This window comes from Sphingomonas hylomeconis, assembly GCF_025370105.1.
In the GTDB taxonomy this organism is placed as follows: Bacteria; Pseudomonadota; Alphaproteobacteria; order Sphingomonadales; family Sphingomonadaceae; genus Sphingomonas; species Sphingomonas hylomeconis.
In genome coordinates, this window is record NZ_JANQBK010000004.1 from 336,104 (window position 1) to 391,349 (window position 55,246).

The 55,246-nt window shown below is 67.0% G+C and carries 60 protein-coding genes, 2 tRNA genes and 1 pseudogene (2 of these 63 cut by a window edge); 35 read left to right on the forward strand and 28 right to left on the reverse strand.

Annotation, left to right across the window (positions count from 1 at the left end; all coding sequences use genetic code 11):
* Together NV401_RS08140 and NV401_RS08145 are read right to left on the reverse strand one after the other, a co-directional pair.
* Positions 1-1,975: the 5' portion of a methyl-accepting chemotaxis protein gene (locus tag NV401_RS08140; protein ID WP_261293896.1), read on the reverse strand. 32 nt of this gene lie to the left of the window's left edge; only the first 1,975 of its 2,007 coding nucleotides appear in the window; it begins with the start codon at positions 1,973-1,975; its stop codon lies beyond the left edge, outside the window.
* A 112-nt stretch (positions 1,976-2,087) separates the two neighbouring features.
* Positions 2,088-2,840, reverse strand: coding sequence for a flagellin (locus NV401_RS08145; RefSeq protein WP_315369138.1), 753 nt, complete (start codon positions 2,838-2,840; stop codon positions 2,088-2,090).
* Between the two features lie 96 nt (positions 2,841-2,936).
* Here NV401_RS08145 and NV401_RS08150 point away from each other — a divergent pair.
* The 4 genes and pseudogenes from NV401_RS08150 to NV401_RS08165 all read left to right on the forward strand — a co-directional run.
* Positions 2,937-3,596, forward strand: a pseudogene (locus NV401_RS08150) (FHIPEP family type III secretion protein); the annotation flags it as partial.
* An 81-nt stretch (positions 3,597-3,677) separates the two neighbouring features.
* On the forward strand, positions 3,678-5,171 hold the full coding sequence (locus tag NV401_RS08155; RefSeq protein ID WP_261293898.1) for a flagellar hook-length control protein FliK: 1,494 nt from the start codon (positions 3,678-3,680) through the stop codon (positions 5,169-5,171).
* A 10-nt stretch (positions 5,172-5,181) separates the two neighbouring features.
* Entirely contained in the window at positions 5,182-5,850 is a 669-nt protein-coding gene (locus NV401_RS08160) for a flagellar hook assembly protein FlgD (RefSeq protein WP_261293899.1), read from the forward strand.
* Between the two features lie 126 nt (positions 5,851-5,976).
* A complete protein-coding gene (locus tag NV401_RS08165) occupies positions 5,977-7,959 on the forward strand; it encodes a putative bifunctional diguanylate cyclase/phosphodiesterase (protein ID WP_261293900.1) in 1,983 nt (660 codons plus the stop codon).
* 91 nt (positions 7,960-8,050) lie between these two features.
* On the opposite strand, the gene NV401_RS08170 is transcribed toward NV401_RS08165, so the two are convergent.
* Positions 8,051-8,125: transfer RNA gene (locus tag NV401_RS08170), tRNA-Gly, on the reverse strand.
* A 165-nt stretch (positions 8,126-8,290) separates the two neighbouring features.
* On the opposite strand from NV401_RS08170, the gene NV401_RS08175 reads away from it, so the two are divergent.
* Both NV401_RS08175 and NV401_RS08180 read left to right on the forward strand, forming a co-directional pair.
* A complete protein-coding gene (locus NV401_RS08175) occupies positions 8,291-9,202 on the forward strand; it encodes a tetratricopeptide repeat protein (RefSeq protein WP_261293901.1) in 912 nt (303 codons plus the stop codon).
* Positions 9,199-9,840, forward strand: coding sequence for an LON peptidase substrate-binding domain-containing protein (locus NV401_RS08180; RefSeq protein ID WP_261293902.1), 642 nt, complete (start codon positions 9,199-9,201; stop codon positions 9,838-9,840). The genes NV401_RS08175 and NV401_RS08180 overlap by 4 nt, the downstream gene beginning before the upstream one ends.
* Before the next feature lie 101 nt (positions 9,841-9,941).
* On the opposite strand, the gene NV401_RS08185 is transcribed toward NV401_RS08180, so the two are convergent.
* On the reverse strand, positions 9,942-11,159 hold the full coding sequence (locus NV401_RS08185) for a UbiH/UbiF/VisC/COQ6 family ubiquinone biosynthesis hydroxylase (protein ID WP_261293903.1): 1,218 nt from the start codon (positions 11,157-11,159) through the stop codon (positions 9,942-9,944).
* Between the two features lie 128 nt (positions 11,160-11,287).
* Here NV401_RS08185 and NV401_RS08190 point away from each other — a divergent pair, with 128 nt between their 5' ends.
* From NV401_RS08190 to NV401_RS08210, 5 genes are all read left to right on the forward strand, one after another.
* On the forward strand, positions 11,288-13,585 hold the full coding sequence (locus tag NV401_RS08190) for a DNA translocase FtsK (RefSeq protein ID WP_261293904.1): 2,298 nt from the start codon (positions 11,288-11,290) through the stop codon (positions 13,583-13,585).
* 67 nt (positions 13,586-13,652) lie between these two features.
* A complete protein-coding gene (locus NV401_RS08195; protein ID WP_261293905.1) occupies positions 13,653-14,255 on the forward strand; it encodes a LolA family protein in 603 nt (200 codons plus the stop codon).
* Positions 14,256-14,471: 216 nt separating this feature from the next.
* Complete coding sequence (locus NV401_RS08200) at positions 14,472-15,266, forward strand: exodeoxyribonuclease III (RefSeq protein WP_261293906.1); 795 nt, start codon at positions 14,472-14,474, stop codon at positions 15,264-15,266.
* The gene (gene ribA, locus NV401_RS08205; RefSeq protein ID WP_261293907.1) at positions 15,263-16,324 is read left to right on the forward strand and encodes a GTP cyclohydrolase II; all 1,062 of its coding nucleotides are present in this window, start codon (positions 15,263-15,265) and stop codon (positions 16,322-16,324) included. The genes NV401_RS08200 and ribA overlap by 4 nt, the downstream gene beginning before the upstream one ends.
* A 4-nt stretch (positions 16,325-16,328) precedes the next feature.
* Complete coding sequence (locus NV401_RS08210; protein WP_261293908.1) at positions 16,329-16,856, forward strand: YdcF family protein; 528 nt, start codon at positions 16,329-16,331, stop codon at positions 16,854-16,856.
* Here the strand turns inward: NV401_RS08210 and NV401_RS08215 are convergent.
* Both NV401_RS08215 and NV401_RS08220 read right to left on the reverse strand, forming a co-directional pair.
* Positions 16,853-17,515, reverse strand: coding sequence for an HAD family hydrolase (locus NV401_RS08215; protein WP_261293909.1), 663 nt, complete (start codon positions 17,513-17,515; stop codon positions 16,853-16,855). The genes NV401_RS08210 and NV401_RS08215 overlap by 4 nt on opposite strands.
* A complete protein-coding gene (locus NV401_RS08220) occupies positions 17,512-18,180 on the reverse strand; it encodes a YggS family pyridoxal phosphate-dependent enzyme (protein ID WP_261293910.1) in 669 nt (222 codons plus the stop codon). The genes NV401_RS08215 and NV401_RS08220 overlap by 4 nt, the downstream gene beginning before the upstream one ends.
* Before the next feature lie 22 nt (positions 18,181-18,202).
* Here NV401_RS08220 and NV401_RS08225 point away from each other — a divergent pair, with 22 nt between their 5' ends.
* A complete protein-coding gene (locus tag NV401_RS08225; protein WP_261293911.1) occupies positions 18,203-18,736 on the forward strand; it encodes a thiamine phosphate synthase in 534 nt (177 codons plus the stop codon).
* Here NV401_RS08225 and NV401_RS08230 read toward each other — a convergent pair.
* On the reverse strand, positions 18,733-19,398 hold the full coding sequence (locus tag NV401_RS08230) for a hypothetical protein (RefSeq protein WP_449325406.1): 666 nt from the start codon (positions 19,396-19,398) through the stop codon (positions 18,733-18,735). The two genes, NV401_RS08225 and NV401_RS08230, sit on opposite strands and share 4 nt — an antisense overlap.
* Before the next feature lie 242 nt (positions 19,399-19,640).
* On the opposite strand from NV401_RS08230, the gene NV401_RS08235 reads away from it, so the two are divergent.
* Genes NV401_RS08235 through holA form a run of 4 tightly spaced genes read left to right on the forward strand, consistent with a single transcriptional unit; the run spans position 19,641 to position 24,179 of the window.
* Positions 19,641-20,090 (forward strand): DUF3576 domain-containing protein, encoded by a 450-nt coding sequence (locus NV401_RS08235; protein WP_261293912.1) that lies wholly within the window; start codon positions 19,641-19,643, stop codon positions 20,088-20,090.
* Positions 20,091-20,105: 15 nt separating this feature from the next.
* The gene (gene leuS, locus NV401_RS08240; RefSeq protein WP_261293913.1) at positions 20,106-22,661 is read left to right on the forward strand and encodes a leucine--tRNA ligase; all 2,556 of its coding nucleotides are present in this window, start codon (positions 20,106-20,108) and stop codon (positions 22,659-22,661) included.
* The gene (lptE, locus tag NV401_RS08245; RefSeq protein WP_261293914.1) at positions 22,658-23,158 is read left to right on the forward strand and encodes an LPS assembly lipoprotein LptE; all 501 of its coding nucleotides are present in this window, start codon (positions 22,658-22,660) and stop codon (positions 23,156-23,158) included. Before leuS ends, lptE begins: the two co-directional genes overlap by 4 nt.
* Positions 23,159-23,165: 7 nt before the next feature.
* Positions 23,166-24,179: a DNA polymerase III subunit delta gene (gene holA, locus NV401_RS08250; protein WP_261293915.1), complete on the forward strand. Its 1,014-nt coding sequence runs from the start codon at positions 23,166-23,168 to the stop codon at positions 24,177-24,179.
* Between the two features lie 124 nt (positions 24,180-24,303).
* Here holA and NV401_RS08255 read toward each other — a convergent pair whose 3' ends face one another.
* From NV401_RS08255 to NV401_RS08280, 6 genes are read right to left on the reverse strand one after another with little or no spacing between them, the layout of a single operon-like run.
* Complete coding sequence (locus NV401_RS08255) at positions 24,304-25,212, reverse strand: ParB/RepB/Spo0J family partition protein (protein ID WP_261293916.1); 909 nt, start codon at positions 25,210-25,212, stop codon at positions 24,304-24,306.
* The gene (locus NV401_RS08260) at positions 25,209-26,000 is read right to left on the reverse strand and encodes a ParA family protein (RefSeq protein WP_261293917.1); all 792 of its coding nucleotides are present in this window, start codon (positions 25,998-26,000) and stop codon (positions 25,209-25,211) included. Before NV401_RS08260 ends, NV401_RS08255 begins: the two co-directional genes overlap by 4 nt.
* Positions 25,997-26,608, reverse strand: a complete 612-nt coding sequence (gene rsmG / locus NV401_RS08265; protein ID WP_261293918.1) for a 16S rRNA (guanine(527)-N(7))-methyltransferase RsmG — start codon at positions 26,606-26,608, stop codon at positions 25,997-25,999. Before rsmG ends, NV401_RS08260 begins: the two co-directional genes overlap by 4 nt.
* Entirely contained in the window at positions 26,605-28,440 is a 1,836-nt protein-coding gene (gene mnmG / locus NV401_RS08270) for a tRNA uridine-5-carboxymethylaminomethyl(34) synthesis enzyme MnmG (protein WP_261293919.1), read from the reverse strand. Before mnmG ends, rsmG begins: the two co-directional genes overlap by 4 nt.
* A 54-nt stretch (positions 28,441-28,494) precedes the next feature.
* The gene (mnmE, locus tag NV401_RS08275) at positions 28,495-29,775 is read right to left on the reverse strand and encodes a tRNA uridine-5-carboxymethylaminomethyl(34) synthesis GTPase MnmE (protein WP_261293920.1); all 1,281 of its coding nucleotides are present in this window, start codon (positions 29,773-29,775) and stop codon (positions 28,495-28,497) included.
* A gap of 4 nt (positions 29,776-29,779) precedes the next feature.
* Positions 29,780-30,019 (reverse strand): DUF6489 family protein, encoded by a 240-nt coding sequence (locus NV401_RS08280; protein ID WP_261293921.1) that lies wholly within the window; start codon positions 30,017-30,019, stop codon positions 29,780-29,782.
* A 106-nt stretch (positions 30,020-30,125) separates the two neighbouring features.
* Between NV401_RS08280 and NV401_RS08285 the strand changes: the two genes are divergently transcribed.
* Complete coding sequence (locus NV401_RS08285; protein ID WP_261293922.1) at positions 30,126-30,821, forward strand: dienelactone hydrolase family protein; 696 nt, start codon at positions 30,126-30,128, stop codon at positions 30,819-30,821.
* Between the two features lie 72 nt (positions 30,822-30,893).
* Here NV401_RS08285 and NV401_RS08290 read toward each other — a convergent pair whose 3' ends face one another.
* The 6 genes from NV401_RS08290 to NV401_RS08315 all read right to left on the reverse strand — a co-directional run bounded on the left by NV401_RS08290 (position 30,894) and on the right by NV401_RS08315 (position 35,111).
* On the reverse strand, positions 30,894-31,577 hold the full coding sequence (locus tag NV401_RS08290) for a YjbE family putative metal transport protein (protein WP_261294068.1): 684 nt from the start codon (positions 31,575-31,577) through the stop codon (positions 30,894-30,896).
* Between the two features lie 44 nt (positions 31,578-31,621).
* Positions 31,622-31,792, reverse strand: coding sequence for a hypothetical protein (locus tag NV401_RS08295; protein ID WP_261293923.1), 171 nt, complete (start codon positions 31,790-31,792; stop codon positions 31,622-31,624).
* Entirely contained in the window at positions 31,789-33,045 is a 1,257-nt protein-coding gene (gene rho / locus NV401_RS08300) for a transcription termination factor Rho (protein WP_261293924.1), read from the reverse strand. The genes NV401_RS08295 and rho overlap by 4 nt, the downstream gene beginning before the upstream one ends.
* Before the next feature lie 310 nt (positions 33,046-33,355).
* On the reverse strand, positions 33,356-33,802 hold the full coding sequence (locus NV401_RS08305; RefSeq protein WP_261294069.1) for a CopD family protein: 447 nt from the start codon (positions 33,800-33,802) through the stop codon (positions 33,356-33,358).
* Positions 33,802-34,833: a uroporphyrinogen decarboxylase gene (gene hemE / locus NV401_RS08310; RefSeq protein WP_261293925.1), complete on the reverse strand. Its 1,032-nt coding sequence runs from the start codon at positions 34,831-34,833 to the stop codon at positions 33,802-33,804. The genes NV401_RS08305 and hemE overlap by 1 nt, the downstream gene beginning before the upstream one ends.
* Positions 34,834-34,919: 86 nt before the next feature.
* Positions 34,920-35,111, reverse strand: coding sequence for a hypothetical protein (locus NV401_RS08315; RefSeq protein ID WP_261293926.1), 192 nt, complete (start codon positions 35,109-35,111; stop codon positions 34,920-34,922).
* Between the two features lie 16 nt (positions 35,112-35,127).
* Between NV401_RS08315 and NV401_RS08320 the strand changes: the two genes are divergently transcribed.
* From NV401_RS08320 to NV401_RS08370, 11 genes are all read left to right on the forward strand, one after another.
* Positions 35,128-35,949, forward strand: coding sequence for a pyruvate, water dikinase regulatory protein (locus tag NV401_RS08320; protein WP_261293927.1), 822 nt, complete (start codon positions 35,128-35,130; stop codon positions 35,947-35,949).
* Entirely contained in the window at positions 35,946-36,536 is a 591-nt protein-coding gene (locus NV401_RS08325; protein WP_261293928.1) for a Maf family protein, read from the forward strand. Before NV401_RS08320 ends, NV401_RS08325 begins: the two co-directional genes overlap by 4 nt.
* Positions 36,533-37,345 carry a shikimate dehydrogenase family protein gene (locus tag NV401_RS08330; RefSeq protein ID WP_261293929.1) on the forward strand — a complete coding sequence of 271 codons (813 nt, stop codon included), beginning with the start codon at positions 36,533-36,535 and terminating at the stop codon, positions 37,343-37,345. The genes NV401_RS08325 and NV401_RS08330 overlap by 4 nt, the downstream gene beginning before the upstream one ends.
* Positions 37,342-37,935 carry a dephospho-CoA kinase gene (gene coaE / locus NV401_RS08335; protein WP_261293930.1) on the forward strand — a complete coding sequence of 198 codons (594 nt, stop codon included), beginning with the start codon at positions 37,342-37,344 and terminating at the stop codon, positions 37,933-37,935. Before NV401_RS08330 ends, coaE begins: the two co-directional genes overlap by 4 nt.
* An 8-nt stretch (positions 37,936-37,943) precedes the next feature.
* Entirely contained in the window at positions 37,944-38,627 is a 684-nt protein-coding gene (gene dnaQ, locus NV401_RS08340) for a DNA polymerase III subunit epsilon (RefSeq protein ID WP_261293931.1), read from the forward strand.
* A 94-nt stretch (positions 38,628-38,721) separates the two neighbouring features.
* On the forward strand, positions 38,722-39,303 hold the full coding sequence (gene hpf / locus NV401_RS08345) for a ribosome hibernation-promoting factor, HPF/YfiA family (protein ID WP_261293932.1): 582 nt from the start codon (positions 38,722-38,724) through the stop codon (positions 39,301-39,303).
* 73 nt (positions 39,304-39,376) lie between these two features.
* The gene (locus NV401_RS08350; protein ID WP_261293933.1) at positions 39,377-39,844 is read left to right on the forward strand and encodes a PTS sugar transporter subunit IIA; all 468 of its coding nucleotides are present in this window, start codon (positions 39,377-39,379) and stop codon (positions 39,842-39,844) included.
* Complete coding sequence (locus NV401_RS08355) at positions 39,834-40,301, forward strand: PaaI family thioesterase (RefSeq protein ID WP_261293934.1); 468 nt, start codon at positions 39,834-39,836, stop codon at positions 40,299-40,301. The genes NV401_RS08350 and NV401_RS08355 overlap by 11 nt, the downstream gene beginning before the upstream one ends.
* Positions 40,298-40,636: a DUF1491 family protein gene (locus NV401_RS08360; protein ID WP_261293935.1), complete on the forward strand. Its 339-nt coding sequence runs from the start codon at positions 40,298-40,300 to the stop codon at positions 40,634-40,636. Before NV401_RS08355 ends, NV401_RS08360 begins: the two co-directional genes overlap by 4 nt.
* Positions 40,637-40,802: 166 nt before the next feature.
* On the forward strand, positions 40,803-41,435 hold the full coding sequence (locus tag NV401_RS08365) for a cell wall hydrolase (protein WP_261293936.1): 633 nt from the start codon (positions 40,803-40,805) through the stop codon (positions 41,433-41,435).
* A 49-nt stretch (positions 41,436-41,484) separates the two neighbouring features.
* On the forward strand, positions 41,485-41,982 hold the full coding sequence (locus NV401_RS08370; protein WP_261293937.1) for an MmcB family DNA repair protein: 498 nt from the start codon (positions 41,485-41,487) through the stop codon (positions 41,980-41,982).
* On the opposite strand, the gene NV401_RS08375 is transcribed toward NV401_RS08370, so the two are convergent.
* Positions 41,979-42,581, reverse strand: coding sequence for an ankyrin repeat domain-containing protein (locus tag NV401_RS08375; protein ID WP_261293938.1), 603 nt, complete (start codon positions 42,579-42,581; stop codon positions 41,979-41,981). The genes NV401_RS08370 and NV401_RS08375 overlap by 4 nt on opposite strands.
* 58 nt (positions 42,582-42,639) lie before the next feature.
* Between NV401_RS08375 and NV401_RS08380 the strand changes: the two genes are divergently transcribed.
* The 3 genes from NV401_RS08380 to NV401_RS08390 are packed head-to-tail and all read left to right on the forward strand — an operon-like array spanning position 42,640 to position 44,353.
* Positions 42,640-43,251, forward strand: coding sequence for an SCO family protein (locus NV401_RS08380; RefSeq protein WP_261293939.1), 612 nt, complete (start codon positions 42,640-42,642; stop codon positions 43,249-43,251).
* Positions 43,248-43,682, forward strand: a complete 435-nt coding sequence (locus tag NV401_RS08385) for a YcgN family cysteine cluster protein (RefSeq protein ID WP_380815544.1) — start codon at positions 43,248-43,250, stop codon at positions 43,680-43,682. The genes NV401_RS08380 and NV401_RS08385 overlap by 4 nt, the downstream gene beginning before the upstream one ends.
* Positions 43,679-44,353, forward strand: coding sequence for a M48 family metallopeptidase (locus NV401_RS08390; protein ID WP_261293941.1), 675 nt, complete (start codon positions 43,679-43,681; stop codon positions 44,351-44,353). Before NV401_RS08385 ends, NV401_RS08390 begins: the two co-directional genes overlap by 4 nt.
* On the opposite strand, the gene NV401_RS08395 is transcribed toward NV401_RS08390, so the two are convergent.
* From NV401_RS08395 to NV401_RS08420, 6 genes are all read right to left on the reverse strand, one after another.
* Complete coding sequence (locus NV401_RS08395) at positions 44,329-46,482, reverse strand: transglycosylase domain-containing protein (RefSeq protein ID WP_261293942.1); 2,154 nt, start codon at positions 46,480-46,482, stop codon at positions 44,329-44,331. The two genes, NV401_RS08390 and NV401_RS08395, sit on opposite strands and share 25 nt — an antisense overlap.
* A gap of 62 nt (positions 46,483-46,544) precedes the next feature.
* Positions 46,545-47,645 carry an NAD(P)/FAD-dependent oxidoreductase gene (locus NV401_RS08400; RefSeq protein WP_261293943.1) on the reverse strand — a complete coding sequence of 367 codons (1,101 nt, stop codon included), beginning with the start codon at positions 47,643-47,645 and terminating at the stop codon, positions 46,545-46,547.
* The gene (locus NV401_RS08405; RefSeq protein WP_261293944.1) at positions 47,624-48,310 is read right to left on the reverse strand and encodes a methyltransferase domain-containing protein; all 687 of its coding nucleotides are present in this window, start codon (positions 48,308-48,310) and stop codon (positions 47,624-47,626) included. Before NV401_RS08405 ends, NV401_RS08400 begins: the two co-directional genes overlap by 22 nt.
* A complete protein-coding gene (locus NV401_RS08410) occupies positions 48,307-49,392 on the reverse strand; it encodes a type III polyketide synthase (RefSeq protein WP_261293945.1) in 1,086 nt (361 codons plus the stop codon). The genes NV401_RS08405 and NV401_RS08410 overlap by 4 nt, the downstream gene beginning before the upstream one ends.
* Before the next feature lie 116 nt (positions 49,393-49,508).
* Positions 49,509-49,595: transfer RNA gene (locus tag NV401_RS08415), tRNA-Leu, on the reverse strand.
* A 118-nt stretch (positions 49,596-49,713) separates the two neighbouring features.
* Positions 49,714-50,493, reverse strand: a complete 780-nt coding sequence (locus NV401_RS08420) for a zinc-ribbon domain-containing protein (protein WP_261293946.1) — start codon at positions 50,491-50,493, stop codon at positions 49,714-49,716.
* Between the two features lie 167 nt (positions 50,494-50,660).
* Between NV401_RS08420 and ftsE the strand changes: the two genes are divergently transcribed.
* The 4 genes from ftsE to NV401_RS08440 are packed head-to-tail and all read left to right on the forward strand — an operon-like array spanning position 50,661 to position 53,480.
* A complete protein-coding gene (ftsE, locus tag NV401_RS08425) occupies positions 50,661-51,365 on the forward strand; it encodes a cell division ATP-binding protein FtsE (protein ID WP_261294070.1) in 705 nt (234 codons plus the stop codon).
* Positions 51,366-51,370: 5 nt separating this feature from the next.
* A complete protein-coding gene (locus tag NV401_RS08430; RefSeq protein WP_380815538.1) occupies positions 51,371-52,258 on the forward strand; it encodes a cell division protein FtsX in 888 nt (295 codons plus the stop codon).
* Positions 52,255-52,791 (forward strand): YdcF family protein, encoded by a 537-nt coding sequence (locus NV401_RS08435; protein WP_261293948.1) that lies wholly within the window; start codon positions 52,255-52,257, stop codon positions 52,789-52,791. Before NV401_RS08430 ends, NV401_RS08435 begins: the two co-directional genes overlap by 4 nt.
* Positions 52,788-53,480 (forward strand): lysophospholipid acyltransferase family protein, encoded by a 693-nt coding sequence (locus tag NV401_RS08440; protein WP_261293949.1) that lies wholly within the window; start codon positions 52,788-52,790, stop codon positions 53,478-53,480. Before NV401_RS08435 ends, NV401_RS08440 begins: the two co-directional genes overlap by 4 nt.
* Positions 53,481-53,487: 7 nt before the next feature.
* On the opposite strand, the gene NV401_RS08445 is transcribed toward NV401_RS08440, so the two are convergent.
* A complete protein-coding gene (locus NV401_RS08445) occupies positions 53,488-54,396 on the reverse strand; it encodes a prephenate/arogenate dehydrogenase family protein (protein WP_261293950.1) in 909 nt (302 codons plus the stop codon).
* Positions 54,396-55,246, reverse strand: the 3' portion of a protein-coding gene (gene hisC / locus NV401_RS08450; RefSeq protein ID WP_261293951.1) for a histidinol-phosphate transaminase. 250 nt of this gene lie beyond the right edge of the window; the window shows 851 of its 1,101 coding nt (coding positions 251-1,101); the start codon falls outside the window, past its right edge; the stop codon is at positions 54,396-54,398. The genes NV401_RS08445 and hisC overlap by 1 nt, the downstream gene beginning before the upstream one ends.

Here is a 55,246-nt window from a genome sequence, read left to right on the forward strand (position 1 = left end):
CCAACGCGGGCAATGCCGCAGCCGGCAACGGCTTGACTGGAGACAGATATCCTTGCGCGGTCGTCGCGATCGATCGGGTGGCCTGAGTGGCGGCGACGGGGGCGGCGGGGGCGGCCGCCGACACCGTCTGGCTGTTGCGGAGCGCTGCCGGCCGGACGGCCCCGTTATGGCCACCATGACCCGGCGCCGAAACACTGGCCTTCCCAGGGGCCGCCAAGGCCGGCGGTGCGGCACGCGCCCCCTGATCGATCACGAAGGCCGACGTCTTGTGCGTCAGGACGGTCACTTCGCCATTCAGGTTGCGAGCCGCAGCGGATGCTTCCTCGACCATCGCGGCATTCTGCTGCGTCGCCTGGTCCATGTTCTGGATCGCGCTCGATATCTGCTCGATCGCCGCCGCCTGGGCGACATTGTCGGTCGACATGGCGCCCAGCAATTCGTGGACCACGGTCACGTCGCGCGAGATCGCGACCAGGGCATTGTCGACCTTCTGCACCGCCTCGACCGCCAGGCCGACGTCATTCTGCGTCGTCGTGAGCTGCTCGCGCGCGTGCCGCGCCTCTTCTTCAGAACGCATTGCCAACTGGCCGACCAGATCGGCGACGACCGCGAAGCCGCGGCCGGACTCGCCCGCCCGGCCCGCTTCGACGGCCGCGTTCATTGCCAGCACGCGGGTCTGGAACGCGATCTTGTCGAGCCCTTCGATGACGCTGTCGATGCCCTTGGCGCTGTCGGCGACGCGGTGCATCGCCTGCACCGCCTCCCCTGCGGTACCGCGACCGCTGCCGACCGTCGCGATCGCCTGATCGGCACGCTCAACCGTCCGCTGCGAATCGTCGGCGCCCTTGCGCAGCCGGTCGTTGATCTGAGTGACGGCAGCGGAGGTTTCTTCGAGCGACGCTGCACTGGCCTCGGTGCGCCGCGCTAGGTCTTCGGACGCCTGCTCGATCTCGCGCGATCCCGCAGCGATCGAACGGCTGCTTTCCGACACTGCACCGATCAATTCGCGCAAACTCGACAAGGCGCCATTGTAATAGCGTTTGAGCCCCGCATAGCTTTCGGGGAAATCAGCCGCGATCGGCCGTGTGAGATCGCCCTTCGCCATCATTTCGAGATGCGACGACACCGTGTCGATGACCATTTTGAGATCGGCCTCCGCTTGGCGCTTGATCTCAACGTCCCGCGCCTGCTGTTCGGCGTTTCCGCGCAGCACCTCGAGCGCCGTGGCCATAGAGCCGACTTCGTCGCGACGATGGTTGCCGCGTATCTCGATGCCGACGTTGCCGCTTGCCAGCGATCGCATGCTCTGTCCGATCGCAACCAGCGGGCCGCTGATCGTGCGTCGGGTTAGGAATACGCCGGTGCCGATCGCGACCGCGATCCCAGCCAGCCCGAGCAGGATCAGCCCGCGGCTGGTTGATGCGGCGCCGTCCCGCAATGCGGATGAGGTTGCTGCGCGCGAACGGGCGCTGCTGTCGATGAACTGCTGCAGTTCGTCGTGCAGGCGCGTCGCGACAAGATCGGCGCGGGCAAGCGTCGTGCGCGCCTGTTCGTTGTCGTTCGCCAAACCGAGCCGCGCCGCGCGCGACGTCACGTCCGCGAGGTCGACGAGCAAAGTATCGATGTTTGCGATCGCCGCGGCGTTGGCCGGCTCGGCCGATGCGACTTCCCGCAACGATTTGCGCGCTTCGGCATAGTCCTGTTGAATTTTCTCGGCGGCATCCACCGCAATCTTGCTGCGCCCGTCATAGGCCATCGTCTTGTAGCCGTTATACACGATATTACCGGCCAGTCGGCTGACATCGGCCAGACGCAGTGCATTCGACACGCGCCCCTCGACCAAATCCGCATATCCGTCGCTGACCGACTGCAGACGCGAGGAGCCATTGAGGACCAAGGCCATCGTTACTGCGCCGAGCATGAGCATCAGCGCCGCAATCTTTGCGGCAATCTTGAGGTTCGCAAAGGCGTTCATCAACATCACTCTCTTGATGAGCCCGGGCACACGGCAGCGGCGCCACGGAAGATAAAGTATCTATAGTCGGCCCACCTGCCGTCCGATCACGGACGCGGCGTATTTCGCCGGGTCAGCGCAGATAGTCGATCAGGCTCAACCCGCTCAATTGTCCGAACACCGAATAGCTCGCCTGCAGCATCGCTTTCTGCTGCGCGAGGTTCGTCGCGACCTCGCCGAGATCGGCATCTTCCGCGCGCCCGATCACGTCCTTGAGCAGCAGCGCGCGCTGATCCGCGCGCGTCGCCAGTGTTTCGGCATCAGCCTGGCGCCGGCCATTCTCGGCATTGATCCCCCGCACGCCAATCATGGCCGTGTCGAGTTCCGCCTTTGCCGCGCGCAACGTATCGCGTTGCGCGGTTGTGACGGTGGCGCCGAACGGGCCGGCGTCCGACAGGGTCTTGAACACCCGCGCTATGGCCGTGCCGAGTTCGCCGGCCGCCACGCCATAGGTCAGATCGAGATGCTCGCCGACGCGCGCCGTCGCGCGTGCCGCACCGTTGCTGAAATCGTCCGCGGGATCGGCGGAGAGATCGGCGAGCTTCCTGGGCGCGAACGGCCGCTCCGACTGGCCACCGCCGAACAACGGCACACCCGCTTCCTCGCTGTTGAGATGCGCGGCGAATTGCGCGAAGCCATTCTCGATCGCTTCCTGCAGACCCGCCCCCTCCCCCGTGCCGATCGCGTCGACCAGGCTTTGGCCAAGATCGCTGCCGACGGTTTCGACGCCGCCGATCGCCGCATCGTACAGCGACAGTGTCGTTCCCAGCCGCGTCGCCACGACGGCCTGCGCCTCCTGTCGCGCCAGCAGCGACCGCGCCGACAAGGTGCGGATCGCGTCGCTGCCCAGCGCCGCGAAGTCGGACCCCTTGCTGCCTGTCGCGAGTTGCTTCTGGGTGACCGCAAGGCGCGCCTGATTGCGCTGTATCGCGTCACCGTCGTCGATGCCGGCACGATCATCACCACGCACCTGACCGAACTGGTCAAGGACAATATCGCCGATATGCTCAGCTATACCGAGGTGCAGAAGCTGCTCGGCGAGATCCATCCCGATTCGGCAAAGCTGGTCGCCGAACTCGTCCCGGCGCGCATCTCGATCTCCGGGGTGCAGCGCATCCTGCAGAACCTGCTCACCGAGGGCGTCTCGATCCGCGATATCCCGACCATTCTCGAGGGGATCGCGGAGGCGGCTCCGGTCACCGCCAATCTGACGCAGATGACCGAGCATATCCGCGCCCGGCTGGCCCGGCAGATTTCCGCGCAGCAAAGTCGCGAAGGCGCGATCCCGATCGTCACCCTGTCCCCCGAATGGGACGAGACCTTTGCCGACAGTATCGTCGGCAATGGCGACGAGCGGCAGCTGGCCATGGCGCCGACGGCATTGCAGGGCTTCATCGCCGCGGTGCGCGAGACCTATGATCGCCTGGCCAGCGACGGTGAAATTCCCTGCCTGCTGACCAGCCCGTCGATCCGCCCCTTCGTGCGCTCGGTGATCGAGCGGGTGCGGCCGGCGACCGTGGTCCTGTCGCAGAACGAAATCCACGCCCGCGCGCGCATCCGCGCGCTCGGCAGCGTCGGATGATGCGGGTGGCGTCCGACGGCGATCAACAGCCTCTATGATGGGGCACGTGCTGTTTGAGGGGTACCGGTGCCGATCGCTGCGATGACTATGCCGCTGACGTCGACGACCTTGGCCACGGCGACCGCCACGCGATCCGACATCGCGTTCAGCGTAACGGCGCCGGTCGCCGCGGCGGCGGGGCCGGCATCGAACCTCGCCAGCGGTGCCGGGCCGGCTTCCCCCCCCATCGTGACGCTGGCCACGGCGACAGGCATCTACTCGCCTCAATCGCCGAGCAAACCGTCCGCCCCGAACGCCGGCACGGTATCGGACAGCGGGACGGCGATCTCGTCGCCGGTCACCGCCCCGGGTGACGCGGCATATGGTTCGCCCGATCCCCGCTCCACACCGACCTGCGCCGCCGATCCGGGCGACGGTGAAGCGCCGCGCACCCGTTGCGGTACGGTCGGTGCGCATCGGCCAACGTTCGTGCCGGGTACGCTGCGCCGGAGCGCCCCCAACGAGCCGGCATCGCCGGCCATCGCCGCCGCGACTGCAGGGCAGGAAAAGCTCGCCCCGGTGCTGCCGCTAGTCAAGCGCGTCGCAGCACCGCGCGCGCTGCGTGCTGCGGCTGACGTCATGATCGGCGAACGCGACGGATCGCCGCCTCCGATCGGGCAGGCGCGCCATGCCGATGGCGCGATGGTCCCGCAGACGGTGCCGGTCGCCATCGCACTCGCCACAAAGAACCCGCCAGATGCGGCGGCCCCGTCGCCGTCGTCGGCGCACATGGCGGGCGATGTCCTAGCCGCCCACGCCGGCACCCCGGGCACGGAGGCGTCTGCCCCCCCTGCCCCCACCGGCGCGGCGCGCTTCGCAAACGCGGTCGATTCCACGGAGCCAGCGGACCTGTCGGCGCGCCGTGTCGCGGGCGAAGCGGTCGATGCCGCCGTGGGGGCCAGGAGCGATCCCGCGCCGCCCACGCAGCGCCTGGAATCCAGCGTCATGCGGCAATTCGAGGCGGCCGAGAAGAACGGCGCGCTGCCATCGCCGCCGCTGCCGCGCGATCCGACCGCCGTCGCGCCCGGGACGGCGATCGATGGGTCGATCGCATCCGATCAGCGCGCGGTGAGATCGTCTCCGGCCGAGCCGCTTGCCATGCCCCGCGCGCGCGCCGCGACGATCGGCCGGGACGTCGGCTCGATCGTCGCCAAAGTCGCGGCGAGCGGGCGATCGAGCACCATCGTGATCCGGCTCGACCCGGTCGAACTCGGTCGCGTCGAGATCCGCATGGAGATCGATGCCCATGGCAAGCTGCGCGCGGTGATCGCCGCCGATCAACCGGCGGCGCTCGATCTGCTGCGTCGCGATGCCGACACGCTGGGGCGCACGCTGATCGAGAACGGCTTTAGCGCCGACGGCGCGACCCTGCGATTCGAAACGCGCAGCGGCGGGCAGGGAACGGGGTCACGCCATTGGACCCCGTCGGCGCCGCTTGCGCCGGACTCGCGCGGCGATCCGGCCGATTTCGTCCAGACGCCGCCACCTGCAACCAAGCGCACAGGCCTGACAGGCCGTGTCGATGTCTTTGCCTGAGGACCCTTCCATGACCCTTTCGACGACCTCCGCCGCCGGCAGCGCATCGCCCGCCGCCGCCTCCACCCAATCGGCGCTCGCCAAATTGTCGTCCGACACGAGCATGTTTCTGAAGCTGCTGACCACGCAGATGCAGAATCAGGATCCGCTCGATCCGATGGACACCTCCGCCTACACGCAGCAACTCGTCCAGTTCTCGCAGGTCGAGCAGTCGATCCAGCAGAGCCAGTCGCTGAAGGACATCCTCACCACGCTGAAGACGCGCGACCTGACCGACGCGGCATCACTGATCGGGCGCTCGGCCAGTCTCGATACGCCGGTGGCGGGGTTGCGCGACGGCGCGCCGGCCAGCTGGCATTACGCCACCGATCGCCCCGCCGCGCGCGTGATCGCCACGGTCAGCGATGCCGATGGGACGACCGTCGCGACCCGCACGCTCGACGCGTCGGCCGGCGATTTCGTGTGGGACGGACGGGATGCCAACGGCAACCGCGTGCCGGCCGGCGCCTATTCGCTGACCATCAGCGCGACCGACGCGGCAGGATCGCGCGTCCCGGCGACCGTCACCGCGCAGGGCATCATCGACGAGGTCGTGGTCGATGGCGGCACCCTATCGGTCGTCGCCAACGGGCAGCGTTACCCCATCGCGCTGCTCAAGCAGCTCGCGCTGGCCTCGTGACCGACGCGAACGCATCGCCGCCATCCGGGCGTCGCGCCGTCCGCGGGGGCCGCGGACGGCCCTTCCACCGGCCGTCTCAGAAATTGTTAACGACACGCGCGTAATGCGGACGAAGGTTCAAGGGCCATGTCAACGCTAGCCAAACCACTCACGACGCCCGATTGTGATCGCCCGCTCGTCGTAGCGCAACTGCTCCATTTCCGGCAGCAGGTCCCCTGGATGTACGGCCTGCTGATCGTCAATGCGATAGCGTTGGCCTATTCGCATGCCGGGCTTGCGCCGCGCTATCTGACCCATGGCGTGCCGGTATTGCTGGTGACGCTCGGCCTATGGCGCCTGTTCCGCTGGCTGCTGCCGCCGACGCGCCAGATGCTCGATGCCGTCGAAGCGACGCGGATCATTCGCCGGTCCACGATCCTGGGCGCCGTCTTTTCGATCCTCTTCGTGTCCTGGGCGATCGCGCTCAATCAGTATGGCGGTGCGTACGAACAGGGCCATGTCGTGCTGTTCATCGGCATCACGGTGCTCGGCTGCCTGTTTTGCCTCACGCATCTGCCCCGCGCGGCGATGATTGTCGGTCTGTTCGTCACCACGCCCTTCCTCGCTTATTGCCTGTTCAGCGGGAACGGCGTGTTCGTCGCGATCGGCCTCAATATTGCCCTGGTCAACGCCGTTGCCCTGAAGGTGCTGAAGGATGCGCATCGCGTGTTCAACGATCTGGTCATGTCGCATGGCGCTTTGACGACCGAGCGGCGTCAGGCCGAAAAGCTCAGCGACGAAAATCGCCGTCTGGCCCATACCGATTCGCTCACCGGCCTGCCCAACCGGCGCTACTTCTTCGGCCGGCTCGAAACGCTCCTGGCGGATACCGAGACGCAGACGGGCGCGTCTTTTTGCGTCGGGGTGCTCGATCTCGATCGCTTCAAGCCGATCAACGATACGTACGGCCATGGGTACGGCGATCGCCTGCTCGGCGTGATCGGGCAGCGGCTGGCCGCCGCCGCGACGCCCGACATGATGATCGCCCGGCTGGGCGGCGACGAATTCGGCGTCCTCTACATCGGCCCCGCCACCCAGGCGGAGTGCGCGATTCGCCGGCTGTGCACGATGATCAGCGCGCCGATGACGCTGGGTGACGTCAATGTCGCGATCGGATGCTCGGGCGGGATCGCCGCCTATCCGGAGGCCGGGACGACCGCGCACGAATTGTTCGATCGCGCCGATCTGGCGCTGTATCACGCCAAGTCGACGCGACGCGGCGATTGCGGCATTTTCTCCGCTGCATGCGAATCGTCGATGCATCCGGGTGCGCAGATCGAGGAGGCGTTGCAGCGCGCCGACCTGGCGCAGGACATCGACGTCTATTTCCAGCCGATCTTCGACACGCAGACGATGGCGATCAGCGGGGTGGAGGCGCTGGCGCGATGGACCGCGACGGGCATCGGCGCGGTGCCGCCCGGAACGCTTTTTACCGCCGCCGAACAATTGGGCATGGTCAACGCGGTGACGCTCGCCGTCTTCCAGCGCGCGCTGCAGGGCATCGCGCAGCTGCCCGATACGATCTCCTTGTCATTCAACCTCAGCGCCCAGGATATCCTCTCGCCGCCCACGATGCGCGAGATCGTGCGCCTGGTGGTCGCCTCCCCGATCGATCCGCGCCGGATCATCCTGGAATTGACCGAATCGTCGCTCCGGGGCGACATCGCGGCGATCGCCGACGCGCTCCAGCATGTCCGCCGGCTGGGCATGAGGACCGCGTTGGACGATTTCGGCTCGGGCTACGCCAATCTGGAATCGCTGCATCGCCTGCCGCTCGATATCCTGAAGGTCGATCGCTCGTTCCTCGGCGTGCCGGGCGCACAGACCGGTCGCGGCATGGTATCGGCGATCCATAATCTCGCGCGCGCGCTGTCGCTCGAATGCACGATCAAGGGCATCGAGAACGATACCCAATTGCTCGAAGTCTCGCTGGCGGGATATCGCTATGCCCAGGGCTATCTGCTGGCGCGACCGATGCCGCTCGACGCCGTCTTGATGACGCTGGTCGAGCGGGAGACACGCTTGCCGGACACCGGCGCGCCAAGCGTCAGACCGGCACGCCGCGCGTAACCGCACGAGCATCGCATGCACCATCGGCGCACGCTGACGCGTGACGGCCGAACTGTCGTGTCGGCAACAATGTGGGCGACCTGTAAGTCGCTGGAGCGGGCGAAGGGATTCGAACCCTCGACCCCAACCTTGGCAAGGTTGTGCTCTACCCCTGAGCTACGCCCGCTCTGGCGCCTATCGCCCCTGCCGGAGACCGGAGGGGCGGGGTAGGTGGCGGCCTCTAACAGCGGTATCGCGATCCGGCAACCCCCGTTCGAGATATAGCCGAAAAGGCTTGGCGTGAGCGTGCGAGCGCCCACATAAGGCGGACACACGAGAGACGGAGTCGACCTTGGCAAGTTTGGGATTGAGCGCGGGCGAACGCGAAGCAGTCGAGGCGTTTCGTCGCGACGTCGTCGAGCCGTCCATGTCGAGCCTCGTCATCATCGATTTCTGGGCCGAATGGTGCGGGCCGTGCAAGGCGCTGACGCCGCTGCTCGAAAAGGTCTGCGCTGCCTATGCCGACAAGGGCGTGGTGCTGGCCAAGGTCGATACCGACAAGAACCAGTTCATCGCCAGCCAATTCCAGATCAAGTCGATCCCCACCGTCTATGCCATGTTCCAGGGGCAGCTCGTCGCCGACCTGACGCCGGCGCGGACCGAATCGGCTTTGAAGACGATGCTCGACCAGATTCTCGCCAAGCTGCCGATCCCGAGCGAGGCTGCCGACCTCGAGGCGGAGCTCGCGCCGCTGCTGGCGATGGCCGAGCAGGTCCTGGCCGAGGGCGATGCCGAACAGGCCATCATGATCTTCCGCCAGGTCGCCGATCTCGCGCCCGGCCATCCCGCGATCCATTCGGGAATGATTCGCGCGCTGGTCGCCGCCGGGCAGCTCGACGAGGCCGATGCGCATCTCGCCGCGCTCGATCCCGAAACCTTTGCGCTGCCCGAGCTCGATCGCGCCAAGGCGGCGCTGACGCTGGCCAAGGATGCGCGCCCGGTCGACGATCTGTCCGGGCTGGCAGCCGAGGTCGCCGCCCATCCCGACGACCATGAGAAGCGCTTCGCGCTCGCCGGCGGGCAGATGGCGGCGGGCGACCGCGATGCCGCCGCCGAATCGCTGCTGACGATCATCGCCGCCGACCGCGCCTGGAACGAGGGCGCGGCGCGCGCGCAGTTGCTCAAACTGTTCGAGGTCGTCGGACTCGAGGATCCATGGGTGTCGGCGCAGCGCCGCAAATTGTCCGCGATCCTGTTCGGATGATCAAGGCGCCAGGCCCGATAACGCGTCTGTCGGTCTTCCCGCTGCCCGGCGCATTGCTGTTCCCAGGCATGCATCTGCCGCTGCACCTGTTCGAGCCGCGCTACCGGGCGATGATGAGCGACGCGATGGCGCGCGACCGGCGCATCGGCATGATCCAGCCGCGCCCCGGCGCCTATGCGCCGAACGAGCCGCCGCCGCTGTTCGACATCGGCTGCGTCGGCAAGATCGCCGAATTCGAGATGCTCGACGACGGGCGCTACAACCTGATCCTCGAAGGTCTGTCGCTGTTCCGCATCGTGCGCGAGCTGGATGTGTCGACCGCATTCCGCCAGGTCGAGGCGGAATTGCTGCCGCTGTCGGCCGAGGACGACACGCTGTCGCTGTCGCGCCGCTCTTCGCTGGAAATGGAATCGCGCCGCTTCGCCGATGCTCAAGGCTATGCGGTGGATTGGGAAGCGGTGACGCGACTCGACGACGAGGCGCTGGTCAACGGCATCGCGCAGATCGCGCCGTTCGACGTGGCGGCCAAGCAGGCGCTGCTCGAAGCGGAGGGAATCGAGGATCGCGCGGAACTGATCATCCAGCTGATGCAGTTCTTCGGCCGGCATGACGGGGATGAGTCGGTCACGCTGCAATAACATCCCGACGCTCCGGCGGACGCCGGGGCCGCTGGGTTCGGGGCAGCCGCGCCGCGTGAGACCCGTCGCCCCGGCCTCCGCCGGGGGTGACGATCACTGGGTTACACCATCATCCCCTGCAGCAGTTTCGGCACTTCGCCGCTCTCGCCGCGCGCCTCGGCCATGAAGCGGTCCTTCACTACCGGCAGCCTCTGCACCGCCGACAGGCCGAAACGCCGCGCGGCGTTGGCGGTCTTGCCGGGAATGCCGAACAGGCGCTGCAGCCCATCGGTGGCGATCGACACCATCAGCGTGTCGAGGCTGCGCCAGCGCTGGTAGCGCGCGAGCAGCGCCGGATCGCCGAGATCGAGCCCGAGCCGCTTGCCCTCGACCACCACCTCGACCAACGTCGCGACATCGCGGAAGCCGACATTGACCCCCTGCCCGGCGATCGGATGGATGCCGTGCGCCGCATCGCCGACCAGCGCGAGCCGGTTGGTGACGATCTGCGCGGCATGGTGGAAGCCGAGCGGGTAGCTCGACCGCGCGCCGAGCGGCCCGAGTTTGCCGAGAAAGCCGCCCATCTTCTTTTCCGCTTCGGCCAGGAAGCCGCGCTCGGACAGTTTCAGCATCCCCGGCGCCTCGGCGCGGCTGACCGACCAGACGATCGCCGAGCGATGCCCGCCCGCATCATCATTCAGCGGCAGGATCGCGAACGGGCCCTGCGGGTAGAAGATCTCGAACGCGATATTCTCGTGGGAATGTTCGTGGTGCAGCGAGGTGACGATCGCGGCGTGATCGTATTGCCAGCGTGCGGTGCGGATGCCGGCGGCATCGCGGGTTGGCGAATTGCGGCCCTCTGCGGCGATCAGCAGGGGCGCGGTGATCGTGGCGCTCGAATCGAGCGTGACGGAGACGCCGTGCGCCCCGCGCGTCACCGAAACCGCGCGGGTCTGCATGCGCAGATCGACATTGGGCGCCGCCACCGCCGCCTCGTACAGCGCGCCGCGCAGCAGGCGGTTCTCGAACATATGGCCGAGCGCGCCATCATCCTCGCTGGGTTCGAAATCCAGTGCGCCCGGCTCCAGCCCGTCGCTGACGCGGATCCCCGCGATCGGGCAGCCCTGCCCGGCCAGCCGATCGACCACGCCGAGCGCGCTCAGCATGCGATACGGCGCGCTGGCGATCGCCGAGGCACGGCCATCGAAGCCGGCGGCCAGGATCACGTCCGGGTCGGCGATGTCGATGACGATCGCGGTCAATTTATGCGCGTCGAGCGCGACGGCCAGCGCGCTGCCGACCAGCCCACCACCGAGAATGATGACATCTGCTTTTTCCATGGCGCAACCGTAACGCCCCGCCCCGCCGCTGCCAATGCGCTGCGGCGGGACGAAAGGCCGGCTGCCTTGACGCCAGAGTCCGCAAAGACGATTAACGGGAACAGATAGCGGACAGATGGGGACGAGACATGGCGAGCCGGGCTCGGCCTGCGCTTTGGCGTGAAACGGTGAAGGCGGGGGCGGTGCGCAGCAGCGCCCTGCTCGCCGCGCTTGGGCTGTTCACCGCGACGCTGCTGATGGTCATCGCGCTGGCGAGCTACCATTCCGGCGATCCCTCGCTCAACACCGCGTCGGGCGGTCCGGCGGAGAATTGGCTCGGCATGCCCGGCGCGTGGTTCGCCGATCTGGTCTTCGCGATCTTCGGGCCGGCGGTGATCCTGCTGCTGCCGATCGCGCCGATTCTCGGCACGCGGCTGTGGCGCGATGCGCCGGTCGGCCACTGGGTGCGCATGCTGGCGCTGGCGAGCCTCGCCGTGGTGCTGATCGGCACGGCACTCACGTTCATTTCCGCTTCCTCCGTCCTGGCATTGCCGGCCGGCTGGGGGGGCGTGCTCGGCCTGAGCCTGGCCGATGGCCTGCGCTGGATCATCGGCCTGATCGGCGAGCCGATCGCGATCACCTGGACCGAGCGCGGCGTCGGCCTGGCGATCGGCATCGCCGGTGCGGTCTTGTGGACGCGCGCGCTGCAGATCGGCTTTTCCGCCCGCCGCCTACCGCGGCTGCCGCAATTCCGCGTCGATCGCCCGATTTCGGAACGCGAGGTGCTGGAAGCCGAACCGGTGCGCAGCAAGGCGGCGCCCGAGCCCCGCGCCGTCGCCCTGCCCGATTCGCGCCCCGGCCCGGTCATCGCCGATCGCACGCTGGCCCCGTCGCTGGCCAAGCCGCGTGCCGCGCAGGAGCGGCTCGATCTGCGCGACAACAATTATCAGCTGCCCGAGCTCGAATTGCTCAAGCCTGCGCCGCCCTCGGCCGGCAATGTGATCGACAAGGCCGCGCTCGAGCGCAATGCGCGGCTGCTCGAATCGGTGCTCGACGATTTCCACGTCAAGGGATCGATCGTCGAGGTCCGCCCCGGCCCGGTCGTCACGATGTACGAGCTCGAGCCGGCCAGCGGGATCAAGGCCAGCCGCGTGATCCAGCTTGCCGACGATATCGCGCGCAACATGTCGGCGGTGTCGGCGCGCGTCGCGACGATCCCCGGCCGCACCGTGATCGGCATCGAACTGCCCAATGCGCGGCGCGAGATGGTCGGGCTGCACGAGCTGATCGGGTCGCAAAGCTTCGAGGACCAGTCCGCGTCGCTGCCGCTGGTGCTGGGCAAGAACATCGCCGGCGATCCGGTGATCGCCGATCTCGCGCCGATGCCGCATCTGCTCGTCGCCGGCACCACCGGCTCGGGCAAGTCGGTCGGGCTCAACTGCATGATCCTGTCGCTGCTCTATCGCCTGACGCCCGACCAGTGCCGCATGATCATGATCGATCCCAAGATGCTCGAACTCAGCATGTACGAGGATATCCCGCATCTGCTCTCGCCGGTGGTCACCGATCCCAACAAGGCGGTGCGCGCGCTGAAATGGGCGGTCGAGCAGATGGAGGATCGCTATCGCCAGATGTCCTCGGTCGGCGTGCGCAGCCTGGCCAGCTTCAACGAAAAGGTCCGCGCCGCCAAGGCGAAGGGCCAGCCGCTGGGGCGCAAGGTACAGTGCGGCTATTCCGAGGGCGGCCAGCCGATCTACGAGGAAGAGCAGCTCGATTATAATCCGCTGCCGCAGATCGTGGTGATCGTCGACGAACTTGCCGATCTGATGATGACCGCGGGCAAGGAAGTCGAATTCCTCATCCAGCGGCTGGCGCAGAAGGCACGCGCCGCCGGCATCCACCTGATCATGGCGACGCAGCGCCCGTCGGTCGACGTCATCACTGGCGTGATCAAGGCCAATCTGCCGACCCGGATCAGCTTCCACGTGACGTCGAAGATCGATTCGCGCACCATCCTGGGCGAACAGGGGGCCGAACAGCTGCTCGGCAAGGGCGACATGCTGTACATGCCCGGCGGCCGCGGCGTGGTGCGCGTGCACGGCCCGTTCGTCACCGACGACGAGGTCCGCGCGGTCGCGGATCACTGGCGCGCGCAGGGCCAGCCCGATTATATCCAGTCGGTCACCGAAGAGCCCGAGGAAAGCTTCGCGCTGGACGGCGCCCCCGAGGGCGAGGATTCGGCCGAGGATCAGCAATATCGCGGTGCGATCCAGCTGGTGGTGGAGAGCCAGAAGGCCTCGACCTCCTGGCTGCAACGCCAGCTGCGCGTCGGCTACAATTCGGCCGCGCGGCTGATCGAGCGGATGGAGAAGGATGGCATCGTCGGACGCCCCGATCATGTCGGTCGTCGGGAAGTGCTGCGCGACCGCGACGGGAACCCGCTCTAGCCCGAGCGGTTCACGGCGCATTCAATGCGCGCACCGCATAGCGCCCGTCAGTCCTCAGGAGAATTTCGTGAACCATCGTTTCCTTGCCGCGCTCGCCCTGACGCCGGCGCTGATCGCCGCCGCGCCGGGCGAACTCGGGCTGGTGCAGAACCATCTCCAGTCGGTGCAGAGCATGACCGCCAATTTCACGCAGACCGATCGCGCCGGCAAGGTGCTGACCGGCGTGCTGACGCTCAAGAAGCCGGGCAAGATCCGCTTCCAGTATGAAAAAGGCGTGCCGATCCTGATCGTCGGCGACGGCAAGGCGCTGTGGTTCCTCGATTATTCGGTCGGGCAGAAGCAGCGCTGGCCGATCGGCAATTCGCCGCTCGGCGTGTTGCTCAACCCCGATAAGGACATGACCCGCTTTGCCCGCGTCATCCCGGGCGGCGATCCGCGGGTCATCTCGGTCGAGGCGAACGATCCCAAGCATCCCGAATATGGCCGCATCACGCTGATCTTCCTGCGCAACGCGACCGCGCCGGGCGGGCTGATGCTGCAGGGCTGGGTGGCGCTCGATGCGCAGAACAACCGCACCTCGATCCGGCTGACCAATACGCGCTTTAACGCGCCGGTTAGCGACGGAACGTTCCGCTTCAACGACCCGCAGCATAAAACCGGCCAGCGCTGAGCCTTCATTCATATTGGCGACAGCTTCGGACCGCTAGGAACGACCTCGCGGATATGGGTCGGTGCGGGATTTTTCCCCCTGTTGCCTGGACTGGTTCATCTCCCGCCTGCGTGACGAACGCTAGGTCGGCCCTCGCTCCATGCCCCCGGAGCGGGGGCCTTTCTGTTTGGCACCCGCGCTCTGGCGTTCGATCCGCCCCATGGCTACATGCTCGGCATGACGGACACGCTCAAGATCGTTTCGTGGAACATCAATTCGGTGCGCTTCCGGCTGGATATCGTCGAGCGTTTCCTCCGCGAGACGCAGCCCGATATCCTCTGCCTCCAGGAAACCAAGGTGATCGACGGCGACTTCCCCGCCGCCGCCTTCCGTGCGCTCGGCTATGACCAGATCATCCTGCACGGCCAGAAGATGCATCACGGCGTGGCGATCATCGCGCGCGTGCCGGTGGTGGAGGACGACCGCTACGACTGGCAGGCCAATATGGAGGCACGACATGTCGGCGTCCGCCTGCCCAACGGCGTCAGGCTCGACAATGTCTATGTCCCCGCCGGCGGCGACGTGCCCGACCGCGCGGTGAACCCCAAGTTCGGCCAGAAGCTCGATTTCGTCGAACGCATGACGCGCTGGTCGGCCGAGCTCAGCACGCCGACGATCCTGACCGGCGATTTCAACATCGCGCCGCTCGACTCCGACGTGTGGAGCCACAAGCAGTTGCGCAACACGGTCAGCCATACGGCGATCGAGGTCGACGCGCTGAACGGGCTTCAGGCATCCAATTCCTGGGTCGATCTCGGGCGGCATTTCCATCCCGCGCCGGCACGGCTGCACACCTGGTGGAGCTATCGGTCGCCCGATTTCACCGCCAATGATCGCGGCCGCCGGCTCGATCATATGTGGGCCACCGCCGATGTCGCCGCGACCGCAATGGCGCATACCGTGTTCGAGGATTGCCGCTCGTGGCTCAAACCCTCCGATCACATCCCGATCATGACCGAGTTTCGGCTGTGAGCGACGCGCGCCGCACGGCGCTGGCGATCGATGCGCTGCGCCGCGGCTGGTCGGTGGCGCTGACGGGTGCCGATGGTACGCTGGCGCTGTTGCCGATCGAGACGGCCGATCCGGTGCGGCTCGCTGCGTTCGATCCCGCCGGCAGCGCGCCGGTGCTGCTCTCGGCCGGGCGCGCGCTGACGCTCAAACTGGCCAATCAGTCGGCCGCCGCGGTGCCCGATTCGCCGGTGCTGATCGAGCGCGCGGCTTGGCTCGATTTCGCCGCCGCCACCGCGCTGGCCGATCCGCAGCTCGATCTGCAGACGCCGCTGAAGGGCCCGTTCCGCGCCATCCCGCTCGCCGAAGCCGAGGCCGGCACCGCCGCATTGCGGCTGGCGCGGATCGGCGGCGTGCTGCCGGCCTTCTTTGCCATGCCCGGCGGTCGTGCCGACCTGACGCTCGATATCGGCGATATCGGCGCGCACGAGGATGCCGACCGGCTGGCCATCGCGACGCGCGCACGGCTGCCGGTGCACGGCGCCGAAGACACGGAGATCGTCGCCTTTCGCACGCCGGAAATGCCCGGCGAACATGTCGCATTGCTGATCGGCGCGCCCAATGGCCAGCCACCGCTCGTCCGGCTGCACAGCGAATGCCTGACCGGTGACGTGCTCGGCAGCCTCAAATGCGATTGCGGGCCGCAGCTCGACGCCGCGGTCGCCGCGATCCAGGCGAGCGGCTGGGGGATCCTGCTCTATCTGCGCCAGGAAGGGCGCGGGATCGGGCTGATCAACAAGCTGCGCGCCTATGCGCTGCAGGATCAGGGTTTTGATACGGTCGACGCCAATACACGACTCGGCTTCGCGGTCGATTCGCGCAATTTCCGCGTCGCGGCGCGCATGCTGACCTTGCTCGCCCAGCCCCGCGTCCGCCTGCTGACCAACAATCCCGAAAAGGTCGCGCAACTGGAATCGGCGGGCGTCGCCGTGGTGGAGCGGGTGCCGCATTTCCTGCCGGCCAATCCCCATAACGAACGCTATCTCGCAACCAAGCGCGACCGCACCGGGCATCAGCTCTAGCCATATGGCCGGTCGCTCCGCCCGCCCGCCGCGCCGGCTGATCGTGGTGTTCGGCGCCGCCGTGCGCGCCAATGGCCGGCCCAGCCCGTCGCTGCGCCGCCGGATCGATTATGCCGCCGGTGCCGCCGCCCGCTACCCCGAGGCGGACCTGTTCTGCTCGGGCGCGGCGGGGGCGGAGGGTCCTTCGGAAGCGTCGGTCATGGCCGAGATTCTCGGCAAGACGGTCGCCGCGGACCGGCTGCATCTGGATGAGGTCAGTACCGACACGTTGACGTCGGTGCGCGCGGCGGCCGCCTTTTTCCGCGCCGGCGGCTATGATCAGTGCCTGAGTTGCACCGATCGCTATCACCAGGCGCGGATCCGCATGCTGTTCGCCTTTTACGGCATCTATGCGCGGCCGATCATGTTCTACCGCGACGATGTCCGAACGCCGGCCTGGTGGCGGATGCGCGCGCGCGAAGGCGCGGCGCTGCCATATGATTTCGTCGCCGGGCTCGGCGCGCGCGCGCGGGATCTGCTGCGCCGGCGTTAGGCGATCAGCGCGCGGACCTGATCGAAATCGTGCGCGATCGCATCGACGCCCAGCGCACACAGCCGCGCGGCATGATCGGGTGGGCAATGCGTCCCCGCGCACAGCCCGATGACGAACGCGCCCGAGGCGACCGCGCCGGTCGCGCCGACCACCGAATCCTCCAGGATCACGCAATCGGCGATATCGACGCCGATCGCCTTGGCGGCATGCCAATAGAGATCGGGTGCCGGCTTGCCGCGCTCGACATGCTCGTGCCCGCTGAAGATATGGGGCGCGAAGGCATCCAGCAGGCCGAGATGCGCCAGATGGGTGCTGATCCAGTGCGTCGAGCTCGACGAGGCGATGGCGCGCGGCAGATCGCGGGGCAGCGCGCGCACGAAATCGACCGCGCCGATCACGGCGTCGATCCCGTCGCGCAGCACGCGCTCGTTCTCGATCGCGCGCGCGGCATGAAAATCGGCGGGCAACGGCCTGCCCATCCATCCCTCGACCGTATCGATGAAGGCGCTGCCGGACAGGCCCATGAAATTGGCCATCGATTGTTCGGGCGTGATCGGATGACCGATCCCGCTGAGATAGTCGGCCAGTTGCAGATTGCCGGCATATTCGCTTTCGAGCAGCACGCCGTCGAAATCGAACAGGATCGCGTCGAACCTCATGACCTTGCGCCGAACAAGGCGGTGCCGATGCGCACATGCGTCGCACCGATCGTCACCGCCGTCTCGTAATCGCTCGACATGCCCATGCTGAGCCCGGTGAGCGCGTGCCGGCGCGCCAGCTTGGCGAGCAACGCGAAATAGGGCGCCGCGTCGCTATCCGCGGGCGGGATCGCCATCAACCCGGCCACCGGCAGCGCGGCCGCCTGCGCGGCATCGAGCAGGGCAGGGAGGTCGGCGATCGCGCAGCCGCCCTTTTGCGGTTCATCGCCGATATTGACCTGCAGGAAACAAAGCGGGTGCTTGCCCGTCTTGCGCATCGCCGCGCCGAGCGCCGTGACCAGAGATGGGCGATCGACCGCATGGATGACATCGAACAATGCCACCGCATCCTCGGCCTTGTTCGATTGCAACTGGCCGATCAGGTGCAGCACGACATCGGGATAGGCCGCGCGCAGCGCCGGCCATTTGTCCTGCGCCTCCTGCACGCGATTTTCACCGAAATGGCGCTGCCCCGCCTCCAGCAAGGGCTCGATTGCCGCCGCCTCCTGCGTCTTGGAAACGGCGATCAGCGTGACGTCGCCGGGTTCGCGCTGCGCGAGAATGGCGGCACGGGCGATCGATTGATGGATGGTGGCGAGCTGGCTTGCGGCATCGTGTAAGGGCATCGGCGCTGCTATAGGGAGCGTCGTGCCGCGCCGCCACCGCAACTTGCCCACGCAGTGGCTGATGACCGACGAGCGGCTCGGCGACGATCTGTGGCGCGCGCTGAACGCGCTGCCGCGTGGTTCAGGGGTGATCTTCCGCCATTATGCGACACCGCCTGCCGAGCGCCGAACGCTGTTTGCCCGAGTGGCAAAAGTTGCGCGGCGCAACCGGCTGATGCTGATCGTGGCCGGGCGCCAGCGACTGGCACGGGCGGATGGCGTCCACGGCGCAGCCCGGCGGCGCGCGGGCGAAATTCGCACCTGGCCGGCACATTCGCGGCGCGAGGCGATCGCCGGGATCAGGGCGGGCGCCGATCTGCTGTTCGTCTCGCCGCTATTCGCGACGCGCTCGCATCCCGGCGGCAAAACACTGGGTCGCACGGCAGCCGCAGCTTTGCTGCGCGGGCTCGACATACCAGCGATTGCGCTCGGCGGCATGACCGCTCGGCGCTTTCGCACGCTTAAGGGATTTTACGGCTGGGCGGCGATCGATGCGTGGCGCACGCCGCCGGCTTAGAAGCGGAAGGCGGTCCCGACATAGACGGCCTGGCTATCCAGGCGATCGTCCTTGAGCCGCTCGAGCCGGTCACGCTCCGATTTGTAGCGCAGGCCCGCGGTCACATCGAAGTTGCGCGTCAGCGAATAGGAGCCGCCGACATCGAGCGCATAGCTCGGTGCTTCCTCGACCAGCTTCGGCGTGCCGGCCAGCGGGCGATCCGCAATCGCCTTGACGCGGGTGCTGAATTTCTTGCCAGTATAGCTGATCCCGACATCCACCGTCTCGCGGCTGCCGGGCAGGCCGGCGAGATCGACGCGGGCAATGTCGCCCGATACGGCAAACCGCTTCCAGCCGACCGCCGCACCCAGATTATAGGCGATCGGTGCCAGGCTGACCGCCGGTGCCGCGATCAAGCCGCGATCGCCGTAGCCCGCGCCCTGAGTCGAGCGCGCGCGTACCGCGACGGTCACCGCGCGGTTGCCGCCGCGGCGCGACTCGGACGGGGTGAAGCGGAAGCCGCTGGTCTCGAGTCCGCCGCGCGAGAACAGCGCGGCGAGCCGCGGATCCGCCGAGGCCGGGGTGAAGGAACCGATGCCGCGGCCGATAAAAGCCCGCCGTTGCGCGGCATTCGCGCTATCGGGCGCGCCGATCGCGGGCGCGACGAAGATCGCGGCGGCCAACAGCCCCCCCAATCCCAATCCTGCCATCAAACGACCTGCGACCACGAAACTACCCCTGAGCGGCCCGTTGCGGACCGACGCTCTATAACGCGGCTATACCGAATATTTCCCGAGTCACTACCGGGCAGAGTCACTTTATGTAGGAGTGTTGCATCAGACCCACAGGCGGCCAGCCTTGCGGCAGACGCGAGACCATCTATAGATGCGCCTCCCTCTGTCCTTTTACGCCCAGGAAATCGCCGATGATCCGCCTTCCGGCCCCCAAATTGGCTCTTGCGCTAGCCGGCCTCGTGCTGCCGCTGACGCTCGCCGCATGCGGCGGTGGCAAGGACCGCCCCAAGGCGGATCTCGCTGCGTCCAAGATCACCACGATCGGCGTGAATTCCTATCTGTGGCGCGCCAGCCTCGACACGCTGAGCTTCATGCCGCTGGTCCAGACCGACTCGAACGGCGGCGTGATCGTGACCGACTGGTATATCAACCCGGCCGCGCCGACCGAACGCGTCAAGGTCACGGTGATGATCCTCGATCAGGATCTGCGCGCCGACGGCCTGCGCGTCTCGGCACTGCGCGAGGTGAACCAGGGCGGCCAGTGGGTCGCGGCGCCGGTCAAGGCCGCCACCGTCCAGAAACTCGAAGATGCGATCCTGACCCGTGCGCGCGATCTGCGCCGCGGCTCCGTCGCCGGATAACGAAAGAGCAATATTATGGCGTCGCGCTTCAATGCGCTGAAGGCGGACGCAAGCTGGCAGAAGGTGTGGGACGAGTCCCGCACCTTTGCCGCGCGCGACGACAGCCCCAAGCCCCGTTCCTACGTGCTCGAAATGTTTCCGTACCCTTCCGGGCGGATTCACATGGGCCATGTGCGCAATTACACGATGGGCGACGTGCTGGCGCGCTATCGCCGCATGATCGGGCATGAAGTGCTCCATCCGATGGGCTGGGACGCGTTCGGCATGCCGGCCGAGAATGCCGCGATGGAAAAGGGCGTCCATCCCGGCGCCTGGACCCGCGCCAATATCGAAACGATGAAGGCGCAGCTCAAGCGCCTGGGTTTCGCGCTCGATTGGACGCGCGAGCTGGCGACCTGCGAACCGGACTATTACGGCCACGAACAGGCGCTGTTCCTCGATCTGTTCAAGGCGGGCCTTGTCTATCGCAAGGAATCGGCGGTTAATTGGGATCCGGTCGACATGACCGTGCTCGCCAACGAGCAGGTCATCGACGGGCGCGGCTGGCGCTCGGGCGCGCTGGTCGAGCGGCGCAAGCTCAGCCAGTGGTTCCTCAAGATCACCGATTTCGCCGACGATTTGCTCAATGGTCTCGGCGCGCTCGAACATTGGCCCGACAAGGTCAAGCTGATGCAGGAGAACTGGATCGGCCGCAGCCAGGGGCTGACCTTCTCGTTCAAGCTGTCTGACGGCGACAAGGTCGACGTGTTCACCACGCGGCCGGACACGATGTTCGGCTCGGCCTTCGTCGCGGTCGCGGCAGATCACCCGATCGCGCGCGCGCTGGCCGACCGCAATCCCGACGCGGCGGCGTTCATCGAATTGTGCAAGCGCGGCGGCACCACCGCGGCCGAACTGGAAACGCAGGAGAAACTCGGCTTCGATACCGGGCTGACCGCGACGCACCCGCTCGATCCCGCCTGGCAGCTGCCGGTCTACATCGCCAATTTCGTGTTGATGGAATATGGCACCGGCGCGGTGTTCGGCGTGCCGGCGCACGACCAGCGCGATCTCGATTTCGCGCGCAAATACGGCCTGCCGGTCAAGCGCGTCGTCTCGGAAGGCGAAATCGAGGACCCGGTGTTCGTCGGCAACGAGGCCTATGGCGGCCCCGGCGTGCTGGTGAACTCGCATTTCCTCGACGGCATGGACATCGAGGACGCCAAACGCACGGTGATCTCGCGTGCCGAGGGCGAGGGCTGGGGCACCGGCTCGACCGTGTTCCGCCTGCGCGACTGGGGCGTCAGCCGCCAGCGTTACTGGGGCACGCCGATCCCGATCATCCATTGCGACACGTGTGGCGTCGTGCCGGTGCCGCGCGACCAATTGCCCGTGGTGCTGCCCGAGGACGTCAGCTTCGACGTGCCGGGCAACCCACTCGATCGCCACACCGCGTGGAACACGGTCGATTGCCCGTCCTGCGGCGCCACAGCGCGGCGCGAGACGGATACGCTCGACACGTTCGTCAATTCCTCCTGGTATTTCATCCGCTTCGCCAGCCAGCCCGAGGGCAAGCCGTTCGATCGTGCGGTGGCCGAGCAATGGCTGCCGGTCGGGCAATATATCGGCGGTGTCGAGCATGCCATTCTGCACCTGCTCTACGCGCGCTTCTGGACCCGCGCGCTGAAGCATATCGGCCAGCTCGACGTGGCCGAGCCGTTCGCCGGCCTGTTCACGCAAGGCATGGTGACGCACGAGACGTATAGCCGCACGATCGAGACGCTCGGCACCGACGGCGTCGATGTGATCCACAAGCCGCTCTGGCTCGGCCCGGACGATATCGAGCGCCGTGATGGGGGCGTCTTCGAGATCGCCACCGGCGAGGCCGTGACGATCGGCCGCGTCGAGAAGATGTCCAAGTCCAAGAAGAACACGGTCGATCCCGAGCCAATCGTCGATCAGTACGGCGCGGACGCGGTACGCTGGTTCATGCTGTCGGACAGCCCCCCCGAGCGCGATCTGCCGTGGAGCGAATCCGGCATCGAAGGATCGTGGCGCTTCGTCCAGCGCTTGTGGCGTCTGTTCGACGGCGCAACAGAGGGTGGGGAAGGTGCCTCCAAGGACGCCGCGCTGGACCGCAAGCTCCACCAGACAATCGCCGGAATTGCCGTTGATATTGATGCACTTAGCTTCAACAAGGCGGTGGCCAAACTGTATGCGCTGGTCAATGAGATCGAGCGTGCCGCGCCCTCGGCCTCGCGCAGCGCGGCGATTGCCACGCTGATGCGGCTGGTCGCGCCGATGGCGCCGCATATCGCCGAGGAAGCCTGGGCCGCCGCGGGTAATGACGGGCTGATCGCCGATGCACCCTGGCCCGAAGTCGATCCGGCGCTGCTGGTGGAAGACGAGGTGACGATCGCGCTGCAGGTCAACGGCAAGCTGCGTGATACGGTCACGATGGCAAAGGGCACGGCCAAGGACGTGATGGAAGCGCTCGCCCTGGCCAATCCCAACGTCCAGCGCAGTATCGGCGACGCAACACCGAAAAAGATCATCGTCGTGCCCGATCGTCTGGTAAACGTCGTCGCATGAAGCCGTACCTGATCTTTGCCGCGCTCGCGCTGTCACTCACCGGCTGCGGCCTGCAACCGCTCTACAGCGGCGGTGGCGCCGGCGTGGTGGCGACGACGCTGACGCAGATCGAGGTCGCGCCGATCCAGGGCAAATCCGGCTGGCTGATGTCGACCGCGCTGAGCGATCGACTGCAGGCCGGCAAGGCGCCCGCCGTGTATCGCCTCGAAGTGCGGCTCGACGACAGGATTACCGGGCTCGGCGTGCGGCGCGACAACAGCGTGGCGCGCGAACGCCGGACGCTGCGCGCGCGCTACCAGTTGATCAACCTGGTCGACGGCGCAGTCCTGCTCGACGCCACTGCTGGGTCGGATGCCGGGATCGACGCGGTCGGCTCGGAATATGCCACGATCGCGGCCGAAAATACCGCGCTCGAGCGCCTGTCGGGCATCGTCGCGGACCAGATCGTCTCGCGCGTGGCGCTGTACGTGCGGCGGACCGCTCCGACCGCGCCGTGACGGCGGCATGAAGGCCAATGCCAACCAGATCCGCGCGGCGATCGACGCGCCGGGCTCCGATATCCGGCTGTTCCTGCTGCATGGCCCCGACGAAGCCGGGGCGCTCGATCTCGCGCTACGCCTGGCCCGGCGCATGGGGCCGGAAGCGGAGCGCGTCGATCTCGAACCATCCACGCTCAAATCCAACCCCGGCCGGCTGACCGACGAGGCGGCATCGCTGTCGCTGTTCGGCGGCGCACGGCATATCCGCATCAGCGGGGCAGGGGAGGAGAGCCTGGAGGCGCTGACGCTGCTGCTCGGCATGGAGCGCGCCGGCAACCCGGTGGTGGCGATCGCGCCCACGCTCAAGGGCACGGCCAAGGTGGTCAAGCTGGCCCAGATGTCGCCGCGCGCGATGGCCTTCGCCTGCTACATGCCGGAGGGGCCCGAGGCGGACAAACTGGTCTCGACGATCGCCCGCGAGCACGACATGCGCACCACCGGCGATACCGCGACGCGCATCGCCGCGGCGACCGGCGGTGACCGCGCGGTGATGACGCGGGAGCTGGAGAAATTGGCGCTGTATCTCGATGCCGGGCCGGACCGCCCGCGCGAGATCGACGACGCAGCGCTGGATGCGATCGGCGCGGATGTCGGCGATGCCGAAATGAGCCGCGCGATCGACGCCGCGATCGATGGGCGGGCGGATACGTTGGGTATGGAACTGGCGCGGCTGAGCGAGGCCGGCGTGTCGCCGATCCCGGTGCTTCGGCAGCTGACCCGGCGGCTGATGACCTTGGCCGAATTGCGGGCGCAGGTCGATGCCGGGGCAGGGGTGGCGCAGGTAACCGAGAACGTGTTCTTCCGCGAGAAGGCGATCACCGCGCGGGCGCTGCGCCATTGGCCAAGCGAGCGGCTCGCCGCCGCGATCGATCGCGTCCGCCAGGCCGAGCGAGGTATGATGGGCTCGGCCAGTGCAGGTGCGGTGCTCGCCGAACAGGCAATCGTGGCCGTGGCCAGGATCGCGGCGCGGCAGCGCTAGGCCCTCCCAAAGCGACCGTCATCCTGAACTCGATTCAGGATCCATCGCGCCGCAAACCCGATCACCCGAGAGGCGAGATGGATCCTGACTTTCGTCAGGATGACGCAAATTTGGGGCTCGCCGCTTAAATCCGCTCGCCAGTAAGCCTTTGACAAATCATGTCTAATTGGTCGAGCGTGGCATAGTTCAGCGTCATCGTCCCGCCCTTGGCGCTATGCGTGACGCGCACCGACAGCCCGAGCAGATCGCCCAATTGATGTTCGAGCGCGGCAAGATCCGCATCACGCCCGCCATCGCCCCCCGAGCGCGCACGCTGCTCCGGCTTTGCCGCCCGCGCGAGCCGCTCGGTTTCGCGTACCGACAGCCCCTTGGCGACAACTTGGTCGGACAGCGTCTCGATGTCCGGCGCACCGATCAGCGCCCGGGCATGGCCCATGGTCAGCTCGCCGGTGACGACGCGTTCCTGGACCGGCTGTGGCAGATCGAGCAGGCGTAGCAGATTGGCGATATGGCTGCGCGACTTGTGCACCAATTTGCCCAGCGCTTCCTGCGTATGACCGAAATCCTCGATCAGCCGGTGATAGGCCTCGGCCTCTTCGATCGCATTGAGATCCTGGCGCTGGATGTTTTCCACCAGCGCGACTTCGAGCGTTTCGGCATCGTCGAAGTCACGGATGATCACCGGCACTTCGTGCAGTCGGGCACGCTGCGCCGCGCGCCAGCGGCGCTCGCCGGCAACGATCTGATAGCCCTTGCCGTGCGGCCGGACGACGATCGGCTGGATCAGCCCGCGCGCCGCGATCGAAGTGGCGAGTTCGTCGAGCGCGGATTCCTCGAAATGACGCCGCGGCTGCCCCGGATGCGGGGTAAGCGATCCGACCGGCAAGGTGCGCAAGCCAGGCGCGAGCTTTTCGTCGCTGCCGACCGGCTCTTCGCGCGCCATGTCGCCCAGCAAGGCGTTGAGACCGCGCCCCAGGCCGGAGCGCGGCTTTGGACGGGCGGGCAGGCCGGCTTCTGGCGTGGTGTCGGTCATGCGGCCTTCGTATAGGGCGTGGCGGGGGTGGGCAGGCGGCCGATCAGCTCGCGCGCGAGCGCGATATAGGCTTCGGAGCCCGAACAGCGATAATCGTAGATCAGCGCGGGAAGGCCGTGGCTCGGCGCTTCCGACAGTCGCACGTTGCGCGGAATGACAGTTTCAAACACGACGCGGCCCAGCACAGCGCGGACATCGTTCGACACCTGATCGGTCAGGCGGTTGCGACGATCGTACATCGTCAGCGCGACACCGAGAATGGTCAGGCCGGGATTGAAGCGTTCGCGGATGCGCTCGACCGTGCCGAGCAGCTGGCTCAGCCCTTCGAGTGCAAAGAATTCGCATTGCAGCGGCACGAGCAGCGAATTGGCCGCGACCATCGCGTTGAGAGTCAGCAGCCCGAGCGACGGCGGGCAATCGATCAACACGACGTCCCAGCGCTCCTCGCAGCGGCTGAGCGCACGGTTCAGCCGATGCGTCCGCTCCTCATATTCGACGAGTTCGATCTCCGCGCCGGACAGGTCGGACGTCGCCGGGACGATATCGAGCTTGGGCACACAGGTCGCCACGGCCGCCTCGGTCACCGACATTTCACCGAGCAGGATGTCGTAAGTCGATTTTTCGCGATCAGCGCGGTTGATGCCCAGGCCGGTGGATGCATTGCCCTGCGGATCGAGATCGATGATCAGCACGCGCTGCCCGGTCGCCGCGAGCGCCGTACCGACGTTTATCGCCGTCGTCGTCTTGCCGACCCCGCCCTTCTGGTTCGCAACCGCTATGACGTTCATCGACGAGAGACCCCTTGCGCGATCACGATCATGGAATTCGGATCGGTGACGCTGTGTTCCACGTGAAACGTACCATGCCACGATCGCTGCGCCTGTGCCACTTCTTCGCGCGCAGCGAGCCCCTTGGGTAGCAGCCATTTGGTCGCAGGTGTACCGATATGACGCGCGGCTTCGAACAATGCGGTCACCGATGCCACCGCACGTGCCGAAATGACCGTCGCGCGCGCCTCGACATTCTGTGACTTGGCAAGTTTAACGGTCACATGGTCGAGGTCGAGAGCAGACGCCGCCGCGCGGAGGAATTCGACCCGCCGCTTGCGTGGCTCGATCAGGATCATCGGATCGCTGCGCAGCGCCGCTACAACAAGGCCGGGGAACCCCGCGCCGCTGCCAATGTCGACCCAGGTACCGGGCGTGCCCTTGGCCAACGGCACGAGCTGCGCGGAGTCGAGAATATGGCGGTTCCACATCGATTCCAGCGTCGCCGCCGAGACGAGATTCTGGCGTGACGCTTCGTCCGCGACCAGCGCCGAAAGCGCGGTGAGCTTGCCGAGGGCCGCCGCACCAAAGCGATCGGCAATCCATTGCTTGGCGTCGCCCTCGGTCATGCGGCGCGCTTCTGCGCATGCAGCATGATCGCCGTCAGCGCCGCCGGCGTGATGCCCCGAATGCGCCCCGCCGCACCCAGCGTGGCAGGGCGGGCGGCGGTCAGACGCTCAATCATCTCGTGCGACAGGCCGGGGATACCGGCGAAGTCGATCTCGGCCGGCAGGACGATCGCATTGTTGCCGCGGAGCCGCGCGACCTCATTGTCCTGCCGGGCAATATAGGGTGCATAGCGGGCATCTTCGACCGCTTCGGCGAGCAGCGCGGGATCGTGTCGATCGACCATTCCGGGCATGATCTGCTCGATGTCGAGCCCGGCAATCCGCAGCCATTCCGCGGCAGTGCGCGCCGGTTCCGAGCCGGCCGGCCGATCGGGCAGCGCATTGGCCGGGATGACCTGCTCCAGTTCACCAGCGATGATTGCGAGTTCGGCGCGCCGCTGAGCGAGGCGCGCCCGGCGTTCAGCACTGAGGCAACCCGCTTCTTCGGCGACGCCCCCAAGCCGCGTTTCGGCATTGTCGGCGCGCAACCGCAAGCGATACTCCGCCCGCGCCGTGAGCATGCGATACGGTTCGGTCACGCCCTGCAGCACCAGATCGTCGATCATGACGCCAAGATAGCTGCTGGCGCGATCGAGCACGACCGGTGCCAGCTCCAGCGCCACCGCAGCCGCGTTGAGTCCAGCGATCAGTCCCTGGCCGGCGGCCTCTTCATAGCCGGTCGTCCCATTGATCTGCCCCGCACAGAACAGGCCGGGCAGTGCACGCACTTCCAGCGTCGGCGCCAGCGCGCGCGGATCGATATGGTCATATTCGACGGCATAGCCGGCCATCATGATCTGCGTGTTTTCCAGACCGGGAATGGACCGGATCATCGCTTCCTGCACGTCGGCCGGCAGCGATGTCGAAATCCCGTTGGGATAGATGACATGATCGTCCAGCCCCTCGGGCTCGAGAAATATCTGATGGCCGTCGCGGTCGCCGAAGCGATGGATCTTGTCCTCGATCGACGGGCAATAGCGCGGGCCGACGCCGTCGATCGCGCCACCAAACAAGGGCGATCGATCGAGTGACGCGCGGATGATATCGTGCGTGACGGGCGTCGTCCGCGTGATCGCACAGAAGGTCTGCGGCAGCGGCCGGCCGGGAGAAACGGGCGACATCGTCCAGGGATCGAGATCGCTCGGCTGTTCGGCCAGCATCGCCCAGTCGATCGTCCGCCCGTCGAGCCGCGGTGGCGTGCCGGTCTTGAGCCGCGTCATCGGCAACTTGGCATCGCGCAACTGCACCGCCAGCCGTGTTGCCGCCGCCTCGCCGATACGCCCGCCGGCCAGCCGCTCTTCCCCGCGGAACATGCGCCCGCCAAGGAAGGTGCCGGTTGCCAACACTACGGCCGGCGCATCGAGACACCGGCCGTCCGCCAATTCCAGCCCGGCAACGGCACCCGACCGACCGAACGACAAGGCCGCCGCTTCGCCTTCGATGACGGTGAGGTTGGTCTGCGCGGTGACCGCCTGCTGTATCGCGGTGGAATATCGCCGGCGATCCGCCTGCACGCGCGGCCCCTGCACCGCGCTCCCCTTAGAGCGGTTGAGCATGCGATAATGAATCCCGGCGGCATCGGTCGCCCGCGCCATCAACCCGTCGAAGGCGTCGACCTCGCGCACCAGATGGCCCTTGCCGAGCCCACCGATCGCCGGATTGCAGGACATGGCGCCGATCTTGGTTGCGTCAAAGCTGACCAATGCGGTGCGCGCGCCGCGCCGCGCCGCGGCCGCCGCGGCCTCGACGCCGGCATGGCCGCCCCCGACGACGATAACATCGAATGTGGACATGCCCATCTCGCTAGGCATTGCCGGCGAGCAAGTCAAAGCGTTCCACGTGGAACATCACTTCCCGATGCAGAACTTCCCGAACAAGGCGTCGAGCATTGCCTCGGTATCGCTGTGGCCGGTGATGCGATCGATCGTCGCCAGAGCATAACGCAGCTGCTCGGCAATCAGCAGCGGGTCCTGATGGTCGCCGACCGTCCGCAGCAGCGCCGCCGCCTCTCCCGCCAGCGCACGCTGGCGCTCGTTCAACACGACCTCATCGAGCCGAGGCAGCAATTGCCGCGCACGGGATGCGATCCCCTGCCACAGGGCAGCGATGCCCGCCCCGGTCGCCGCCGAGACGGCAAGGTCGCGCCCTGCGGGCAACACCTCGCGTCCGGCCTCGTCGGCGCGCGAATGAACCCACAACGCCCCCCGCGGTGCGTCGCTGTCACCGAGCCATAGGAGCACGTCCGCGAAATCCATTGCCGAGCGCGTTCGCTCGATCCCCATCCGCTCGATCGGATCGAGCGTCACCGCCGCCAGCCCCGCCGTATCGGTCAGCACATAGGCGATCCCGTCGCGGTGCACGGGTGCGTCGATCCGGTCCCGCGTCGTCCCGGCGATCGGCGACACGATCGCCGCGTCCCGATCGATCAGCGCGTTGAGCAACGTGGACTTGCCGCTGTTCGGTGGGCCGGCGAGCACGACCCTTATGCCGTCGCGCAGGCGCTCGACGGGGGGCTGGCCGACCAGTGCGTCGATCTCGTCCGCCAGGCGCAAAGCCGCCACCTTTACCGCGTCGAGATCGGCGGCATCCACATCATCCTCGTCGGCAAAATCGAGCTCTGCCTCGACCCGCGCCGACATTGCGAGGATCCGGTCGGACCAGGTCGCGACATGGCGACGGAGGCCGCCCTCGGCAGTGAACATCGCCGCGCGGCGCTGGCTCTCCGTCTCTGCCGTGAGCAGGTCTCCCAGGCCTTCCGCCTCGGTCAGATCGATGCGGCCGTTGGTCAACGCCCGGCGTGTAAAGTCACCGGGCTGGGCAGGAGACAGGCCCGGCATCACCGCCAGGGTGCGCTCCACCGCAGCGACGACGGCGCGGCCACCATGGAGATGCAGCTCGACCAGATCCTCGCCGGTCGCCGTGGTCGGCGCGCGGAACACCAGCACCAGCGCGCGGTCGAGGATCGCCTGGTCGGCCGGATCGCGCAGCGCGCGGAGCGTTGCGCGCCGGTCGTCCGGCAATGGGCCGGCGAGCGCCGTCGCCGCGGCCAGCGCGTCCGGCCCGCTGATGCGCAGCACGGCGATCGCCGCCGGCGGCGCACCGCTGGAGACGGCGTAGATCGTGCTCATCGCGTCAGTCCGGCGTCTTGGTCGTGCTCGCCGTCTCGAACATCTTGCGCCAGAATCCCATCCCGGCATCGTTCATCGGCGCCCAGCTGCGCATCATGCCTTCGAGCAGATCGGGCGAGACCACGCCGTCCATCGCGCCGGTCAGCGAGGCGATATATTTCTCATGGACCGGCGTGAGGTCCGGCAGGCCCATCATGCGACGCGCTTCTTCCGGCGTGCAGTCCAGCTCGACATTGAATTTCATGGCACTGCATCTCCGCTTGAGCCGGCGTATCGCGCGGCATACCCTGTGGCCATGTATGCGCGCGACCGCGCCGCAACCGCAACGCCCAACCGCAAAGGAACCGCCCTTGACCACGATCACCATCGACACGCTCGACCATGACGGGCGCTTCGACGCCTATGTCGCCGAACCGGCAGGCACGCCGACCGCCGCGATCGTCGTCATCCAGGAAGTGTTCGGCGTGAATGCCGGTATCCGCAGCAAATGCGATGCCCTGGCGGCAAATGGCTATCTGGCGATCGCGCCCGACCTCTTCTGGCGGCTCGAGCCGGGAATCGAACTCGATCCCGATGTTCCGGAGCAGATGCAGCGCGGGCTCGATCTGTTCGGCAAGTTCGATCAGGATCTGGGCATCGCCGATATCGAGGCGACGATCCGCGCGGCACGCGCCAAGGTCGGCGGCGGCAAGGTCGGCGCGGTCGGTTATTGCCTTGGCGGGCGGCTGGCGTTCATGACCGCGGCGCGCACCGATATCGACGCGAGCGTCGGCTATTACGGGGTCGGCATCGATGGCCTGCTTGGCGAGAAGCACGCGATCGCGCGGCCGGTATTGCTGCACGTGCCGGTCGAAGATCATTTCGTCGACAAGCCGGCGCAGGCGCGGATGCACGAGGGGCTGGATGATCACCCGCGCGTGACGCTGTACGATTATCCCGGCGAGGATCACGGCTTCGCGACGGAATTTGGCGACCGGCGGTCGCCCGCCGCGGCGGACCTTGCCGATGGCCGGACGGCGGCGTTCTTCGCCGAGCATCTCAAATAAGCGAACCGGCGGCGGGCAGCGCAAATGCTGCCCGCCGCCGCCCGATCCGGTCAGATCGGGCAGGGACTGGCGTTACGCGATCGCGCCGATCAACGGCTGCACATCGTGAAAGCCTTCGAAAATCATCTTGCCGGCGACATAGACGATGATGACCAGCCCGACCCAGGCGATCCAGCGATAGCGCTCGATATATTTGGCGATCACATTGGCCGCGAGGCCCATCAGCGCGACCGACAGGATCAGCCCGATGACCATGATGCCGGGATGCTCGCGCGCTGCGCCAGCGACGGCGAGCACGTTATCGAGGCTCATCGACACGTCGGCAACGGCCACTGCCCAGGCAGCGGCAAGAAAGCTCTTCGCAGGGCGAATGCCGCTATTCTCGTCGCCATCCACTTCCGGCGATCCGCCCGGTGCGCCCTTGGGGCGCAGTTCGCGGTACATCTTCCACGCCACCCATAGCAGCAGCAGACCGCCACCGAGCACCAGACCATAGCTTTTGAAGCTCTCCAGGCCGTACAACACGGCAACCGCGAAGATGATGCGCAGCACCAGCGCGGCGAGAATACCGATCAGGATAACCTTGCGGCGCTGATCGCTGGGCAGGCCGGCGGCAAGCGCGCCGACGATGATAGCGTTGTCACCCGCGAGTGCCACGTCGAGCAGCACGACGGTGGCGAAGGCGGTCATCGCGGAGGCGGTGCCGATATTGGCGAAGTCGCTGACGATGTGATTCCACAGCCAGCTGAGCGACATCGGCTCGACCGTGGGAAGGGCGGCGGCCAGCAGGGCAAGGATGCTCACAAGGGGGTCTCCGGGGGCGTGGTGATCGAGATCAACGTAAAGGGGTGGGCGACGGTTGCCACAAAAAAGGCGTGGGCAATGCCCACGCCGTCGGCCGGGCGACACGCGCCGGCCAGACCGCTGCGCGCCTGATCCAGCATGGCTGGATCGGGCGCGCGCACCGTCACTGGTTCATGCTGTCGAAGAAGTCCTCGTTGGTCTTGGAATCCTTCATCTTGTCGAGCAGGAATTCCATCGCGTCGATCGTGCCCATCTGCATCAGGATGCGGCGCAGCACCCACATCTTGCTGAGCTTGACCTTGTCGACCAGCAGCTCGTCCTTGCGCGTGCCGGACTTGCCCACGTCGAGCGCCGGGAAGACGCGCTTGTCGGCGACCTTGCGGTCGAGCACGATTTCCGAGTTACCAGTGCCCTTGAATTCCTCGAAGATCACTTCGTCCATGCGGCTGCCGGTGTCGATCAGCGCGGTGGCGATGATCGACAGCGAACCGCCTTCCTCGATGTTGCGCGCGGCACCGAAGAAGCGCTTGGGGCGCTGCAGCGCATTCGCGTCGACGCCGCCGGTCAGCACCTTGCCCGAGCTCGGCACAACGGTGTTGTAGGCGCGGCCCAGGCGGGTGATCGAATCGAGCAGGATCACCACGTCCTTCTTGTGCTCGACCAGGCGTTTGGCCTTTTCGATCACCATCTCGGCGACCTGCACGTGGCGCTGCGCGGGTTCGTCGAAGGTCGAGGAGACGACCTCGCCCTTCACGCTGCGCTGCATGTCGGTGACTTCCTCGGGACGCTCGTCGATCAGCAGGACGATCAGGAACACCTCGGGATGGTTCTCGGAAATGGCGCGCGCGATATTCTGCAGCATCACCGTCTTGCCGACGCGCGGTGGCGCGACGATCAAAGTACGCTGGCCCTTGCCCTGCGGGCTGACGATATCGATGACGCGCGCGGACTTGTCCTTCTGCGTCGGATCGAGCGTGTCGAGCGTGAGCTTCGATTCCGGATAGAGCGGCGTCAGATTGTCGAAATTGACGCGGTGGCGCACCGCTTCGGGATCGTCGAAATTGACCTTGGACGGCTTCACCAGCGCGAAATAGCGTTCGCCATCCTTGGGCCCGCGGATCTCGCCCTCGACCGTGTCACCGGTGCGCAGCCCGAATTTGCGCACCTGGTTGGGCGAGACATAGATGTCGTCGGGGCCGGCGAGATAGTTCGACTGCGGGCTGCGCAGGAAACCGAAGCCATCGGGCAGCACTTCGATCGTGCCCTCGCCCATGATCATCTCGCCCTCTTCGGCCTGGACCTTGAGGATCGCGAACATCAGGTCCTGCTTGCGCAGCGTCGAGGCGCCTTCGACGCCGAGCTCCTCCGCCATGCTGACCAGTTCGGCCGGTTTTTTGTTCTTGAGGTCTTTGAGATGCATGGGATCAGCGTCCGGCTAGTCTGGGGAGTGGGCATCGAGGGGGTGCGCGAAGAACTCGGGCAAGCGATGCGGGAGGAGGATGCCGACGCGGAGAAACCGTGTGCCGACAGTGGCAGGGGGTAAGAGAGGGCAGGGCCCAAGTCAACGGGGTTGTGACGTTGGGTGCGAGTACCCGTCTCCGCCCCACCCCGGCGAACGCCGGGGCCCAGTTGGGAAACAGAGGTAACTTCGGCTGCGCTTTGTTATATCGGCCATCGCGACTGGGCCCCGGCGTTCGCCGGGGTAGGGTCGGAAGTTGGCTCGTATTAGATTAGAACGGCTTCACGATCACCAGCACCACGATCACCGCGGCGGTGACCGCCGGGATTTCGTTCAGCATGCGCAGCGTCTTGCCGCTCAGCGTCGGCTTGTTCGCCGCGAGCTTCTTGGCATAGCCGACCGCCCAGCCGTGATAGCCGCTCAGGCCCAGCACGAAGAGCAATTTGGCGTGCAGCCACGGCTCGGCCCAGTGCTGCCCGATCGTCGCCAGCGTGAGGCCGAGCAGCCAGACGATGATCATGGCGGGCGAGAGGATGATCTTGCGGATCTTGCCCTCGCGCTCGACCCACAGGGCTGCCTCCTCGGCCCGGCCGGCGGCGAGCGCTTCCTGGTGATAGACGAGATAGCGCGGCAGCATGAACAGGCCGGCCATCCAGAAGATCACGAAGATCACATGCGCGGCGAGATACCAGTTATACGCCACGATCAGTCGCTCCATCATGTACGTACCCGCGCGAGGAGCGCCTCGACATGTTCTATGGGGGTGTCCGGCAGGATGCCATGCCCCAGGTTGAAGATATGCGGGCGATCCACGAACGCCGCAAGCACGCGATCGATCGCCTCGTCCAGCGCCGTGCCGCCGGCAATCAGGGCAAGCGGATCGAGATTGCCCTGCACCGGCATGTGCTTGGGCAGATTGGCGTCGGCCCAGACCGGATCGACCGTCTCGTCGAGCCCGACCGCATCGACGCCGGTTTCGCGCGCATAGGCGGGCAGCTTGCCGCCGGCGCCCTTGGGGAAACCGATGATCGGCGTCTCCGGGTGGCGTTCCTTCAGCCCCGCGACGATCGCCGCATTGGGCGCGATCACCCAGCGCTCGAACTGCGCCGGGCTGAGCGAGCCGGCCCAGCTGTCGAACAATTGCACCGCCTCCACGCCGTTTTCGATCTGCGCAGAGAGATAGTCGACCGTCATCGCCGTGATCGCGTCGATGATCTCGGCGAACGCCAGTGGATCGCGATAGGCGGCGCGGCGGGTTTCGCCCTGGTCCTTGCTGCCCTGCCCGGCGACCATATAGGTCGCGACCGTCCAGGGGCTGCCGGCAAAGCCCAGGAAGGTGGTTTCTGGCGGCAGCGCAGCCGCGACCCGGGCGACGGTGGCATAGACCGGATCGAGCCGCTCAGGGACGGCCGCCAGGCTCGCCAGTGCCGTATCCATCAGTGGCGGTGCCAGGCGCGGTCCCTCGCCCACACCGAAGCTCAGATCTTGGCCCAGCGCCCAGGGCACCATTAGGATATCGGAAAAGAGGATCGCGCCATCGAAGCCGAACCGGCGGATCGGCTGCAGCGTCACTTCGGCCGCCGCTTCCGGGTCGGTGGCCAGCGCCAGGAAGCCGCCTTTCTCCGCCCGGAGTGCGCGATATTCGGGAAGATAGCGGCCGGCCTGGCGCATCAGCCAGATCGGGGGCGTTTCGGCTCGCATACCCTTGAGCACGCCGAGCAGCGGTTTCGATTCAGATGTTATCGACAAGCTGGTCGATCCCTATTTCTACTAAGAATTAGATTCTTAAAAAGGATGTAGCGGTTGTTGGCGCGTTGATCCCGGGGCTTATGCGGTCATGCCCGAAATGCCAACAGCTTGACGGCCGCCGACCCGCACAGCGCCTGCGATTCCCGCCCGCCGTCCACGTTTTCCACAGGCTGTGCACGGATATCGCGGCTGGGCAGGGAATTGTGGACAAGTTGCGGCTTATCCCCGGCTTGGCGGGGGGCTTCGGTTGCGCTAGCGATTTTGCCGATGTTGTCCACAGATCCATCCTGAACCGTGCGATTGCACCTCCATCTGCTGTCGGATTCGACCGGCGAGACGCTCGAGAACATCGCCAAGGCGGCGCTCGCGCAATATGACGATGTCGAGACGATCCGCCATTTCTGGCCGATGGTACGCACCGAGGCGCATCTCGAACGGATCCTGCAGGAGATCGCGCAGAATCCGGGGCTGGTGATCTTCACCCTGGTCAACAGCACGACGCGGCGCACGCTGGAGGCACGCTGCCGGGCGCTCGGCCTGCCCGCCGTCGCGCCGCTCGACGCGGTCAACGATGCGCTGTCCGGGCTGCTCGGGCAGCAGGCCAAGGCGCGGCCGGGGCGGCAGCATGTACTCGACGAGGCCTATTTCGACCGCGTCGAGGCGATCCAGTTCACCATGGCGCATGACGATGGGATCAATTGGGAGAATTGGGAGGCAGCGGACATCGTGCTGGCCGGCGTGTCGCGCTCGTCCAAGACGCCGACCTCGATCTATCTCGCCAATCGCGGCTATCGCACCGCCAATATCCCGATCGTGGTGGAATCGCCGCCGCCGACCCTGCTCTATACGCTCAAGAATCCGCTCGTCGTCGGGCTGACGACCAGCGCCGATCGGCTGATCCAGGTGCGGCGCAACCGGCTCTTGTCGCTCAACCAGGCGCCGGAAACCGATTATGTCGACCAGGAGGCGGTGACGCGCGAAGTGGCCTATGCGCGGCGGATGTTCGCCGACAATGGCTGGCCGGTGATCGATGTCACCAGGCGATCGATCGAGGAAACGGCGGCGGCGATCATCGCCCTGGTGCAGGAACGCCGCGGCGAACAGGGTGGCGAATGAGAATCGTGTTGGCGTCACAAAGCGCGTCGCGGCGCGCGATGCTGTCGGCGGCGGGCGTACCGTTCGAGGCCGTGTCGGCCGGAGTGGACGAGGAGGCGGCGAAAGCGGGCCTGCGTGATCTCAACGCGCGCGACCTGGCCGATGCACTGGCCGAGCTAAAGGCATTGCGCGTGTCGGGGCGCGATCCCGAGGCGCTGGTGCTCGGCAGCGATTCGGTCGTCGCGCTCGAGGACGGCACATTGCTCGACAAGCCCGAGACGCGCGCGCAGGCCGCCGAGCATCTGCGGCTGATGTCGGGCAAGCGCCACGAGCTGGTCAGCGCGGTGGTGATCGCCGAACAATGCAAGCCGGTATGGCGCGTGGTCGACCGCGCCAAGATGCATGTCCGGCCGCTGTCCGACGCCTTTATCGAGACCTATCTCGATGCGGAATGGCCGGCGATCGCGGGCTGTGTCGGCTGCTACCGGATCGAAGGCCCGGGCGCGCAATTGTTCGCACGGATCGAGGGCAGCCAGTTCACCGTGCTCGGGCTGCCGCTGCTGCCGGTACTCGATTATCTGCGGGTGAGAGGAATGATGCCGTCATGACGCAGGCCTTTGCCGAGGTGATCGGCGATCCGATCACCCACTCCAAATCGCCGCTGATCCACGGCTTCTGGCTCGACGCGCTGGGCATCGATGCCGCGTACCGCGCGACGCACGTCACGCCAGCGGACCTCGGCGCGTTCCTCGCCCAGCGTCAGGCCGATCCGGCGTGGCGCGGGTGCAACATCACCATCCCGCACAAGCAGGCGGCGCTTGATCATGTTGCGGATCCCGGCGGGGTGCGATCCTCTATCGGCGCGATCAACACCGTGTTCCGTAGCGACGACGGCACGTTCATCGGCACCAACACCGATGCCGGCGGCTTTTACGCCCCGATTGCCGATCTCGATCTCGCCGGCCAGCCGGTGGTCGTGATCGGCGCGGGCGGCGCGGCGCGCGCGGTGCTGTTCGCACTGTCGCGGGTCGGCGTCGGGCCGGTCACGATCCTCAACCGCAACGTGCTGAAGGGCGCGGCCCTGCTGTCGTCATTTGGGCTGAAGGGCCAGGCCTTGCCGCTCACGGCCGCGCTGCCGGCGGCGGCGTTGCTGGTCAATACCAGCGCGCTGGGCATGGTCGGGCAACCGCCGCTGGAGATCGATCTGGCGCCATTGCCGGACGATGCCCTGGTATATGACGTGGTCTATGCGCCGCTCGAGACGCCGTTGCTGCAGGCCGCGCGGGCGCGCGATCTGGACACGGTCGACGGGCTGGAGATGCTGGTTGGCCAGGCGGCGTTGGCGTTCGAACTGTTCTTCGGAGCAGAGCCGCCGCGCGACCGCGACGAGGAATTGCGGGCATTGTTGAGCGCATGATCGTGCTCGGCCTCACCGGGTCGATCGGCATGGGCAAGTCGACCGTGGCGGCGATGTTCGCCGCGCGCGGCGTGCCGGTGTTCGATGCCGATGCGGCGGTGCACCGGTTGCAGGGCGCGGGCGGCAGGCTGGTCGCCGAGATCGAGGCGTTGTTTCCCGATACGACCGGCGCCGAAGGCGTGAACCGCACCGCCCTCGGCGAGGCGGTGCTCGGCGATACCGCAAAGCTGCGGCAGCTGGAGGCATTGGTGCATCCTGCCGTTGGGGAAGAGCGCGCGGCCTTCCTGGCTGCACATCAGGACGCGCCGCTCGTCCTGTTCGACATTCCGCTGCTGTTCGAGACCGGCGGCGAGTCGCGCGTCGACAAGGTCGCCGTGGTCAGCGCGCCCCCCGAAATCCAGCGCGCCCGCGTGCTGGCGCGGCCCGGCATGACGGCTGCGCGTTTCGAGGCGATCCTGGCGCGGCAGACCCCCGATGCCGAGAAACGCGCGCGGGCGGACTTCGTCATTGCGACGGATTGTTCGCTGGCCGAGACGCAAGCCGCGGTGGACGCGGTGATCGCTTGCCTGATCGGCCCGGACGGCCGATAACCTGCGCAATGCGCGAGATCGTTTTCGATACCGAAACTACCGGGTTCAGCTTTGCCGATGGCGACCGCATGGTCGAGATCGGCTGTGTCGAGCTGGTCAACAAGGTCGAGACCGGACGCACCTATCACGCATATTTTCATCCCGAACGCACCATGCCGGCCGAGGCGCAGCGGGTGCACGGCCTGTCCGACGTGTTCCTTTCCGACAAGAAGCTGTTCCGCGAACATGCGCTCGATCTGATCGAGTTCATCGGCGATTGCCCGCTGGTCGCGCACAATGCCGGGTTCGATTTCGGTTTTCTCAACGGCGAGTTCGGCAGGTGCGGCCATCCGCATATCGGCCTGCACCGTATGGTCGACACGATCGTGCTGGCGCGGTCGCGCCATCCCGGCGCCAAACATAGCCTCGACGCTTTGTGCAATCGCTACGGCATCGATCGCAGCCACCGCGTCGTCCACGGCGCGCTGCTCGACGCGCAACTGCTGGCGCAGGTCTATGTCGAACTGACCGGCGGGCGGCAGATCGGGCTCGGCCTGATCAGCGAAAAGACCGAGGTCCAGACCAGCTTTCAGCCCGAGGCAGGCCCGGCGACTCCGCGGCCGGTACGCACTTTTGCTGCGTCCGAGGCGGAACTTGCGCGGCACGCAGCGTTTATCGAAAAGCTCACCAAACCAATTTGGGAGCAAGTCTAGGGAGATACTCGTACGAGTATGGGGGGGTCGGGGCGTCCGATTGACGCCGCTACCGGGGGCGCGCACGTTGCGTTCCCCATCAAGGAGAATGCTCATGGAAATCCGGGTCTCGGGTCATCAGATCGCCACCGGCGACGCGTTGAAAACCCATGTCGAGGATCGGCTTCAGGGCATCGCCACCAAATATTTCGCGCGCGCCATTTCCGCGCATGTCACGTTCGGCAAGGGGCCGCACGATTCGATCACCTGCGACATCGTCGCGCATGTGATGCAGGGGTTGGTGCTCAAGGGCAGCAATGACGGGCGCGACGCGCACGTCGCGTTCGATGGCACGGCCGACAAGATCGAGAAGCAGCTGCGCCGCTACATGCGCCGTCTGAAGGATCGCAACGGCGGCACGTCGCAGGAGGTCCAGGAGGCCGGCGCCTACGACAATGCCGGCTATACGCTGTTCAAGGAGGGGCCGGAGGATGTCGAGGCGGAGGATCATCCGCTGATCATCGCCGAGACTCGCGTCGACGTGCCCGAATCGAGCGTGTCGGATGCGGTGATGATGCTCGATCTGCGCAACACCACGGCCTTGCTGTTCAAGAACAGCGGATCGGGCGCCTATAATATGGTGTACAAGCGCGGTGACGGCACGATCGGCTGGGTCGAGCCCCAACGCGGCGCCTGACACCGCCGCACGGCCTTTCGCTCGCGCGCGTTCGGCGCTAAGCCGCGCGGGCGAGGGGCTGATCACCATAATGATGACCGATTTCAGCGATCTGTTGCTGCCCGACACCGTCATCCAGGGTGTCGCGGCGGTCAGCAAGAAAGCGTTGCTGCAGCAATTGGCGGCAGCGCTGGCGACGGCGCACGACCTCGATCCGAAAATCGCGACCGAGGTCCTGCTCGCGCGCGAAAAGCTCGGATCGACCGGGTTTGGCGGCGGCGTGGCCATCCCGCATGGCAAACTGCCCGGATTGCCGCACGTCGTCGGTCTGTTCGCGCGGCTGGCGCAGCCGGTCGATTTCCTCGCGATCGATGATCTGCCGGTCGATCTGGTATTCGTGTTGCTCTCGCCGACCGATGCCGGCGCGGAACATCTCAAAGCGCTGGCGCGGGTGTCGCGTCGGCTGCGCGATCGTGCGTTCGTCGCCAAGCTGCGCGGCGCCGGATCGCGCGATGCGCTGTATGCCTTGTTGAGCTCGGACGAAGCGCGCGATGCCGCCTGAGGCGATGCTGGAAGGCGAACAGGCGCATTTCCGCGCGCTCGAATCGCTATACGCCGCGGCGCCGATCAACCGCCTGTTCGAATCGACGCTCGAAATCCCGCAAAGCGGTGTCGCGCGCATTAGCTTCGATATCGACGAACGCTATTTTCATGCCGGCGGCGCGGCACACGGCACGAGCTATTTCAAGATGCTCGACGATGCCGCTTTCTATGCGGCGAACAGCCTGGTGACCGATCGCTTCCTGCTCACCACGGCGTTCAACTTGCTGCTGACCAAACCGTTGAAGGCGGGGCCGGTGATCGCCGAAGGACGCTGGGTCAGCGGGCATCGCCGTGTGTTCGTTGCTGAGGCGCGGCTGATCGACGCGGACGGTGAGGAGGCGGCGCGCGGTACCGGCACGTTCATGAAATCGCGTATCCCGCTGGCAGGCTTGCCCGGCTATCGCGCGGCACCATGAGCGCGCGATTGCCGAGTAGCGTTCTGGTCGGCGCGTTGCTTCGGCGGGCGAACGACAGTGGCGGGATGGGCATGATGCTCGCGCGCGGCGAGCCGACCGGCGGGGCGATCCTCGTCGTGGCGCTCGAAAACGGCGGCAATCCGCGGATGCTGGAACGCGGGATCGGACCGGACGGCAAGGTCGCGTTGCTGATTTCACCACAACCCGTCGAGGATCCTGCCGCGCTGACCCACTATTGGCAGCGGCGGCGCAAGAACGATCCGGACCTGTGGGTGGTTGAACTGGACAGCCCGTTTGCCGAACGGTTCGCCGCTGAAACGATCCTCGACGGTTGACCGCTTGCCGCGTCCCGGCCACAGGCCGCAACATTGTTTAATGGCGTTGTGTCGAGACGGGTGCGATCCGGATCGATTACGCAGTCGGGGGGCACGCCCGGACGATCTCTTGGCCTCGGCCAATACGGATCGCTTCCGCGCACCAACCGCATAATACGAAGATTGAATGTCGTTTTTACAACGCGTCGCGACGCTCGCGACGATGGCCTTGGGCACTGCCTTGATCGGCGTCAGCAGCCCTGGCCTTGCTTCTCAACTGGATCAGACCCTCAACGTACCATTGAGCGCTCAGGTTCCAGAAAATTCCGCTCTCGCTGCCGTACCGGCCGAGGCGATGCCTGCCCCGATGGCCCAGCCGGCCGTGGTGCAGACGGAAGATGAAGAAGAATTCGATAGTCTGTCCGAAGCGGTCGCCGCGCAGAGCGCGCCTGACGCCTTGAACGACGAGCTCACCTGCCTCGCCGGCGCGATCTATTTCGAATCCAAGGGTGAGCCGCTCCCGGGCCAACTCGCCGTGGCCGAAGTGATCATCAACCGGGCCAAATCGGGTCGCTTCGCCAAATCGGTGTGCGCCGTGGTTACCCAGGCCGGCCAGTTCTCGTTCGTACGTGGCGGTCGTATCCCCGCCATCGCCAGCAACGCCAATTACCGCACCGCCATCGCCGTCGCCCAGGTCGCATTGCGCGATCAGTGGGACAGCCCGGCACCCAAGGCGCTGTATTTCCATGCCCGCCGCGTCTCGCCGGGCTGGCGGATGACCAAGGTCGCGTCGATCGGAAATCACGTCTTCTACCGCTGATCGGGCGGTTTCGGCTTTACCTGTTCGTGTAATGTTCTAAATCGGGCGGATGCTTACTCCGCCCGTTTCCTGTGTCGATGCCCCGGGCTCGCCGCTCTGCGCGGCCGATGTCGCGCGCGGCACGACCCGCATGCTGCTGCGCCATGATCTCATTGCGATGGGGGAGGTGCCGCTGGATGGGGGGCGCCGCGCCGATCTGATGGCGATCGATTCGCGCGGGGCGATCATCATCGTCGAGATCAAGGTATCGCGCGCCGATCTGCTCGGCGACGGCAAATGGGGCGACTATCTCGGCTGCTGCGATCGCTATTACTGGGCGGTGCCGGCGGGGTTCGATGCCTCGCCGCTGGACGGCGCGGCGTTCCTGCCGGCGCGGACCGGGATCATCATCGCCGATCGCTATGATGCGGCGATCGTGCGCGAGGCGCATAGCGAACCCTTGTCGGCGGCAACCCGCAAACGTTGTACGCTGGCTTTTGCGCGGCGTGCCGGACGGCGGCTGATCGGGGCGCTCGACCCCGATGCCGACGGCCTCGCCTGGCCTTAGAATTTCGGGCCGGAAACGGCCGCTTTGGGCTTCTTGGGGGCGGCTTCCAGTTCCCGCGCGACGGCCGGCGTGCGCGTATCCTGCGCGGCATAGGCGCGCGCCGACATGCCGGTCAGCAGATCGGCCTGGTCGGGATTGGCGCCGGCATCGAGCAAGGTGCGGATCAGCGGCAGATTGCGGCGCCGGACCGCGACGATCAGCGCCGTCTCGCCGTTGGAATTGCCGTAATTGACGTTCGCCTTGTACTTGATGAACGTCTGCACCAGATCCTCGCGCCCGCGATCGGCGGCCAGCACCAGCGGCGCGGTGCCGGCATTGTCGCGCACATTGGGGTTGGCGCCGCGGCTCAGCAGATAGGCGAGATAATCGCCATTGCCGCTCTTGGTGACGACGTGCAGCGCGGTTTCGCCGTCGGTCACCGAGCGCGTGTTGATCACCACCGAGCCCGGCCTGTTGAGCATGTCCTCGACTTCCTTGCCCTTCTCGCCGCGCACCGCCTCGAGGAATTTATACCCCTCGGACTGGTTCTGCGCGTGCGCCACAGGGGCGAGCAGGGCGAGCGCGGCGGTCAGGGCGATCGCGGAAAGACGGGAAGACATCGGCGGATAACCTCTTGGGATATACGGGCTGAACTTGCGCGACGGCGCTTAACAGATCATGGCTGGCGGCACCATGAACCAGATTGCCCGCTTCGCCGCCGCGCTGCTGATCGCGGCGCTGCCGATCGCCTGTTCCGGCCCCGCCGCGCCGCCCGCCCAGGCCCCGCTCGACGGCGCGCGGATCGGCGGCCCGTTCACGCTGACCGACCAGAACGGCCAGCCGTTCGGCGAGCGCAATCTCGCGGGCAAATACCGCATCATGTATTTCGGCTATACCTTCTGCCCCGACGTCTGCCCGGTCGACGTGCAGAACCTGGCCGCCGGGCTGCACGTGCTGGAAGGCGAGAATGCCGCCGCCGCCGCCCGCATCGTGCCGGTGTTTGTCTCGGTCGATCCGGCGCGCGATACGCCCGCTGTGCTCAAGCAGTTCGTCGGCAATTTCCACCCGCGCATGGTCGGGCTGACCGGCAGCCCGGCGGCGATCGCGGCCGTCGCCAAGGATTATGCGGTCTATTACCAGAAGGGCGAAGCCCAGCCGGGCGGCGGCTATCTGATGGATCACAGCCGCGTCGCCTATCTGATGAGCCCCGAAGGCAAGCCGATCGCATTGCTGCCGCATGACGGCACCCCCCAGGCGATCGCCGCCGAACTGCAGAAGTGGGTCCGTTGAGCGCCGCCTTCTGGGAAGACACGCCGCTCGACCAGCTCGACCGCGGGCAGTGGGAAGCCTTGTGCGACGGCTGCGGCAAATGCTGCCTGCACAAGCTCGAAGACGAGGAGACCGGCGAACTGCTCGCCACCAACGTGTCGTGCCGCCTGCTCGACCGGCGCACCGCGCAATGCTCGAACTACAAGCACCGCCATGCCTTCGTCTCCGAATGCGTGCGGCTCAGCCGCGACAATGTGCACGAGATCGACTGGCTGCCGGAGACCTGCGCCTACCGCCTGCGGCGCGAGGACGAGCCGCTGCCGCGCTGGCACTATCTGGTGTGCGGCGATCGCGATGCGGTGCACCGCGCGGGCGAATCGGTGCGCGGCTGGACGGTGTCCGAAGTCGATGCCGGCGAGCTGGAGAATCATATCGTCGATCGGCGCCTGTGAGTGGCGATGTCGAGATCGTCCGCAACGCCCGGTCGCGGCGCGCCAAGCTGTCGGTCGATCCGGCCAGCGGTCGCGTCCGGCTGACGCTGCCACCGCGCGCGCCGCTCAAGGCGGCGTTGCGCTGGGCGAGCGAGCAGCGCGAGTGGATCGATCGACAGCGCGCGCGGCTGCCGCAGGCGCGGCCGTTCGTGCCGGGCGCCACGCTGCCGTTCGACGGCATGGAACTGCGCATCGACTGGGCCGAAACCCGCCCCCGCACCATACGACGCGACGACGACGCCTTGTTCTGCGGCGGGCCGCTCGACGGGCTCGCGCGACGGATCGAATTGTGGCTGAAGCGCGAGGCGCTGCGCGTGCTGAGCGCCGAAACCGCCGAATTCGCCGCCCGCGCCGGCGTGACGGTCAGCAAGGTCGCGATCGGCGATGCCAAAGCGCGCTGGGGCAGTTGCACGTCGTCGGGCGTGATCCGCTACAGCTGGCGGCTGATGCTGGCGCCGGCCTTCGTGCGCCGCTCGACCGTGGCGCACGAAATCGCGCATCGCCGGCATATGGATCACAGCCCGGCGTTCCACGCGCTGGCCGATGCGCTGACGGAAGGTGATCCGGCCGAGTCGCGCGCCTGGCTGCGCGCGCACGGCGCGGCGCTTCACTGGGTCGGTCGGGCGTCCTGAGAGCGGATCACGTTGCGCTCGACGGTCCGGTCCGGCGGTGGCGCGGCGGCCGGGCGCGGGACCGGGGTCGGGCGGGGTGCCGGCGCCGGGGTGCGATCGAGCACCTTGTCGATCCAGTCCTGATCGAGCCGCTCGGGATTCTGTTCTGGCGTCGGCTGCGCCGGCATCGGCATCCGCTCGCCGCCTTCCTGTGATCCGTCGTCGGGCACGGGTGCGGTGCCGGGATCGATCGGATTGCCGTCTGCATCGACGAACACGCCATTGTCGGGCTGGCCGAAATAGCTCTCCTCGTCCGGCTCGAGCTGCCATTCGGGCAGCGTGACCTGCGTGTCGAACTGTTCGACCGGGCGATTGGCCACCGCCGGCTTCATGAACGCGGCAAAGGCGCGCGCCGGCGCGGTGCCGCCCTGCAGCCCGGGCACGACCTTGGCATCGTCGCGGCCCATCCACACGCCGGTGGTCAGCCCGCTCGAGAAGCCGACGAACCAGCCGTCCTTGTTCGACGAGGTCGTGCCGGTCTTGCCGGCGACCGGCCGGCCGATCTGCGCGGCCTTGCCGGTGCCGGTGTTGACCGCGGTCTGCAGCAGATCGGTCATTTGTTGCGCGACATAGGGGGCGACCAGCACCTGGCTCGTATCGACCGCCTGGGCGTAGATCGTCTCGCCCTGCGCGGTAACCTTGGTAATCCCGTAAGGGGTGACCGCGACGCCCTTGTTGGCGACGCTGGCAAAGGCGCGCGTCATGTCGAGCAAGCGGACGTCGGACGTGCCGAGCACCATCGCCGGGTGCGTATCGACCGGCGTGGTGATGCCGAAGCGGCGCGCCATATCGGCGACGGTGCCGAAGCCGACCTCCTGCCCGAGCTTGGCGGCCACGGTATTGACCGAATAGGCAAACGCGGTGCGCAGCGTCATCTCGCCGCGATTGGCGCCGGACGCATTGCGCGGGCTCCAGCCGTTGATGTTGATCGGCGCGTCGACCACCTTGTCCTCGACCTTGTGGCCCGCCTCGAGCGCGGCAAGATAGACGAACAATTTCCATGCCGAGCCGGGCTGGCGCACCGCCTGGGTGGCGCGGTTATAGTTGGACGAGACATAATCGGTGCCGCCGACCATCGCGCGGACCGCGCCGTCGCGATCGATGCTGACCAGCGCGCCCTGCGCGTTCCTCGGCGCATTGGCGCGGATCGCGGCATCGGCCGCGCGCTGCATGTTCAGATCGAGCGTGGTCCACACTTCCAGCGGGCGGGTCGTCTCGTCGATCAGCGTCTCGAGCTGCGGCAGCGCCCAATCGGTGAAATAGCGCACGCTGTTCTGTTTCGGCTCCGGTGCCAGCGCAACGCTCTTGGGATTGGCCGACGCGGCCTCGGCGGCGGTGATCTTGCCGGTTTCCTGCATCAGCTGGATGACCACGCCGGCGCGGCCGACCGCGGCCTCGGCGTCGGCGGTGGGGGAATAGCGTGACGGCGCCTTGACCAGCCCGGCGATGACCGCCGCTTCGCTGAGGCTCAGCGTATTGGCGCCGTGCCCGAAGAAGCGGCGCGACGCGGCGTCGATGCCGTACGCGCCACCGCCGAAATAGACCTTGTTGAGATACAGTTCGAGGATCTGATCCTTGCTGAACTTGCGCTCCATGGCGAGCGCCAGGATCGCCTCGCGCGCCTTGCGGCCGACATCGTATTTGTTCGACAGGAAGATCGTGCGCGCGACCTGCTGCGTGATCGTCGAGGCGCCCTGCAGGCGGCGGCCGGTGCCGCGATTTTCGAAAGCGAGCTTGGCGGAACGGGCCAGGCCGATCGGATCGACGCCGAGATGCGAGCGGAACCGGCGATCCTCGACCGCAACCATCGCGTCGCGCATCACGGTGGGGATCTGCTGGTAATCCAGCCATTCGCCATAGCTCGGCCCGAGCGAGACGATCACCGTACCATCGGCGGCGTGCACGCGGATCATCTGCCCGTTGGGCGACGATTTCATGTCGTCGAAGCTCGGCAATTGCGCGCGCGCGACATAGACGGCGATGACCAGCCCGATCAGCGCGAGCACACCCAGCCCGACAAGGATCTTCAGCGCCAGCGCGAAGCGGCGACGCCATGACGGACGGGTCTGGGAGGATTTCTTGCGGGCCATGGAGCGTCGATACGGATAGGCGCTATATGGGGGCTGAACAAGCGGCTCTTCGGCCTGCAATTTCAGACCGGATTGGCGCCGATTCGTGTCGCGCGCGCGAGCAGATCGATCAGCACCGGCGCATGATGGGCCAGCGGCAGCAACGTGCGTGCCAGGGCGGGGCGCTCGGCGACGTCGCGCACCAGCCCGGCGATGCCGATCGGCCGCGCCAGGTCGCCGGCCAGCCGCCGCTGGAACGCGCCGGCGGCAGGCGCCCCCCCGCGGACATAGGCCTGGGCCGCACGGATGCCGCTGGCGATCGCGATGCCCATGCCTTCGCCGGCCAGCGACGGGATGACGCCAGCCTGGTCGCCGAGCCGGAAAAGCCCGGACTCGCCGGTCCTGGCCCGCCAGCCATAGGGAATGTTGGCCACCGCATCGATCGCGCCGGGAACGCGCCAGGCGAGGCGGTCGGCCAGGTGCGGGCGTTCGGCGCCGAGTTCGGCGAGCAGTTTTTCGGGATCCCCGGCCGCGCTCAGCCGGGAGCGATGAACGGCCATGCACAGATTTGCCGTGCCGTCCTCCTGGCGCACGATCCCGGCATAGCCGCGATCGAACAGGTGCAGCTCGATCGTATCGCCGACCAGCGCGTCCAGCGTCGGCGACGGGCCGAGGCGCACGCGCAGGCCAAGCGTCGGATCGGCCCCCCGCGCCGATTCGGGGCGCGCCAGCCCGCGAATGTCGTGCTTGCCGCTGGCCAGGAACAGCGCGTCGGCCGCGATCGTCGTGCCGTCGTGAAGTCGCGCGGCGCGACTGGTCGTTTCCCGCACCGTCACGCCGCGCTCGATCGCCGCGCCGGCATCGGCGGCGCGCGCGAGCAGCAGCGTATCGAGATGGCGGCGCGACACGCCGTGCGCCGGGCGGGGCAGCGGCGCTTCGGCGATCCGATCGCCGGCGAACAGGCGCACGCGGGTGACGCGGGCCGGGCCCAGCGCGTCGGGCATGATGCCCAGGCTGGCGAGCGATTCGAGCGTGCGCCAGCTGAGGAAACCGCCGCACAGCGCGTCCCCGGTCTCACGGCTGCGCTCGAGCAGCAGATGCGGCGCGCCGGCCAGCGCCAGCCGGATCGCCGCACTGGCGCCGGCCGGCCCGCCGCCGACGATCAGCGCAGGCGTTCGACGCACAGGCGAAACGGGAAGGCGCGATAGACGCGTGCCTTTGAGATGCCGGCGTCCGCCAGCAAGGGTGGCCATTCGGCCGGGCGATAGGCGCGCGCGATCGATAGCTGTCCGTCATGGCGGACGATCCGATGCCATCCGAACAGCCGGGCGAGCAGCGGGAAGCCGCGATAGGCGAAGGCGTGGCGGTGCAGATCGTTGATCAGCCAGCCCCTGGCGGCGCCTCCCTCCATCGCGCGCAGGAAATCGACCAGCTGGGTAGGCGTCATGTGATGCGCGACGAGGCTGCTGATCACGAAATCCACGCCCGCCAGGTGATCGGCATAATCGCCGGTGATCCAGGTGATCGGCAGGTCGGGCGGGGTATGGGCGCGGGCGGCGCGTTCGCTGCGCGGGTTGAGGTCGACGCCGATCAGCTCGGCGGTGATGCCGCGCTTTTGCGCCCAACGCGCGATCCGGCGCAGCATGTCGCCGTCACCGAAGCCGACGTCCAGCAGCGTGAAACGGGTCATGCCCTGCGTCGCGCGGGCGAGGAAATCGAGCGTCGGGCGCGCGGCCATCGTGATCACGTTCACCTTGGCCAGATCGGCGACGACATCGGCATAGGTGTCGGCGTCGAGATCCTCGGCATCCATCAGTTCGTCGGCGATGGCGCGCTCGGCGAGCATCATGGCACGCTCGCAAAGGCAAAGCCTTCGGCGGCGAGGCCGGGGCCGAAGGCCAGCGCCACGCCGTCCTGGATCGGCGGCCCCGCCAGCAGCCTGGCCAGCACGAACATCAGGGTGGCGGATGACATGTTGCCGTTTTCGGCAAGCACCGCGCGGGAGGCGTCGAGTGCCGCGGGGGGCAGGGTAAGACCGTGCTGGACGGCATCGAGGATCGAGCGACCGCCGGCATGCACCGCCCAGCCGTCGATCTCCTGCGGCGCGCGGCCGCCGGTCGCGGCCACGGCAAAGGCGGGATCGACCAGGGCCTGCGCGATGCGGCCCGGCACTTCGCCGGACAGGTGCATCGCAAAGCCCTGATCGGTGATCGCCCAGCGAATCAGGTCGTGCGTATCGTCGAGCGTGGTGGCGAACGGCTGACCCAGCCTGAAGCCGCTCGGATCGGCCGTGACGAGCGCGGCCGCGGCGCCGTCGCCGAATTGCAGCATGGCAAGCAGCGGTTCGATCTCGGGCGTGTCCTGCAGGTGTAGCGTAGAGAGCTCGACACACAGGACCAGCACGCGTGCCGCGGGCTCCGAGCGGACCAGATGGCGTGCGGTGCGCAACGCGGCGACCGCGGCGTAGCAGCCCATGAACCCGATCAGCAGCCGCTCGACCGAGGGGGTGAGGCCCAGCCGGCGGGCGATGAGCTGATCGATGCCGGGCGCGACGAAGCCGGTGCAGCTGGCGACCACGACATGGGTGATCCCGCCAAGATCGACCTGCGCGCGCAGGGCCTCGATCGCGGCCAGGCCGAGCGTCGGGGCGGCGTCGGCGTACAGCTCCATCCGCGCGGCGGTGCCGGGCAGGATCGCGTCGGCGTAGAAGCCGCCGGGATCGACCGGCGAACCGCCATCGGCGCCGACCGGCAGCACCGACCAGCGATGGCCGATCCCGGCGCGGGCGGCCATGCGATCGAACAGCTTTGCGGATCTGGGGTCGGTCAGCCGATCGCGCGCCCAGCCGATAAAGGCATTGTGGATGTCGTGTGGCGGAACGGCGGTGCCGATCGCGTTGATATAGGCGTGCTGGGCAGAATGTCGGGACAAGGGCGGCCTTTGGACGCGCGGCGTCGGATCGCCGCGTCGATTAAGCACAACGCTACTCTTCTGCACTCGATCCGCCAGCGCCAATCGAGCGGGCTCGATTTTGGGCTGGGGAGAGTTGGTGCGGCCAAGAAGACTCGAACTTCCACGGGCTTTCGCCCACAACGACCTCAACGTTGCGCGTCTACCAATTCCGCCATGGCCGCACATAACACCGCCGGCAACGCCCGGCAGGCTGGTAGGCGAGCGCCCCTAGCAAGCGCTGGCGGGGATGGCAAGCGGGGAAGGCGCGGTTGTGACGCGCGCCGTCTGCCCGCACGGTGATCAGCGCGGCGTGCCCGAGAAACTCAGCACCAGTTTCTGCGAATTGACCGGCACGTCGAGCTTGGCGCTGTTGAAATCGACCGATCCGCGCGGCGGCAATGCGGTCGCCTCGGGGCGGATCGTCCAGCCATAGACGATCCGGCCCTGCGCATCGCGCAGTTCGGCGCGGATGTCGGGCACCGCCTGGTGCGTGTCGGTGGGATTGACGATGCGGCCGCTGATCGCGAACATCTCGCTGCCATTGGCGAGGTCGCGGCGCTCGATCGGATTGTCGATCAGCCTGAGCGGCGTTTCGGCCGGCGCGATCGCGATGCCAAGCCGCGTGGCGATGCCGTTACCCCCGGTATAGATCAGCGCCCCCAGGGCAATCAGCATCGCCAAGCCAGCAACCACCGCAATAATCGTCCAGCGCCGCGCTGGATTGCGCCGCGCGCGGAACGGCGGTTCGTGCGCGAAGGCATCGTATTCGGGCGGAATAGAGGGATAGACTACGTCGCGCGCCGTATCCGCGGAGATTGCCGGCTCGGTCGTCACCACCGGCGCGGCGGGGGCGGGCACGGCGATTTGTGGCGCGGGCGCTGGGGCGACGGGCGGTGCCGCGGGTTCGCTAGGCGCGCCGGGCGTGACCGGCGCTTCGGCGCGGGCGACGAGATCGAGCATCGCGGGCGGCTGGAACCAGCTGTGGCGGCACGCCGCGCAGCGCACGGTGCGCCCTTCGGGACCGATCGCCGTATCGGGAACGACGTATCTAGTGCGGCATTCGGTGCATTCGAGGATCATAGAAACGCTTCACGCTGTCGCCCCGGCACCCCCGGCTGCATCAAAACTAAACACCCGATAGGCCATTGGCGCAAGGGCATGTAAGCCCCTGCGCTTGCTGCGCGACCGACGAACGTGCGATGACTGGTCAGGGGCAGTATGATTTCAAGAAGCGGGCGTCAGCCGTAATGGCCAATATCGTGCAGTTCGAAAATGTCGGCCTCCGCTACGGCACCGGGCAGGAAACCCTGTCCGACATCAGCTTCACGCTGGCCAGCGGCTCGTTCTATTTCCTCACCGGCGCGTCGGGCGCAGGCAAGACCTCGCTGCTCAAGCTGCTGTATCTGGCGCAGCGGCCGACCCGCGGATTGATCCGGCTGTTCGGCGAGGATGCCGTGACGTTGCCGCGCAAGCGGTTGCCCGGCTTCCGCCGGCGGATCGGCGTCGTGTTCCAGGATTTCCGTCTCGTCCCGCATCTCTCCGCCTACGACAATATCGCATTGCCGCTGCGCGTTTCGGGCGTGCCCGAGAGCGATATCGAAGCGCCGGTGCGTGAAATGCTCGCCTGGGTCGGCCTGACTGAGCGCGCGAAGGCCAAGCCACCGACGCTGTCGGGCGGCGAGCAGCAGCGCGTGGCGATCGCGCGCGCCGTGATCGGCCGGCCGGAAATGCTCGTCGCCGACGAGCCGACCGGCAATGTCGATCCCGACATGGCCGAGCGGTTGCTGCACCTGTTCGATTCGCTCAACCGGCTCGGCACCACCGTGGTGGTGGCAACGCACGATTTTCACCTGCTCGGGCGGATTCCCAACGCGCACATGATGCGGCTCGACAGCGGCAAGTTGCTCGATCCGACCGGATCGCTGCGCTTTCCGCCGCCCAAGCCCGCATAATGGCGGTGAAGCTCGTCCCTTCGGCGGCTGATCGTCGTCTGCTCGACGAGAGCCGTGGCACCCGCGCGATGACGTGGATCATGGCGATCATGCTGTTCTTGACCGTGCTGGCCGGCGCGCTGGGGCTGGGAACGCGGTCCGCAGCGGTGTTGCTCGGGCGGCAACTGGCCGGGCGTCTGACGGTGCAGATCGTCGAACCGGTGGAGGCGCAGCGCAGCGCCCAGACGACCGCCGCGGTGGCGGCGCTGCGACGTCTGCCCGAGGTAACCCGCGTAAGGGAAGTCGATCGTGCTGAGCTGACGTCATTGCTGCGTCCCTGGCTCGGCAGCGATGGCGCGGACCCCGATTTGCCGATTCCGGCGCTGATCGATGTGGATCTCGGCAGCACCAGCGATGCCACACTGGCGCGCGTCGCACGGGCCGTCGCTGCGGTAGCGCCGACAGCGCGGCTCGACCGACAGGAAAGCTGGATGTCGCCGGTGGCTGATTTCATGACGATGGTGACGGGTCTGGCCTTCGCCTTGGTGATGCTGATGGCGGCGGCGACCGCGGCGGTAGTGATCCTCGCCGCGCGGGCGGGCCTCGAGACGCATCGCGACACGATCGAGGTGCTGCACATGCTGGGCTCCACCGACGTGCAGGTGTCGCGGCTGTTCCAGCGCCGTATCGCACTCGACACGTTTTTCGGCGGGGTATTGGGCACGGTGCTGGCGGGCGGCATGGTGGTGCTGATCGGGATGCAATTGCGCGCGCTCGGCTCCGATCTGCTCAGTGGGTTGACGCTCGGTACGGGCGATTGGCTGTTGCTCGCGCTGATGCCGGTCGCCTTCGCGCTACTGGCGACATTAGCCGCGCGTGCGGCGGTGACTGGCGCGCTGGGCCGCATCCTGTGATCAAGCGTCTGTTTGCTCTGGCGCTGATCGTGTACCTGCTCGGGTTCGCCGTGTTCATGCTGACGCTGGCGCAGCCTTTGCCGCCGCGCACCACCGATGCGATCGTCGTGCCGACCGGCGGGGCGGGGCGGATCGATCGCGGGCTGGTCCTGATGCAGGCGGCGGCGGCGAAGCGGATGCTGATCAGTGGTGTCGCACCGCAGGTGCTGCCGGGCGAACTGGCGGCCGAATACAAGGCGCCGAGGCAGCTATTCGCCTGTTGCATCGATCTCGGGCACGAGGCGGTCGACACGCAATCCAATGCCGAGGAAACCGCCGCCTGGGTATCCGCGCATCGCTATCGCTCGGTGCGGCTGGTGACGTCGGACTGGCATATGGCGCGCGCGCGGCTCGAACTGGTCCACGCGCTCGACAATGACGTGGAAGTGCTCGGCGACGGGGTGCCGAGCCATCCGCGCTTCGGGCTGCTGGTGGCGGAATACAACAAGTTGCTGTTGCGCCAGATCGCGCTGTGGACGGGATATGGCCGATGAATCGCTTGCGCACCTGGGTCTTCATGGCCGCCTTCTTCGGCGGATCGGTTCCGATCGTATTGATGGCGCCGGTGATGGCCATGTTCGGCACCGGCCCGCTGCGCCGCTGGGTGGTGTTCTGGACGCGCTATCACCGCTTCTGCGCGCGCTGGTTCATGGGCGTGCGCGTGGTGGTCAGCGGTACCATCCCGACCACGCCGGCGCTGTATGTCGGCAAACATCAGGCGATGTTCGAGACGTTCGAGATGGTCGCGCTGCTCGATGCCCCGGTGATCGTGCTCAAGAAGGAACTGGCCAATATTCCGGTCTGGGGATGGGCTGCGGAGCGGTATGGGATGATCGTCGTCGATCGCGACGGATCGGCGGCAGCGTTGCGCACGATGATGCGCGCTGGTCAGGCGGCGGCGGCGACGGGGCGTTCGGTAGTGATCTTTCCCGAAGGGACACGCGTCAAGCCGGGCGAGCAGCCGGAACTCAAGCCTGGATTCGTCGGGCTGTATCGCGCGCTGAAGCTGCCATTGGTGCCGGTGGCGATCGATAGCGGCGTGGTGTGGCCCAAGCATGGGCTGAAGAGCCCAGGGGTGATCCGCTTCGCGTTCCAAGAAGTTATTCCGCCGGGCGTTGGGCGGGAGGAGATCGTCGCGCGGGTACATGCCGCGATCAACGTACTGGATGTAGCCGCCACCTAGCGGCAGCCTATTCGTGGCTGCGCCCGAAATCGGGCGCCGGATCGTCCTGCCCCTGTTCGATGATCCCGCGGCGGATCGCCCGGGTGCGCGTGAAATGTTCGAATAGTTCCTCGCCCTTGCCGAGCCGGATCGCGCGTTGCAGTGCAGTGAGATCCTCGGAAAAGCGCTGCAGCATATCGAGCACTGCATCCTTGTTGGTCAGGAACACGTCGCGCCACATCGTCGGGTCGGAGGCGGCGATGCGGGTAAAGTCGCGAAACCCGCCGGCGGAATATTTGATCACTTCGGATTGTGTCACTTCCTCGAGATCCGAGGCGGTGCCGACGATCGTATAGGCGATGAGATGCGGCAGGTGGCTGGTGACGGCGAGCACCCGATCGTGATGCTCGGGCTCCATCATCTCGATATCCGCGCCCAAACGCCGCCAGAATTCGGCGACGCGCTCGACCGCGACCGGATCGGCACCCTCGCCCGGCGTGACGATGCACCAACGCTTGTGGAACAACGAGGCGAAGCCCGCTTCGGGGCCGCTGCGCTCGGTGCCGGCGACAGGGTGTGCCGGAATGATCGTTGCGTTCGGCAGCGCTTCGGTGAGCACGCGCAGCACTTCTGCCTTGGACGAGCCGACATCGCTGACGATCGCATCGGCCGGCAGATCAGCAGCGAATTCCGCCGCCGCTGACGCCATCGCGCCAACCGGCACGCACAGGATGACGAGATCGGCATCGATCACCGCCGCACCGGCCGAGTCCGCGACGTCATCGCAGAGCTGCAGGCGATCGGCGGTGGCGCGCACCTCCGGGTCGGCATCGTAGCCGGTGAGGCGCACGGTCGGCATGTGCACGCGGACGGCGCGGGTGATCGACGAGCCGATCAGCCCGAGCCCGATGATCGTCACGCGCGCGAACGGGAGCATCAGCCGGCGGCTTCGATCAAAGCGCGTAGTGCTGCCGCCACGCCCCTGGTCTCGTCCTCGGTGCCGATGGTGATGCGCAGCGCCTGAGGCAGGCCCTGACCGGGCAGCCAGCGGACGATATAGCCCGCGTCCATCAATCCCTTATAGGCGGCCTCGGCGGTGAGCTTGCCCTCAAACACCACGAGCACGAAGTTTGCCTGGCTGGGCACGGCGCGGAGACCCGCATTGCCAAGCTTGCCGATCTCGTCCGAGAACCAGCGCCTCCACTCGGCGTTGTGCGCGCGGGTGTGATCGACGAATTCGGTATCGCCGACCGCTGCTACCGCGGCAGCCGTGCCGGCGATGGTGATGCTGAACGGCAGGCGGATGCGGTGCATCGCCTCAATTATCTCGCGCGACGCATAGCCCCAACCGATGCGTTCGGCAGCGAGACCGTACATTTTCGAGAAGGTCCGCGTGACGAGCACGTTGGCGGCCGTTTCCGCCAGCGCCATGCCGCCATCCTCGGCATCGCCATCGATATATTCGGCATAGGCATGATCGAGCACGAGCAGGATATCGGGCCGCAACCCCGCGTGCAGGCGCGCGATCTCGGCCTTCGACGTATAGGTGCCGGTGGGATTGTTGGGATTGGCGACATAGACCATCACGGTCTTGTCAGTGACCGCCGCGAGGATCGCGTCGACATCCGTCGCATAATCCTTGTCCGGCGCGATGACCGGCACCGCACCGACCCGGCGCGTGGCGATCTCGTACACTGCAAAGCCGTAGCGGACATGGATAATCTCGTCGCCCAGGCCGGCAAAGGCGCCGGCGGCGAGATGCAGGATCTCGTCCGAGCCATTGCCGT

Coding starts and splice junctions, on each gene's coding strand:
- NV401_RS08155 (WP_261293898.1), top strand. CDS start 3,678: ATGACTATGCCGCTGACGTCGACGACCTTGGCCACGGCGACCGCCACG.
- NV401_RS08160 (WP_261293899.1), top strand. CDS start 5,182: ATGACCCTTTCGACGACCTCCGCCGCCGGCAGCGCATCGCCCGCCGCC.
- NV401_RS08165 (WP_261293900.1), top strand. CDS start 5,977: ATGTCAACGCTAGCCAAACCACTCACGACGCCCGATTGTGATCGCCCG.
- NV401_RS08180 (WP_261293902.1), top strand. CDS start 9,199: ATGATCAAGGCGCCAGGCCCGATAACGCGTCTGTCGGTCTTCCCGCTG.
- NV401_RS08185 (WP_261293903.1), bottom strand. CDS start 11,159: ATGGAAAAAGCAGATGTCATCATTCTCGGTGGTGGGCTGGTCGGCAGC.
- NV401_RS08190 (WP_261293904.1), top strand. CDS start 11,288: ATGGCGAGCCGGGCTCGGCCTGCGCTTTGGCGTGAAACGGTGAAGGCG.
- NV401_RS08200 (WP_261293906.1), top strand. CDS start 14,472: ATGACGGACACGCTCAAGATCGTTTCGTGGAACATCAATTCGGTGCGC.
- NV401_RS08210 (WP_261293908.1), top strand. CDS start 16,329: ATGGCCGGTCGCTCCGCCCGCCCGCCGCGCCGGCTGATCGTGGTGTTC.
- NV401_RS08215 (WP_261293909.1), bottom strand. CDS start 17,515: ATGAGGTTCGACGCGATCCTGTTCGATTTCGACGGCGTGCTGCTCGAA.
- NV401_RS08220 (WP_261293910.1), bottom strand. CDS start 18,180: ATGCCCTTACACGATGCCGCAAGCCAGCTCGCCACCATCCATCAATCG.
- NV401_RS08235 (WP_261293912.1), top strand. CDS start 19,641: ATGATCCGCCTTCCGGCCCCCAAATTGGCTCTTGCGCTAGCCGGCCTC.
- leuS (WP_261293913.1), top strand. CDS start 20,106: ATGGCGTCGCGCTTCAATGCGCTGAAGGCGGACGCAAGCTGGCAGAAG.
- lptE (WP_261293914.1), top strand. CDS start 22,658: ATGAAGCCGTACCTGATCTTTGCCGCGCTCGCGCTGTCACTCACCGGC.
- holA (WP_261293915.1), top strand. CDS start 23,166: ATGAAGGCCAATGCCAACCAGATCCGCGCGGCGATCGACGCGCCGGGC.
- NV401_RS08255 (WP_261293916.1), bottom strand. CDS start 25,212: ATGACCGACACCACGCCAGAAGCCGGCCTGCCCGCCCGTCCAAAGCCG.
- NV401_RS08260 (WP_261293917.1), bottom strand. CDS start 26,000: ATGAACGTCATAGCGGTTGCGAACCAGAAGGGCGGGGTCGGCAAGACG.
- rsmG (WP_261293918.1), bottom strand. CDS start 26,608: ATGACCGAGGGCGACGCCAAGCAATGGATTGCCGATCGCTTTGGTGCG.
- mnmG (WP_261293919.1), bottom strand. CDS start 28,440: ATGTCCACATTCGATGTTATCGTCGTCGGGGGCGGCCATGCCGGCGTC.
- mnmE (WP_261293920.1), bottom strand. CDS start 29,775: ATGAGCACGATCTACGCCGTCTCCAGCGGTGCGCCGCCGGCGGCGATC.
- NV401_RS08280 (WP_261293921.1), bottom strand. CDS start 30,019: ATGAAATTCAATGTCGAGCTGGACTGCACGCCGGAAGAAGCGCGTCGC.
- NV401_RS08290 (WP_261294068.1), bottom strand. CDS start 31,577: ATGTCGCTCAGCTGGCTGTGGAATCACATCGTCAGCGACTTCGCCAAT.
- rho (WP_261293924.1), bottom strand. CDS start 33,045: ATGCATCTCAAAGACCTCAAGAACAAAAAACCGGCCGAACTGGTCAGC.
- NV401_RS08305 (WP_261294069.1), bottom strand. CDS start 33,802: ATGGAGCGACTGATCGTGGCGTATAACTGGTATCTCGCCGCGCATGTG.
- NV401_RS08325 (WP_261293928.1), top strand. CDS start 35,946: ATGAGAATCGTGTTGGCGTCACAAAGCGCGTCGCGGCGCGCGATGCTG.
- NV401_RS08330 (WP_261293929.1), top strand. CDS start 36,533: ATGACGCAGGCCTTTGCCGAGGTGATCGGCGATCCGATCACCCACTCC.
- coaE (WP_261293930.1), top strand. CDS start 37,342: ATGATCGTGCTCGGCCTCACCGGGTCGATCGGCATGGGCAAGTCGACC.
- dnaQ (WP_261293931.1), top strand. CDS start 37,944: ATGCGCGAGATCGTTTTCGATACCGAAACTACCGGGTTCAGCTTTGCC.
- hpf (WP_261293932.1), top strand. CDS start 38,722: ATGGAAATCCGGGTCTCGGGTCATCAGATCGCCACCGGCGACGCGTTG.
- NV401_RS08350 (WP_261293933.1), top strand. CDS start 39,377: ATGACCGATTTCAGCGATCTGTTGCTGCCCGACACCGTCATCCAGGGT.
- NV401_RS08355 (WP_261293934.1), top strand. CDS start 39,834: ATGCCGCCTGAGGCGATGCTGGAAGGCGAACAGGCGCATTTCCGCGCG.
- NV401_RS08360 (WP_261293935.1), top strand. CDS start 40,298: ATGAGCGCGCGATTGCCGAGTAGCGTTCTGGTCGGCGCGTTGCTTCGG.
- NV401_RS08365 (WP_261293936.1), top strand. CDS start 40,803: ATGTCGTTTTTACAACGCGTCGCGACGCTCGCGACGATGGCCTTGGGC.
- NV401_RS08370 (WP_261293937.1), top strand. CDS start 41,485: ATGCTTACTCCGCCCGTTTCCTGTGTCGATGCCCCGGGCTCGCCGCTC.
- NV401_RS08375 (WP_261293938.1), bottom strand. CDS start 42,581: ATGTCTTCCCGTCTTTCCGCGATCGCCCTGACCGCCGCGCTCGCCCTG.
- NV401_RS08380 (WP_261293939.1), top strand. CDS start 42,640: ATGGCTGGCGGCACCATGAACCAGATTGCCCGCTTCGCCGCCGCGCTG.
- NV401_RS08395 (WP_261293942.1), bottom strand. CDS start 46,482: ATGGCCCGCAAGAAATCCTCCCAGACCCGTCCGTCATGGCGTCGCCGC.
- NV401_RS08405 (WP_261293944.1), bottom strand. CDS start 48,310: ATGATGCTCGCCGAGCGCGCCATCGCCGACGAACTGATGGATGCCGAG.
- NV401_RS08420 (WP_261293946.1), bottom strand. CDS start 50,493: ATGATCCTCGAATGCACCGAATGCCGCACTAGATACGTCGTTCCCGAT.
- ftsE (WP_261294070.1), top strand. CDS start 50,661: ATGGCCAATATCGTGCAGTTCGAAAATGTCGGCCTCCGCTACGGCACC.
- NV401_RS08440 (WP_261293949.1), top strand. CDS start 52,788: ATGAATCGCTTGCGCACCTGGGTCTTCATGGCCGCCTTCTTCGGCGGA.
- NV401_RS08445 (WP_261293950.1), bottom strand. CDS start 54,396: ATGCTCCCGTTCGCGCGCGTGACGATCATCGGGCTCGGGCTGATCGGC.